This window comes from Bradyrhizobium sp. UFLA05-108 (genome assembly GCF_059803455.1).
In genome coordinates this window covers 1-57,671 of record NZ_JBANAZ010000020.1, presented here as the reverse complement: position 1 = coordinate 57,671, position 57,671 = coordinate 1, and the positions used below count along the sequence as shown (strand labels likewise).

The 57,671-nt window shown below is 63.5% G+C and carries 52 protein-coding genes and 1 pseudogene (1 of these 53 running past the window's edge); 11 read left to right on the top strand and 42 right to left on the bottom strand.

All coding sequences use genetic code 11. The features are described 5' to 3' along the window. Window positions 1–481, top strand: the final stretch of a protein-coding gene (gltA, locus tag SO140_RS16800) for a citrate synthase (RefSeq protein ID WP_449381628.1). Its footprint begins 821 nt before the window's first position; only the last 481 of its 1,302 coding nucleotides appear in the window; the start codon falls outside the window, past its left edge; the stop codon is at window positions 479–481. Between the two features lie 329 nt (window positions 482–810). Beyond that, entirely contained in the window at window positions 811–1,692 is an 882-nt protein-coding gene (locus SO140_RS16795; RefSeq protein ID WP_498542839.1) for a hypothetical protein, read from the top strand. A 92-nt stretch (window positions 1,693–1,784) separates the two neighbouring features. On the opposite strand, the gene lpxB is transcribed toward SO140_RS16795, so the two are convergent. From lpxB to SO140_RS16685, 22 genes are all read right to left on the bottom strand, one after another. Then, window positions 1,785–2,978, bottom strand: coding sequence for a lipid-A-disaccharide synthase (gene lpxB / locus SO140_RS16790; protein ID WP_498542838.1), 1,194 nt, complete (start codon window positions 2,976–2,978; stop codon window positions 1,785–1,787). After that, window positions 2,975–3,832, bottom strand: coding sequence for an LpxI family protein (locus tag SO140_RS16785; protein ID WP_498542837.1), 858 nt, complete (start codon window positions 3,830–3,832; stop codon window positions 2,975–2,977). Before SO140_RS16785 ends, lpxB begins: the two co-directional genes overlap by 4 nt. Window positions 3,833–3,852: 20 nt before the next feature. Continuing rightward, on the bottom strand, window positions 3,853–4,647 hold the full coding sequence (gene lpxA, locus SO140_RS16780; RefSeq protein ID WP_449381632.1) for an acyl-ACP--UDP-N-acetylglucosamine O-acyltransferase: 795 nt from the start codon (window positions 4,645–4,647) through the stop codon (window positions 3,853–3,855). A 252-nt stretch (window positions 4,648–4,899) separates the two neighbouring features. After that, a complete protein-coding gene (fabZ, locus tag SO140_RS16775) occupies window positions 4,900–5,358 on the bottom strand; it encodes a 3-hydroxyacyl-ACP dehydratase FabZ (protein WP_498542836.1) in 459 nt (152 codons plus the stop codon). Continuing rightward, window positions 5,358–6,425 (bottom strand): UDP-3-O-(3-hydroxymyristoyl)glucosamine N-acyltransferase, encoded by a 1,068-nt coding sequence (gene lpxD, locus SO140_RS16770; protein ID WP_498542835.1) that lies wholly within the window; start codon window positions 6,423–6,425, stop codon window positions 5,358–5,360. The genes fabZ and lpxD overlap by 1 nt, the downstream gene beginning before the upstream one ends. A gap of 32 nt (window positions 6,426–6,457) precedes the next feature. Beyond that, a complete protein-coding gene (gene bamA / locus SO140_RS16765) occupies window positions 6,458–8,992 on the bottom strand; it encodes an outer membrane protein assembly factor BamA (protein WP_498542834.1) in 2,535 nt (844 codons plus the stop codon). Between the two features lie 179 nt (window positions 8,993–9,171). Beyond that, complete coding sequence (locus tag SO140_RS16760; RefSeq protein ID WP_498541704.1) at window positions 9,172–10,323, bottom strand: M50 family metallopeptidase; 1,152 nt, start codon at window positions 10,321–10,323, stop codon at window positions 9,172–9,174. A 45-nt stretch (window positions 10,324–10,368) separates the two neighbouring features. Next, the gene (gene dxr / locus SO140_RS16755; protein ID WP_449381636.1) at window positions 10,369–11,592 is read right to left on the bottom strand and encodes a 1-deoxy-D-xylulose-5-phosphate reductoisomerase; all 1,224 of its coding nucleotides are present in this window, start codon (window positions 11,590–11,592) and stop codon (window positions 10,369–10,371) included. A 4-nt stretch (window positions 11,593–11,596) separates the two neighbouring features. Next, entirely contained in the window at window positions 11,597–12,439 is an 843-nt protein-coding gene (locus SO140_RS16750; RefSeq protein WP_498541703.1) for a phosphatidate cytidylyltransferase, read from the bottom strand. Next, a complete protein-coding gene (locus SO140_RS16745) occupies window positions 12,436–13,194 on the bottom strand; it encodes an isoprenyl transferase (protein ID WP_449381638.1) in 759 nt (252 codons plus the stop codon). The genes SO140_RS16750 and SO140_RS16745 overlap by 4 nt, the downstream gene beginning before the upstream one ends. A gap of 10 nt (window positions 13,195–13,204) precedes the next feature. Next, the gene (gene frr / locus SO140_RS16740; protein WP_254095528.1) at window positions 13,205–13,768 is read right to left on the bottom strand and encodes a ribosome recycling factor; all 564 of its coding nucleotides are present in this window, start codon (window positions 13,766–13,768) and stop codon (window positions 13,205–13,207) included. 54 nt (window positions 13,769–13,822) lie between these two features. Beyond that, window positions 13,823–14,539, bottom strand: coding sequence for a UMP kinase (gene pyrH / locus SO140_RS16735; RefSeq protein WP_498541702.1), 717 nt, complete (start codon window positions 14,537–14,539; stop codon window positions 13,823–13,825). A 61-nt stretch (window positions 14,540–14,600) separates the two neighbouring features. Then, the gene (gene tsf / locus SO140_RS16730; protein WP_498541701.1) at window positions 14,601–15,524 is read right to left on the bottom strand and encodes a translation elongation factor Ts; all 924 of its coding nucleotides are present in this window, start codon (window positions 15,522–15,524) and stop codon (window positions 14,601–14,603) included. Between the two features lie 126 nt (window positions 15,525–15,650). Continuing rightward, window positions 15,651–16,640 carry a 30S ribosomal protein S2 gene (locus SO140_RS16725; protein WP_027523852.1) on the bottom strand — a complete coding sequence of 330 codons (990 nt, stop codon included), beginning with the start codon at window positions 16,638–16,640 and terminating at the stop codon, window positions 15,651–15,653. 232 nt (window positions 16,641–16,872) lie between these two features. Then, window positions 16,873–19,239, bottom strand: a complete 2,367-nt coding sequence (locus SO140_RS16720) for a caspase family protein (protein ID WP_498541700.1) — start codon at window positions 19,237–19,239, stop codon at window positions 16,873–16,875. 185 nt (window positions 19,240–19,424) lie between these two features. Then, the gene (locus SO140_RS16715; RefSeq protein WP_449381642.1) at window positions 19,425–20,159 is read right to left on the bottom strand and encodes a carbonic anhydrase; all 735 of its coding nucleotides are present in this window, start codon (window positions 20,157–20,159) and stop codon (window positions 19,425–19,427) included. A 124-nt stretch (window positions 20,160–20,283) separates the two neighbouring features. Continuing rightward, complete coding sequence (gene dnaE / locus SO140_RS16710) at window positions 20,284–23,787, bottom strand: DNA polymerase III subunit alpha (RefSeq protein ID WP_498542833.1); 3,504 nt, start codon at window positions 23,785–23,787, stop codon at window positions 20,284–20,286. A 495-nt stretch (window positions 23,788–24,282) separates the two neighbouring features. Then, window positions 24,283–25,008 carry an outer membrane protein gene (locus SO140_RS16705; RefSeq protein ID WP_449381644.1) on the bottom strand — a complete coding sequence of 242 codons (726 nt, stop codon included), beginning with the start codon at window positions 25,006–25,008 and terminating at the stop codon, window positions 24,283–24,285. A 434-nt stretch (window positions 25,009–25,442) separates the two neighbouring features. After that, window positions 25,443–26,987, bottom strand: coding sequence for a copper-containing nitrite reductase (gene nirK / locus SO140_RS16700; protein WP_498542832.1), 1,545 nt, complete (start codon window positions 26,985–26,987; stop codon window positions 25,443–25,445). Window positions 26,988–27,001: 14 nt separating this feature from the next. After that, window positions 27,002–27,712, bottom strand: a complete 711-nt coding sequence (locus SO140_RS16695; protein WP_498542831.1) for a c-type cytochrome — start codon at window positions 27,710–27,712, stop codon at window positions 27,002–27,004. A gap of 242 nt (window positions 27,713–27,954) precedes the next feature. Continuing rightward, entirely contained in the window at window positions 27,955–30,417 is a 2,463-nt protein-coding gene (locus SO140_RS16690; protein WP_498542830.1) for an arylsulfatase, read from the bottom strand. A 339-nt stretch (window positions 30,418–30,756) separates the two neighbouring features. Beyond that, window positions 30,757–31,530 (bottom strand): helix-turn-helix transcriptional regulator, encoded by a 774-nt coding sequence (locus SO140_RS16685; protein WP_449381647.1) that lies wholly within the window; start codon window positions 31,528–31,530, stop codon window positions 30,757–30,759. 114 nt (window positions 31,531–31,644) lie between these two features. On the opposite strand from SO140_RS16685, the gene SO140_RS16680 reads away from it, so the two are divergent. After that, entirely contained in the window at window positions 31,645–32,724 is a 1,080-nt protein-coding gene (locus tag SO140_RS16680; protein WP_498541720.1) for a zinc-binding dehydrogenase, read from the top strand. 127 nt (window positions 32,725–32,851) lie between these two features. Here SO140_RS16680 and SO140_RS16675 read toward each other — a convergent pair whose 3' ends face one another. The 13 genes from SO140_RS16675 to SO140_RS16615 form a co-directional block, all read right to left on the bottom strand. Continuing rightward, complete coding sequence (locus SO140_RS16675; RefSeq protein ID WP_449381673.1) at window positions 32,852–33,553, bottom strand: ABC transporter ATP-binding protein; 702 nt, start codon at window positions 33,551–33,553, stop codon at window positions 32,852–32,854. Between the two features lie 4 nt (window positions 33,554–33,557). After that, window positions 33,558–34,838: a lipoprotein-releasing ABC transporter permease subunit gene (locus tag SO140_RS16670; protein ID WP_027523839.1), complete on the bottom strand. Its 1,281-nt coding sequence runs from the start codon at window positions 34,836–34,838 to the stop codon at window positions 33,558–33,560. Window positions 34,839–34,912: 74 nt separating this feature from the next. Beyond that, window positions 34,913–36,232, bottom strand: a complete 1,320-nt coding sequence (proS, locus tag SO140_RS16665; protein WP_449381649.1) for a proline--tRNA ligase — start codon at window positions 36,230–36,232, stop codon at window positions 34,913–34,915. Window positions 36,233–36,407: 175 nt separating this feature from the next. Next, window positions 36,408–37,970 (bottom strand): copper resistance CopC/CopD family protein, encoded by a 1,563-nt coding sequence (locus SO140_RS16660; protein WP_474802389.1) that lies wholly within the window; start codon window positions 37,968–37,970, stop codon window positions 36,408–36,410. Continuing rightward, window positions 37,970–38,497, bottom strand: coding sequence for a YcnI family copper-binding membrane protein (locus SO140_RS16655; protein ID WP_498542829.1), 528 nt, complete (start codon window positions 38,495–38,497; stop codon window positions 37,970–37,972). The genes SO140_RS16660 and SO140_RS16655 overlap by 1 nt, the downstream gene beginning before the upstream one ends. A gap of 15 nt (window positions 38,498–38,512) precedes the next feature. Beyond that, window positions 38,513–39,289 carry a DJ-1/PfpI family protein gene (locus SO140_RS16650; RefSeq protein WP_498542828.1) on the bottom strand — a complete coding sequence of 259 codons (777 nt, stop codon included), beginning with the start codon at window positions 39,287–39,289 and terminating at the stop codon, window positions 38,513–38,515. A 107-nt stretch (window positions 39,290–39,396) separates the two neighbouring features. Beyond that, the gene (locus tag SO140_RS16645; protein ID WP_449381653.1) at window positions 39,397–39,930 is read right to left on the bottom strand and encodes a copper chaperone PCu(A)C; all 534 of its coding nucleotides are present in this window, start codon (window positions 39,928–39,930) and stop codon (window positions 39,397–39,399) included. 42 nt (window positions 39,931–39,972) lie between these two features. Beyond that, a complete protein-coding gene (locus SO140_RS16640; protein ID WP_498542827.1) occupies window positions 39,973–42,438 on the bottom strand; it encodes a TonB-dependent receptor in 2,466 nt (821 codons plus the stop codon). A gap of 83 nt (window positions 42,439–42,521) precedes the next feature. Continuing rightward, complete coding sequence (locus tag SO140_RS16635; RefSeq protein WP_498542826.1) at window positions 42,522–42,896, bottom strand: DUF2946 family protein; 375 nt, start codon at window positions 42,894–42,896, stop codon at window positions 42,522–42,524. 89 nt (window positions 42,897–42,985) lie between these two features. Then, window positions 42,986–43,918 (bottom strand): copper homeostasis membrane protein CopD, encoded by a 933-nt coding sequence (gene copD / locus SO140_RS16630; protein ID WP_498542825.1) that lies wholly within the window; start codon window positions 43,916–43,918, stop codon window positions 42,986–42,988. Window positions 43,919–43,932: 14 nt separating this feature from the next. After that, window positions 43,933–44,265 carry a copper resistance CopC family protein gene (locus SO140_RS16625; protein ID WP_498541716.1) on the bottom strand — a complete coding sequence of 111 codons (333 nt, stop codon included), beginning with the start codon at window positions 44,263–44,265 and terminating at the stop codon, window positions 43,933–43,935. 39 nt (window positions 44,266–44,304) lie between these two features. Next, the gene (locus tag SO140_RS16620; RefSeq protein WP_498541715.1) at window positions 44,305–45,306 is read right to left on the bottom strand and encodes a hypothetical protein; all 1,002 of its coding nucleotides are present in this window, start codon (window positions 45,304–45,306) and stop codon (window positions 44,305–44,307) included. 54 nt (window positions 45,307–45,360) lie between these two features. Beyond that, window positions 45,361–45,678: a DUF2946 family protein gene (locus SO140_RS16615; RefSeq protein ID WP_449381674.1), complete on the bottom strand. Its 318-nt coding sequence runs from the start codon at window positions 45,676–45,678 to the stop codon at window positions 45,361–45,363. Between SO140_RS16615 and SO140_RS16610 the strand changes: the two genes are divergently transcribed. From SO140_RS16610 to SO140_RS16590, 5 genes are all read left to right on the top strand, one after another. Continuing rightward, entirely contained in the window at window positions 45,595–46,011 is a 417-nt protein-coding gene (locus SO140_RS16610; protein WP_498541722.1) for a hypothetical protein, read from the top strand. The two genes, SO140_RS16615 and SO140_RS16610, sit on opposite strands and share 84 nt — an antisense overlap. 315 nt (window positions 46,012–46,326) lie before the next feature. Beyond that, window positions 46,327–46,590 (top strand): hypothetical protein, encoded by a 264-nt coding sequence (locus SO140_RS16605; RefSeq protein ID WP_449381659.1) that lies wholly within the window; start codon window positions 46,327–46,329, stop codon window positions 46,588–46,590. An 84-nt stretch (window positions 46,591–46,674) separates the two neighbouring features. After that, the gene (locus tag SO140_RS16600) at window positions 46,675–47,697 is read left to right on the top strand and encodes a sugar ABC transporter substrate-binding protein (RefSeq protein WP_449381660.1); all 1,023 of its coding nucleotides are present in this window, start codon (window positions 46,675–46,677) and stop codon (window positions 47,695–47,697) included. 7 nt (window positions 47,698–47,704) lie between these two features. Then, entirely contained in the window at window positions 47,705–49,207 is a 1,503-nt protein-coding gene (locus SO140_RS16595; protein ID WP_498542824.1) for a sugar ABC transporter ATP-binding protein, read from the top strand. 12 nt (window positions 49,208–49,219) lie between these two features. Then, window positions 49,220–50,248, top strand: a complete 1,029-nt coding sequence (locus SO140_RS16590) for an ABC transporter permease (protein WP_498541713.1) — start codon at window positions 49,220–49,222, stop codon at window positions 50,246–50,248. Window positions 50,249–50,385: 137 nt separating this feature from the next. Here the strand turns inward: SO140_RS16590 and SO140_RS16585 are convergent, their stop codons facing one another. Then, the gene (locus SO140_RS16585; RefSeq protein WP_498542876.1) at window positions 50,386–50,649 is read right to left on the bottom strand and encodes a DUF1127 domain-containing protein; all 264 of its coding nucleotides are present in this window, start codon (window positions 50,647–50,649) and stop codon (window positions 50,386–50,388) included. A 47-nt stretch (window positions 50,650–50,696) separates the two neighbouring features. Next, window positions 50,697–52,112 (bottom strand): MFS transporter, encoded by a 1,416-nt coding sequence (locus SO140_RS16580; protein WP_498542823.1) that lies wholly within the window; start codon window positions 52,110–52,112, stop codon window positions 50,697–50,699. 248 nt (window positions 52,113–52,360) lie between these two features. On the opposite strand from SO140_RS16580, the gene SO140_RS16575 reads away from it, so the two are divergent. Then, window positions 52,361–53,179 carry an ArsR/SmtB family transcription factor gene (locus SO140_RS16575; protein ID WP_498542822.1) on the top strand — a complete coding sequence of 273 codons (819 nt, stop codon included), beginning with the start codon at window positions 52,361–52,363 and terminating at the stop codon, window positions 53,177–53,179. 108 nt (window positions 53,180–53,287) lie between these two features. Beyond that, window positions 53,288–53,595, top strand: a pseudogene (locus SO140_RS16570) (IS5 family transposase); the annotation flags it as partial. A 131-nt stretch (window positions 53,596–53,726) separates the two neighbouring features. On the opposite strand, the gene SO140_RS16565 reads toward SO140_RS16570, so the two are convergent. Beyond that, complete coding sequence (locus SO140_RS16565) at window positions 53,727–54,722, bottom strand: LysR family transcriptional regulator (protein ID WP_498542821.1); 996 nt, start codon at window positions 54,720–54,722, stop codon at window positions 53,727–53,729. Between the two features lie 121 nt (window positions 54,723–54,843). Between SO140_RS16565 and SO140_RS16560 the strand changes: the two genes are divergently transcribed. After that, window positions 54,844–55,248, top strand: coding sequence for a DUF1330 domain-containing protein (locus SO140_RS16560; RefSeq protein WP_449381667.1), 405 nt, complete (start codon window positions 54,844–54,846; stop codon window positions 55,246–55,248). A gap of 102 nt (window positions 55,249–55,350) precedes the next feature. On the opposite strand, the gene mtnK is transcribed toward SO140_RS16560, so the two are convergent. From mtnK to SO140_RS16540, 4 genes are all read right to left on the bottom strand, one after another. After that, on the bottom strand, window positions 55,351–56,643 hold the full coding sequence (gene mtnK / locus SO140_RS16555; protein WP_498542820.1) for an S-methyl-5-thioribose kinase: 1,293 nt from the start codon (window positions 56,641–56,643) through the stop codon (window positions 55,351–55,353). 32 nt (window positions 56,644–56,675) lie between these two features. Continuing rightward, window positions 56,676–56,870, bottom strand: a complete 195-nt coding sequence (locus SO140_RS16550) for a hypothetical protein (RefSeq protein WP_498542819.1) — start codon at window positions 56,868–56,870, stop codon at window positions 56,676–56,678. Between the two features lie 189 nt (window positions 56,871–57,059). Then, the gene (locus SO140_RS16545; RefSeq protein ID WP_449381670.1) at window positions 57,060–57,269 is read right to left on the bottom strand and encodes a hypothetical protein; all 210 of its coding nucleotides are present in this window, start codon (window positions 57,267–57,269) and stop codon (window positions 57,060–57,062) included. Beyond that, window positions 57,266–57,454 (bottom strand): hypothetical protein, encoded by a 189-nt coding sequence (locus tag SO140_RS16540; RefSeq protein WP_449381671.1) that lies wholly within the window; start codon window positions 57,452–57,454, stop codon window positions 57,266–57,268. Before SO140_RS16540 ends, SO140_RS16545 begins: the two co-directional genes overlap by 4 nt. Window positions 57,455–57,671 lie beyond the last annotated feature (217 nt).

The following is a 57,671-nucleotide window of genomic DNA, read 5'->3' as shown; positions in this document are numbered from 1 at the left end:
CGCGCTTGCCATGCTCGCCGAGATCGGCACGGTCGACAAGATTCCCGAGTTCATCGCCAAGGTGAAGGACAAGAACAGCGAAGTCCGCCTGATGGGCTTTGGCCACCGCGTCTACAAGAACTACGATCCGCGCGCCAAGATCATGCAGAAGATGTGTCACGCCGTGCTCAAGGAGACCGGCCATGGTGACGATCCGATGCTGAAGGTGGCGCTGGAGCTGGAGAAGATCGCGCTCAGCGATCAGTACTTCATCGATCGCAAGCTCTACCCGAACGTCGACTTCTATTCGGGCATCACACTGAAGGCGATGGGCTTCCCGGTCTCGATGTTCACCGTGCTGTTCGCGGTCGCCCGCACCGTCGGCTGGATCAGCCAGTGGAGCGAGATGATCGAGGACCCGCAGCAGAAAATCGGCCGCCCACGCCAGCTCTACACCGGCCTCACCCGCCGCGACTACGTGGCGATCGATCAGCGGAAGTAAGGTCACGTCCACAATTGCAGGACTGACAAATCCCGCCCGGCCATCATAGCCCGGCGGGATTTTTGTGGGCATTCCCTTAAACCAAGAACGGAAGAGGCCTGCGCCGAGCGCGCTGCTGTTCTCGTCTTAAATCCGGGCATCAGTCCGCAACGGGAAATCGCGGGTGCCGTCATCCCGCAATTGGTATATTCGACGATCGGCGATCGTAACCGACTCTTTCAACAGGCGCCTGACCGGGGTCCAGTGAAGCCGCAAATGCCAAATCGATTTTGCGGTTATAATAGAGCAGTCTGATTCGGCGGCTAATCGCGACTCGCGAGGATGTTGTCATGGCATTTTTTTTGCGTGAGCTCGGTCCGGTCGAGAGCTTCGAAAGTGCGTTGAAGCGGAAACGAGCGACGCGGCAGAAGTTGGCTGAGCGATTGAGCATCACTGAAAAGATGCTCGAGGAACAGCGTGCCGCAGCCCGGCGGTTGGCGGTCGCCGGCGCCACGAATGGCCAGCTCGATCGAGCAGATGCCAATATGCGCTCTGTCGAGGATCGGGCCAGTCGTCAGCGTGCCGAACTCACAGAACTCGACGAGCAAATCGTCTCGACCGAACGCGCATTGGCCGAAGCCCTATTGCAGCGCGACCGCAACAAAATGGCGGATCATATCCTGGCTCTGGCAGCGGCCATCGAACAGGCCGTGCCGCGATTTGACTCGAGCGCCATTGCCCTCGCGCAGGCTGCCACAAAAGGGGTGGCAATACCGCCCGAAGCGACAAGGTTTTCGACCAGCGTGGATGAGATGCGCCGCGAGCTTCTCTCCGCCACCGATCTCATTTGCTGGGAGCTTCGGTCGATAGCGGTACGCACGCGAGCCGGTAATGCAAACATTGCACTCGGCGCGCCGGGCGAACCGGATCATGGTCAGCCGGAGGTAGAGAGAAAAATGATCTACACGCTGACCCCGCTACTTTGGCGCGAGGGCGAGGAGGTGCGCAAGGTTTCGGCGTTCACGCTCGTGGGACTGCCAAAAGCGCTGTTGCCGGTCGCCTTGCGTCATCAGCTCGTGGATTATCTGAGCGCCCGGCGTGTGCAGACGCTCATCCAGGTTCATGGCAGCGGAGGCACGCAAGAGAATCCGCATCAGAACGATCCGGAAATCATCGATCTCGATAAGCTGGCCGCAGAGGAAACAGGCGGCGCCCCCGCAGATGTCGCCTGAGCTTTGCTGCCCTCGCCAATGATCCTCACGACGAAAGAGCGAGGGATGGGGCCCCTTTTACCCGCCCCGTGCGCGCGAAATCGCAATGTTGGCTACGTTTTGCTACCCCCTCGCTTGCCCCCGCGCATCGTCGTCAGCACAATGTCGGCCGCGAGTACGCTGGGTGACTTGTTGCCGGTCGACATGATCTGATCGAGCTGGGCGAAAGCCTCGACCTGCTGTTTCCGCAACGGAGAGTCCGTCAGCACCTCGGTCAGCGCCTTCGCGAGCTTTTCCGGCGTGCAGTCCTCCTGCAAGAATTCAGGGATCACCTCCCGGCCGATCACGAGATTGGCGAGGATCACCGAGGAGACGCGGATGGCGCGGCGCAGGATGAAGGCCTCGACCGCGCCGACGCGGTAGGCCGTCACCATGGGAATGCCCGATAGCGCAAGCTCGAGCGTCACCGTGCCGGATTTCGCCAGCGCTGCGCGCGCGATCCGGAACGCGGCGCGCCGCTCGGCTTCGCCGACCACGATCTGCGGCTTGACCGGCCAGCTCGCGATGCCCTCACGCACCGTTGCTTCGAGATGCGACATGGTCGGCAGCACCAATTCGAATTGCTGGCCGCCAGCCCGCAACCGGCCGAGCGCCGCGCCGAACACGTCGAGATGATGCCTGATCTCGCTGCGGCGGCTGCCGGGCAAGACCAGCAGGACCGGCGGCTCGCCGTCGCGGCGCTTCTGCTCCTCCGCGTTCGGCCGCAGCGACAACAATTGCTCGATCAGGGGATGGCCGACATAGCTGCACGGCGGGCCGCGCAGCTTACGGTATTCCTCGGGCTCGAACGGCAGCAGGCCGAGCACGTGATCGACATAGGACAGCATGGCCCGCGCCCTGCCCGGCCGCCAGGCCCAGACCGAGGGCGAGACGTAGTCGACGATCGGGATCGTCGGACCCCGCGCGCGGACGCGGCGGGCAACGCGATGGGTGAAGTCGGGACTGTCAATGATGACGAGCGCGTCGGGCGCGGCTTCGATCACCGCATCCGCGGTCGCGCGGATCAGCCGCAGGATTTTGGGCAGTTGTTGCACGACGGCGGCAAAGCCGACGATCGACAGCTCCTCGATCGGAAAGAGCGAGACCAGCCCCTCGCGTGCCATGGTGCGGCCGCCGACGCCTACGAACTGCACGCCATCGCCGAGCCGCTGGCGCAGCACCTTCATCAGCGCAGACCCAAGCCGGTCGCCGGATTCCTCCGTGGCGATCAGAAAGATCTTCCGCTTTGGATCGCGCCCCGGCATCACGCGTGCAGGCCGATGACGAAGAGATAGTTGGCGTCGGCGCGCTCGATCATCGCCTGCGGCTCGGCAGCGATGGTGTTGCTCGCGATCACGGCGATGCCGGAAAGGCCAGCGCTGGCGGCACCTTCAACGGTTCGCGGGCCGATCGTCGGCAGATCGAAGCGCAAATCCTGCCCGCTCTTCGGTGCCTTGACCAGCACGCCGCGGCCGCGCGCCGCGCGGATGCGGCCCTCGCTGCGCAGCCGCGCCACGCGCTGGAGCAACCCGTCGGTGCCCTCGATATCCTCGACAGCGACCACATGGCCGTCGATCACGACGACGGCCTGTCCGATGTCGAACGGGCTCAGCGCAGCCAGCACCGCGCGGCCGCGCTCGATGTCGCTCCTGGCGTTGTCGGCCGGCCAGGCGCGGGTAATGCAGCCCTCGGGCATCAACAGATCGGGCGCGACGTCCTTGATCCCGACCATGCGAAAGCCGTCCTGCTCGAGCATGCGGCCAACGCCGGAGAGCAGATGGTCGTCACCGCCGCGAAACGCGCGGACGACGTGCCCGAGAAGCCGGAGCGTTTTGAGATCGAAGCGCACTTCCGACAGGGACGGCCGCATCAAGGTGCCGATGAAGATCAGGTCGCGGCAGCCCTCCTCTCGAAACAGTCGCATGGCGCGGCCGAGCTGGCCGACCGAGATCCAGCGATGTCGGAACTTTTCCACCTGAACCGGATCGCAGGCGCCGCGCAGCGGAAACAGCACCGGCGCGATGCCACGTGCGGCGAGCGACTCCGCGACCGCAAACGGCATGGCGCCGCCGCCGGCGATGACGCCGACCGGTGACGAAATCTCTGGCGCCGCCGATGTCATGCTCGCGGCCATCCCCGTGACTACTGCCCGATCGCGGGAAGGCAGAGCGGGCGATGCTTGCCCTTGCCGATGAAGTCGAGGATTTCGGCGATCGCGGGATCCTCAGCCGCAAGCGGTTGCACCGCAGCGAGCCGCTCGGCGAAAATCCCGGGGCCGTGGAACAGCTTTTGATAGAACGCGCGCACGCTCGCGAGCCGCTGCTTGGTGAACTTGCGCCGCTTCATGCCGATGATGTTGAGACCTTCGAGCACCGCATACTGGCCGTTGACGAGCCCGAACGGGATGATGTCGTCACGCACGCCACAAACGCCGCCGACCATCACCTGCGGACCGATGCGGGTGAACTGGTGCACCGCGGACAAGCCACCGATGAAGACGAAGTCGCCGATCTCACAGTGCCCCCCGAGCGTCGCCGAGGTCGCGAAGATCACGTCGTTGCCGACATGGCAGTCGTGCCCGACGTGGCTGCAATTCATGAAATAGCCGCGTTCGCCGACCTCCGTGATGCCGCCGCCCGCGACGGTGCCGGCATTCATGGTCACGGATTCGCGGATGGTGCAGCCTGAACCGATCCGTAGCTTCGTCAGCTCGCCGCGATAGCTGAGCGACTGCGGCGGCGTGCCGAGCGAGGCGAACGGGTAGATGGTGCAATCGTCGCCGATCGTCGTCTGCGCCGTGATGTGCACATGCCCGATCAACTTGCAATTTTTGCCGATCACGACGTTCGGGCCGATGATGCAGAAGGGCCCGATCTCGGTGCCCTCGCCGATCACGGCGCCGTCTTCCACGCGCGCGGTGGGATCAATCTTGCTCATTAAGAAGGTCTGGCTATCCGTTGAAGTCGCTCGGTTTTCCGGTGGTTAGCGCGACTTTGCGCGATCTGTCCAGTGACGTATCATCTCGGCTTGTTTCACGCTGGAAGCCATCGTCCATGGTCCGTCATTCCGGGGCGCGACGAAGTCGCGAGCTATAATCCATAACGGCGGTCGGCGTTATGGATTCCGGGCCTGCGCACTTCTCACACATCCCGGAACGACGACGTAGATTGAAGCGACGAGAAACTCGCCTCAGTCCGTCAGCATCGCGCCGACGTCGGCTTCGGCGACGACCTGGCCGTTGACCTTGGCATCGCCGTGAAACCACCACATCGCCTTGCGGCGACCGATCGAGCGCATGTGGTACTCGATGGTGTCACCAGGCAGCACGGGCTTGCGAAATTTGCACTTGTCGATGGTGAGGAAATACACCGCCCGCGGCTTCTCCGTGCCATCGACCGATGTGATGCCGATCACCCCCGCGGTCTGCGCCATCGCCTCGATCATCATCACACCGGGATAGACCGGCCGTTCGGGGAAATGCCCCTGGAAGGCCGGCTCGTTGAAGGTGACGTTCTTGATGCCGATGCCGCTATAGTCGCTGCGGATGTTGATCACCCGGTCGATCAACAGCATCGGGAAGCGGTGCGGCAGCGTGCGCAGAATCGCGTTGATGTCCACGAGCTCGAACCTGACCGGTGCTTCCTCCATTACTCCTGTCCCTCGTCCTTCCCATCGGCCTTGCTGTCGCGCACCAGACGCTCCACTGCGATGATCTCCTTGAACCACTGCTTGGTCGGCTTGGCAAAAAAGCCGCCCCAACGTCCGCCTGCCGGGATGTCGTCCTTGACGCCGCTCATCGCGGTGACCTGAGCCCCATCGCCGATCTTGAGGTGATTGTTGATGCCAACCTTCGCTCCCAGCGCCACGTTGTCGCCGATCGTCAGGCTGCCGGCGAGGCCGATCTGAGCCGCCAGCAGGCAGTTCCGGCCGATGGTCACATTGTGGCCGATCTGGACCTGGTTGTCGATTTTGGTGCCCTCCCCGATCACGGTGTCACGCAAGGACCCCCGATCGATGGTGGTGCCAGCCCCGACCTCAACGTCGTTCTGGATCAGCACCCGTCCCGTCTGCGGCACCTTGAGGTGGCCCTCGGGACCGAAAAAGACGAACCCGTAGCCGTCCTGGCCGATCGAGCAGCCAGGGTGAATCAGCACGTTGTTGCCGATCAGGGCGCACTGGATGGCCGTACGGGCGCCGACGTCGCAGTCCCGGCCGATCTTGACGCCAGGGCCGATCACCGCGCCGACGCCGATCACGGTGCCGCTGCCGATTTCGACCTCAGGGCCGATGACGGCCAGTGGATCGACCACGACGCCGTCCTCCAGACGCGCCGTTGGATCGATGATCGCCGACGGCGCGATGCCGTCATTGCCGACCGAGGATTGCGGCCTCAGCGCGTCACCGTGCCATTCCCGGGCGATCCTGACGAAGGCACGGAACGGCTGCGCCACGCGCAGCGCGGCGACGTGCGCCGGTACCTGCGCCTCGAAGCGCGGGCTGACGAGGCACGCGCCGGCCTTGGTCGCCTTGAGCTGGTCGACATATTTGAGGTTGTCGAAGAACGTCAGGTGCATCGGGCCGGCTTCGTCGAGCGAAGCCAGGCCCGTGATCATGTGGCCGGCCCGGGCCGGGTCGACCAGCTGCGCCTTCGTCAGCGTGGCGATATCGGCCAGCGCCGACGCAGGCGGCTTCTTGAAGAAGGACGGCTGCGCCATTCCACCCCGTCGAGGTCCGGCCGGAGATCAGCTTAGAACGACGTACCGCCGCCGAACCGGAACTGCTGCACGCGGTCATACGCGCCCTTGGTGAGCGGCACTGCGTAGTCGAAGCGCAGCGGTCCAAACGGAGACTGCCAGATCAGACCGATACCCACCGACGAGCGGATGACCTTGCTGTCGTCATACACCAATCCGGTACAAGTTCCAGGCGTGGCCGGGTTGACGGTCGACGGCGTACAGGTCGAGTTCTTCGTCGTCGTCGTTTCGCCGGTGAGCGCCCAGGTCGTCGGTCCCTGGTAGTCGTAGAGACCGCCGGCGTCGGCATAGACCGCGCCCTTCAGACCCACTTCCTTGGGCAGGAACCAGAACGGCATCTGCAATTCGAGCGAAGCGCCCCAGTACTTCGTGCCCCCAAGCGCGTCCTGCGTGCCATAGGGATTGAGGTCGCGTGGACCGATGCCGTTCGGCGCAAAGCCGCGGACGAGATTCGGACCCATCTGGAAGTGATCGAGCATGCGCAGTTCGGTGCTGCCCCACTTGTTGAGGATACCGCCCTGCAGATGGACGAGGCCGACGAGATCGGACACCAGCGACTGGTAGTACTTCGCATCAACCGCGGACTTCAGGTAGGAGACGTCGCCGCCGACGCCGGCGAAGTCCTGCTTGAAGTCGACCAGAAGGCCGTCGGTCGGGTTCTTGTTGTTGTCGAGCGTGTTGTAGGTCAACGAATAGCCCAGCGCCGAGGTCAGCGTCGCGCCGTTCGCCAACTCCTTGCGCACCGGTAGCGAGGCTTCGCCGTTCTGGTAGCACCCGAGGCCGTTGGTGGAGCTGAGATCAGGGACACCACCGTTTGCGGCGGAGAAGGCCGGGCTTGTATTGGCCGCGGTGCCCAGCGTGTTGTTACAGTCCTGCAGATAGGACGGCAGCGTGATCTCCTGACGGTAGATCGAATAGCGCAGCTGCAAGGCCAGATCTTCGCGCAGGCTGAAGCCGAGGCGCGGGCTGAAGCCCAACGTCTTGGTGCCGTAGGAGATGAAGCTGTTGGACAGCTGCGTGCGCTGGTAGAGGTCGAGGCCGAGCGCGACGCGGTAGTCGAGCAGGTACGGTTCGACGAACGACAGCGAATAGCCGCGCGCATACTGGCCGTAGGTGACGGATGCCTTGGCGAACAGTCCTCGGCCGAGCAGGTTGCGCTCGGAGATCGAGACTTCGGCCAGCGCGCCGTCGGTCGTGGAATAACCGCCCGACACCGAGAAGTCACCGGTGGACTTCTCCTCGAGATCGACGATCAGCACCACACGGTCGCTGGAGGACCCCGGCTCCGTGGTGATCTTGACGGTCTTGAAGAAGTCGAGGTTCTTCAGGCGCCGCTCGGCGCGATCGACCAGCGCACGGTTGTAGGCGTCGCCCTCGGAGAGGTCGAATTCGCGGCGGATCACGTAGTCGCGCGTGCGGATGTTGCCGCGAATGTTGATGCGCTCGATATAGGTGCGCGGACCTTCGTCGATGTTGAACACGACCGACACGGTGTGCGCATCGAAATTGCGGTCGCCACCCGGCCGAACCACGGCGAAGGCATAGCCGCGGCGCGAGGCCTCGATCTGCATCTCCTCGACCGACTTCTCGACCGATTCGACGTTGTAGAGCGAGCCGACGTTGACGCGCGAATAGCTGCGCAGCACGGTGGGATCGAAGTTCGGGATGCTCGTGCGGAAGTCGACTGAGCCGACGCGATACTGTTGGCCTTCCTCAATCTTGAAGGTGACGAGGAAGCCCTTCCTCTCCGGATCGTATTCGGTGATCGCGGCGACCACCTGGACGTCGGCGAAGCCGTGCTTGAGGTAGAAACGGCGAATCAGGTCGCGGTCGGCCTCGACCCGGTCCGGATCGTAGACGTCGGCACTGCCGAGGAAGCTCAGGAGATTCGTCTCGCGGGTCTTGATGACGTCCCTCAGGCGATAGCTCGAATAGGCAACGTTGCCGACGAACTCGATCGACTTGACGCCGGTCTTGGCGCCCTCCTCGATCGTGAAGACCAGGTCGACGCGGTTGTTCGGCTGCTCGATGATCTCGGGCGTGACGTGCACGTCGTAGCGGCCGGAGCGGCGATAGATTTCGGCGATGCGCAGCGTGTCCGACTGCACCACGGCGCGAGAGAACGTGCCGCGCGGCTTGGACTGGACTTCGGCGGTGAGCTGCTCGTCCTTGATCTTCTTGTTGCCCTCGAAGGCGACGCGACCGATGACGGCGTTTTCGACCACCGAAACCACGATCCGGCCGCCGACGCGATTGATCTTCACGTCCTGGAACAGTCCGGTCTCGATCAGCGCCTTGAGGCCGTCGTCGATGGCTGCCTGGTCAAGGCGCCCGCCGGGGCCTGCCTTGAAATAGGAACGGATGGTCTCGACCTCGACACGGCGGTTCCCCTCCACCGAGATCGAATCCACCGTCTGGGCGGCCGCGGGCGTAGACACAAGCGCTGCCCCAACCGGGGCAAGCACCGGCACGCCGAACATGATCAGGGTGGCGAGCAGGCCCCCCCGGACCTTCATACCAAACATCATGCGCGACGACGCCCTTATCATTCCAGTGCCAGACCCAACCCCAACGCCGGTCTGGGAGATTCCCCAAGTTTCATGCCGCTTGTAGCTAATTTCACCGACGCCGCAAACGGCCGAGCGCGCCGTAGTTTGAATTTCAGTCCAGGACGTTGCCTAAGAGCAACGTCACAAAAAAGCCCGTTTCACGATGCCGCCAGATGGAGGATGTCGTTATAGGTCGCAAACACCATCAACATCAGTACCAAGCCGAGCCCGATTCGAAACCCCATCTCCTGCGCGCGTTCCGACAAAGGCCGGCCGCGGACTGCTTCCACCGCATAGAACAAAAGGTGCCCGCCATCGAGCAGCGGAACCGGGAACAGGTTCAACAGCCCGATCGAGATCGACAGCACTGCGGCCAGATGCACCAGCGCAGCCATGCCGATGGTCGCGACCTGCCCGGAGATCTGGGCGATTCGTAACGGACCGCCGACCTGATCGGCCGCCTCGCGACCGGCAAAGACACCGCCGATATAGGCCAGCGTCCGGTCGATCACGAACCAGGTTTCCTTCACGCCCAGCCACAGCGCGGTGGCCGGATCGACCCGCTCGGTGACGGTGTCACCGGCCGCCGTCTGCCGGGTGATTCCGAGCACGCCGAGCCGATGCACGTTGCCGAAGGGATCCTTCACCTCGCGCAGCTCCGGGGTCCCGGACAGATCGACCTGGGAATCGCCCCGCTTCACGGTGAAGATCAGCTTGTCGCCGGCATGCGTGCCGACGATCCGCTGCATGTCGGAGAAGCTTCCGATCTTGGTTCCGTCGATGGCGGTCACGACGTCGCCGACCTGGAAGCCGGCCGCTGCCGCAGCACTGCCCGCCTCGATCTTGTCGACTCGCGCCGTGGTCGATGGCTTGCCGAAAAAGGTGAAAAGACAGGTGAAGATCGCGATCGCGAGCAGGAAATTCGCGATCGGTCCGGCCGCGACGATCGCAGCCCTCGGGCCGACCTTCTTGTGATGGAAGCTGCCGGCGCGTTCTTCCGCCGACATTGCGGCCAGCGTCACGGCCGATGGCGTCGAGGCCTCGGTGTCGTCGCCGAAGAATTTGACATAGCCGCCGAGCGGGATCGCCGAGATCTTCCAGCGCGTGCCGTGGCGGTCGTTGAAGCCGGCGAGCTCGGGGCCGAACCCGAGCGAAAAGGTCAACACCTTCACGCCAGCCCAGCGCGCGACCAGAAAATGGCCGAGCTCATGGAAGAAAACGACGATGGTCAGGACGAATAAAAAGGGGATCACATAGCCGATCAGCCCATGGCTCAAGGTGTTGAAGCTATGGAGGAAAAACTCAGTCATCGATTCCTCTTAACCCGGGGCCTCGCGACCCCGGTTCCGAACCTACTAGGATGCGTTTAAGGCGATTTGAGGCAATAGGGTGGCCGCTCTGTTTCGCGCAACATGGTCAACGGTGATCGCATCATCCGCCGAGGACAAGGGCGCCAGATTGCCACCCTTGATCCAGTCTTCGAGCGTTGCTTCGACCAGCCGCGCGATGGCGCCGAATCTGATCTTGCCGGCGATGAAGGCCGCCACCGCGACCTCGTTCGCAGCATTATATACCGTAGTCGCGCCGCGTCCGGTCCTTAACGAATCGTAAGCAAGCCGCAGTCCGGGGAAACGTTCGAAATCCGGCGCCTCGAAGGTCAATTGCCCGATCTTGGCGAGGTCGAGCTTGGCGGCGGGTCCCTTGATGCGGTCGGGCCAGCCGAGGCAGTGTGCGATCGGCGTGCGCATGTCGGGCGCGCCGAGCTGGGCAACGACCGAGCAGTCGGAGAATTCGACCATGCCGTGGATGATCGACTGCGGATGGACCAGCACGTCGATCTCGTCCGGCTTCAAGGCGAACAGATAGGACGCCTCGATCACCTCGAGGCCCTTGTTCATCATCGAGGCGGAATCGATCGTGATCTTCTGGCCCATGCTCCAGTTCGGATGCTTGAGCGCCTGAGCCAGCGTCGCCTGCTCGATGTCAGTGCTCTTCCAGGTGCGGAACGGGCCGCCCGAGGCGGTGATGATGACGCGCACGAGCTCATCGCGATTGCCCGAGCTCAAAGCCTGGAACAGTGCGTTGTGCTCGGAATCGGCGGGCAGAATGCAGGCACCCGCCTTGGCGGCGCGCTGCATGAAGAAATCGCCGGCGCAGACGAGGCATTCCTTGTTGGCGAGCGCGACATGGGCGCCGCGATCGACCGCGGCGAGCGCGGGCTTCAGTCCAGCCGCGCCGCTCACCGCCGCCATCACCCAGTCGGCCGGCCGCGCACCAGCCTCGATCACAGCGCTTTCGCCCGCGCCGCATTCAGTCTTGGTGCCGGCGAGCGCATTCTTGAGCTCGGCAAGCTTGGAGGTGTCCGCGATCGCGACGAAGCGCGCGGAAAACTCCTTTGCGAGCTTTGCCAGCGCTTCGACATTGCCGTTCGCCGTCAATGCCTCGACGCGATAGCGCTCGGGCGAAGCGCGCAACAGATCCATCGTGCTGTCGCCGATCGAGCCGGTGGCACCGAGAACGGTGACGCTGCGCACCGCGGACGCCGCGGGCTTGTTGTTACGCAAAGGGACTGGGCTCATTGTTTCACCAAACCATAAGACCGCTTCCAGCGCTATGCACACCATGGCGCAGGTAGCCGAAAATCCAGGCCACCAGAATGGCGGCGATGAAGCCGTCCAGGCGGTCCATCAGGCCCCCATGGCCCGGGATTAAGTGACTGGAATCCTTGACGCCGAACCGGCGCTTGACCGCGGATTCGAAGAGGTCGCCGGCTTGCGAGACCATCGACAAAATGGCGCTGAGGGCTAGCAACGGAACCGCCTTGCCGAAGCCGGAGGCGGCAAATCCGCCTGCGACCGCCAGGCTCGCGACGAAGCCGCCGAGCGCCCCGGCCCAGGTCTTTTTGGGGCTCACGCGCGGCCACAATTTGGGACCGCCGATGCCCCGGCCGGCAAAATAGCCACCGATGTCGGTCGCCCACACCACAAGCAGCACGAACATGAGTGCGACGAATCCGTTCACCGGATCCTGCCGCACCAGGATCGAGGCGAGCAGCGCAGCCACCGCATAGGCGAATCCAGCCCCCGCCCAGACAAACTTGTCTTTCGCCAGCAGCATGATCGCGACGCCGCCGACGCAGCCGATCACGACCGCAGCCTTGAGCGCCCCGAAGGCGACACAGAATCCCATGATGGCGAGAACGATCGTCCCGCACGCTGTCAGGACAACCCGCCCTGCCCCGACCACAGTCAGCCACTCCACGAACAACCCGATCGAGGCAAGCGTAACCAGGAACGCCCAGAGCCAGCCGCCGGCATAGGCGAGCGCGATCGCCAGCGGCGCCAGCACGAGGGCCGCGAGGACACGCATCATCAGGTTGCTTGAAGCCGGCGTTGAGCCCGCCGGCGCGGCGTCGTTTTCGGTCACGAGGCGGTTTTCGCGACCAGGCCGCCGAAACGGCGCTCGCGTCTGGCAAATTCGGCGATCGCGCCTTCGAGCGCGGCCTTGTCGAAATCAGGCCAATGGATCGGCACGAACACCAGCTCGCTATAGGCGGCCTGCCACATCAGGAAATTGGACAGACGCTGCTCGCCGGAGGTGCGGATGATGAGATCGGGATCGGGAATCTCGGGTGCGTCGAGATAGTGCCCGAGCGCTTCGGCATCGATCGAGGCCGGATCGCGCTTGCCCTCTGCGACTTCGCGCGCGAGCTTTTGCGCGGCTTTCGCGATCTCCTGCCGTGAGCCGTAGTTGAAGGCGACGACGAGGGTAAGACGCGTGTTGTTGCGCGTCAGCTCCTCGGCCTCGTTCAACAGGGCGCAGATGTCACCTTCGAGTCCCTCGCGCTCGCCGATGATGCGCACCTTGACGCCATCACGGTGCAGGCTCGCGAGGTCGTTGCGGATGAAACGGCGCAACAGGCCGAAGAGATCGCCAATCTCGCTCGCCGGACGCGACCAGTTCTCTGAGCTGAAGGAGAAGATGGTGAGATAGCGGATGCCGAGCTCATGCGAGGCACGGACGACGCGGCGCAACGCTTCCACGCCGCGGCGGTGGCCCTCGGCGCGCGGCAGGCCACGTGCCGCCGCCCAGCGCCCGTTGCCATCCATGATGATGGCGACATGCGCGGGCGCCTCGGACCTTTCCGGTCCTTCCGTGACGGGCGCGGCGGCGTTCGACATGAAGGCTTCTCTAGACCGTCAGAATCTCTTTTTCCTTGGCCGCCAGCAGCTGATCGATCTCGGTGATCGTGCCGTCGGTCGCCTTCTGCACCTCGTCGGCATGACGCTTCTGGTCGTCCTCCGACATCTCGTGATTCTTCTCGAGCTTCTTGAGGACGTCGAGACCGTCGCGGCGGACGTGACGCGCGGCGACCTTGGCAGCTTCCGCGTATTTGTGCGCGACCTTCACCAGCTCCTTGCGCCGCTCTTCGTTCAGCTCGGGGATGCGCAGGCGCAGCACCTGGCCCTCGGTGGCCGGTGACAGGCCGAGGTTGGAATCGACGATCGCCTTCTCCACCGGCTTGACCATCGACTTGTCCCAGACCTGCACCGAGATCAGCCGCGGCTCCGGTACGCTGACGGTGGCGAGCTGATTCAGCGGCATGTGGCTGCCGTAGGCTTCGACCTGGACCGGATCGAGCATCGAGGCGGAGGCGCGCCCGGTGCGCAGGCCCCCGAGCTCGTGCTTGAGGGACTGGACGGCGCCCTGCATGCGGCGCTTCAATTCGTTGAGGTCGAAATTACCCGTGGCCATCACGCTCTCCCTTCAGATACCTGGCTGGGCGCACAAGCTGCGCCCGGCGCGCCGTCAGCCGGCGACGATCGTCCCGTGGCCGACGCCGCGCAGAATCGCGCCGATCGAGCCCGGTTCGGCGATCGAGAATACGATGATAGGCAGCGACGTCTCGCGGGCAAGCGCGAAGGCAGTCGCGTCCATCACCTTATAGTCGCCCTCGATCGCCTGCTTGTGCGTCAGCCGGTCGAAGCGCTTGGCGGCCGGATCCTTCTTGGGATCGGCCGAGTAGACGCCGTCGACATTGGTCGCCTTGAGGACGGCCTCGGCACCGATCTCGGCGGCGCGCAGCACCGCCGTTGTGTCGGTCGTGAAGAACGGATTGCCGGTTCCGCCGCCGAGCAGCACGATTCGGCCCTCGGCGAGGTATTTGTGCGCTGCGGCGCGGGTGAATAGCTCGGAAATCTCGGGCATGACGAAAGCCGAGAGGGTGCGCGCCGGCGCGCCCTTGCGTTCGATCGCCGCTTCCACCGCGAGGCAGTTCATCACGGTGGCGAGCATGCCCATCGTGTCGCCCGTCGGGCGCGACACGCCGCGGGAGGACACCTCGACGCCGCGAACGATATTGCCGCCGCCGATCACCACCGCGACCTCGGCACCGAGACGGCGCGCGGCGATCAGATCGTCGGCAACCCGGTCAACCGTCTGCTGGTCGATCCCAAAACCCTGCGGTCCCGCGAGATATTCGCCGGACAGCTTGATCACCACGCGACGATAGACCGGATCAGTCATGAGCACTTTCCTTCTCCGGGCGCCGCTTCCGGCGGCACGCCGGAAGGAAACGTCCCGGCGCTTACTTCTTGCCGCTGGCGGCCGCGACTTCCGCCGCGAAGTCGCTTTCCTGCTTCTCGATTCCCTCACCGAGAGCATACCGCACAAAGCCGGCGATCTTCACGGGGCCCCCAACCTTGCCCTCAGCTTCCTTCACCGCCTGCGCCACCGACTTGCCGGTGTCGTGGATGAAGGCCTGCTCGAGCAGGCAGACTTCCTTGTAGTAGGTCTTCAGGCCGGACTCGACGATCTTCTCGATCACGTTCTCCGGCTTGCCCTGCTGGCGGTACTTGTCGGCGAGCACGTCCTTCTCGCGCTTCACGACCGCCGGATCGAGACCGGACGGTTCGAGCGCGAGCGGATTGGCGGCCGCGACATGCATGGCGAGCTGGCGGCCGAGCGCTGCGAGCTCATCGGCCTTGCCGGGCGATTCGAGCGCGACGAGGACACCCATCTTGCCGGCGCCATCGATGACGGCGCCATGGACGTAGCTCGACACCACGCCCTGCTTCACGTCGAGCGAAGCGGCGCGGCGCAGCGTCATGTTCTCGCCGATGGTCGCGATCGCGTCATTGATCGCAGCTTCGACCGTGACGTCGCCGACCTTGGTGGCCTTGATCTTCTCGACATCGGCGCCGGCATCGAACGCGACCTGGGCGATCATCTTGACGAGGCCCTGGAACTGGCCGTTGCGCGCGACGAAATCGGTCTCGGAGTTGACCTCGACCACGACGCCCTTGGTGCCCTTGGTGAGTACGCCGATCAGGCCCTCGGCCGCGACGCGGCCGGACTTCTTGGCAGCCTTCGACAGGCCCTTCTTGCGGAGCCAATCCTGCGCCGCTTCCATGTTGCCGTCGTTTTCGGTGAGCGCGGCCTTGCAGTCCATCATGCCTGCGCCGGTCGACTCGCGCAGATCCTTGACCATCGCAGCTGTGATCGTTGCCATCGTTAAAAATCCTTCTTGCCTGCCGGTTAACCCGCGGCGCGGCGCTGTCTCGCCCCACCGCGGTCCATCACAGGACGTCGCGTCAACTGAAATGGCGGCCGGAACGATCCGGCCGCCCCTCGACTGTTATTCCGCTTCCGCGGTGAGCGCCTTGGCCTTGGCCACCCAGGCATCCGCACGGCTGGGCAGACCGACCTCTTCGCCGATCTTGTGCGCGGTGGCGTGATCGAGCTCGGCGAGCTGCCAGTAGTGGAAGATGCCGAGGTCGTTGAACTTCTTCTCGATCGCACCCGACACGCCCGGGAGCTTCTTGAGGTCGTCGGCGGTGCCGCGCGGACCTGCAAGGCCCTGGAAACCGCTGGTGGACGGAAGCTCTTCAGCGGCCGGCTTGACCGAAGCGCCGATATCGATGCCCGCATCGCCCTGGGCGCGCGAGATGCCGTCGATCGCCGCGCGCGCAATCAGGTCGCAATAGAGCGAGATCGCACGGCCCGCGTCGTCATTGCCCGGCACCACATAGGTGATGCCCTTGGGGTCCGAATTGGTGTCGACGATCGCCGCGACCGGGATGTTGAGCCGCTGGGCTTCCTGGATCGCGATGTCTTCCTTGTTGGTGTCGATCACGAAGATCATGTCGGGCAGGCCGCCCATGTCCTTGATGCCACCGAGCGAGCGGTCGAGCTTGTCGCGCTCGCGCTGGAGCGTCAGGCGCTCCTTCTTGGTGTAGGAGTTGGCTTCACCGCCGGACAGCACCTCGTCGAGATGACGCAGGCGCTTGATCGAGGCCGAGATCGTCTTCCAGTTGGTCAGCGTGCCGCCGAGCCAGCGCGAATTGACGAAGTACTGCGCGCAGCGCTTGGCCGCGTCGGCAACGCCGTCCTGCGCCTGGCGCTTGGTGCCGACGAACAGGATGCGGCCGCCCTTCGCGACGGTGTCGCTGACGGCCTGGAGGGCCTGGTGCAGCATCGGCACGGTCTGCGCGAGGTCGACGATGTGGATGTTGTTGCGGGTCCCGAAAATGAACGGCGCCATTTTCGGATTCCAGCGGTGGGATTGGTGACCAAAGTGCACGCCAGCTTCGAGCAGCTGACGCATGGTGAAGTCGGGTAGCGCCATAGTGATAATTCTCCGGTTGGTTCCTCCGGAAACGTGTGAGCAAGACGGAGCGTTCTCGCCCCGGCTGCCACCGGACGGCCTTTTGAGCCATGTTTCCGTGTGAGATGGCGCGCTATATAGCGCGATTTCGGCCAGAAGCAAGGAAATAAGGGCCTTTGGAGGGCGTTTTGGCGCCCTGCCCCAAGTCCTTTTTCAGGCCCTTTTCAAGTCCTTTTCCGTAGTTCCAGGCCCCCTAGCACTTTGGCTGGTGGGGGGCGCATTTCTTCGCTGCAGCCGGTGCCGGGCGCGGTGGGGCGGCCGGACGGGGCGGCGGAGCCGCGGCCACCCGCGGCGGGGGTGGCGGCGCCGGGCGAGCCGCTGGCGGCGGAGCCGGCCGGGCGGCGGCGACGGGCGGAGGCGCGGCTCGCGGGGGTGGCGCCGAGGCTGCCCGCGGCGTCGCCGCCGAGGGCACGGGTTTCGCGACGGCTTGAGGATGTGGCGGCGCGGCTGGCTTGGCGGCCTGCGGCGGCGGGGTGATCACACGCTGATTCTGCGGTGTCAGCGGCTCGCGACCCGTGGGATGCACCGCTGTGACGGCAGGCTTGGCGCCTGTCCCCGCCGCGGATGGAGCCGTGGTGCCCTGCTGAGGGATGGCCGACTTTGCACGGCTATCCGCAGGCGTGGTCGCCGGCGTTCCAGCGACCGGCGGCTTTTGCGACTGGCCCGGCGCGACGGCCGCATTTCCGGCAGGCGTCGTGGTGGGCGGCGCCGTTGCGGTCGCCGCATTGGGATGGCCTGCTTGCGAGCCGTTCGCCGGCGCCGTCGCGGTCGGCGCGAGCCTGCCACTCGGCGTCTGGGCAGCCGAGGGCGCCGGCGGCGCCCCATGGGTGCCGGGGACCGGAAGCGTATTGGCCTCAGGCAACCTGCTCGGCGGCGCGGCTACGGCCGGCGCGACATTGGTCCGCGTCGCAGCCGGTGTTCCCGGTCGCGCGGTGGGCGTGATCGTCGCGCTCTGCGGCATCGGCAGCTTGCCCTGCTGGATCAAGGCGGCGCGCTGCGCAACGGCCTGCGGCACCGCCGGGCCTGCGGGTGATGCGCGGCCGGAGACCGCCGGAGCCAAGCTGCCGGGCGCGAGTCCCGCAGCCGCGGCTGCCGGAGGCCGGTTGATGACGGTGTTGATCACCGTGGTGTTGTGGATGTTCTGGTAGATGATGTTGTTCGGCGGCGGTGCGACATAAATTGGCGGCCTCACGAACACCGGGATCGGCACGAACATCGGCTGTGGTAGCACAAACAGTCCGACCACCGGCAGCGGCGGCGGCAGCACGACGAAATCCGGTGGCGGCGGCGGGCAGAAATAGACCGGGGGCGGCGGCGGCGGCACGAAGCCGAACACGGGATCGCTGAACAGCAGCACGGGGCGATCGACATAGACCACCTCCTCCGGCGGCGGCGGCGGCAGGCCGTAATCCATCATGGCAAAGCTCGGCGGCGGCTCGAGCGGCGCGGTCAGGATCGCCAGCCTGCGCCGTGCGTCGCCAGCATGCGGCCCGCGCGGATAGCGGCGCAGATAGGACCAGTAAGCGTCCGGCGTGTCGGCGCGATAGGTCCGCCGCCAGGTGATCGCCTCGCGGCGCGCTGCAACAATCGCGATCACCCGCTTGGCCATGGGATCACCGGGATAGGCGGAGAGGAATTCCTCATAGGCCGGCAGCGTGTCGCGCTCGAGCGCCGCCGCGTAGGCGTCCTGCACGCCGAGATCGCGGATCGGCTTGTTGCGGATCGCAGCGACCTGATCGGGCGTGGCCTGCGGCGGTGGTGCGTCAGGTCCGCGCTCGAAGAACGAGAATTGCGCGCTGATCTTCTGATCGTCCCAGGGCACCTGAGCGCCCTTGCTGGCGTCGTTGACGCGCAGGCGCACGCGGTCGAAGACCTCAGGCAGCGACAGGCCCCCGGTGCGGATCATCTCGGCGAGCGACTGGGCGTAGACGCCGTAGGGCCCCGGCTCTTCCGGCGCCACGGTGCCGGGCGCGGCGTTGTAGGCGATCAGCATGTTCGCGTCGGGCTCGACCAGCGCGAGCCCGCTTGCGATCGGTTGCCCGCCCTCGATGAAGGGCTGCGCCCGGGCCGCATCGAGCACGACGATGTTCGCCTTCAGCGGCAGCGCGGCGAGTTGGCGGACGTAGTCGCTGATGCGGAGCGCCTCGGTCGGAACGTCGGTATCGCGCGCGATGTTGGAATCGACCGGGATGAAGTAGTTCTCGCCGGCGAGCTGCACGCCATAGCCGGCGAGATAGATCATCGCGACGGTGCCGGGTCCCGATGTCTGGGCCTTCTGAAGAAAATCGCGAAAGCTCTTGCGCAGCGTGTCGCCGTCGAGGTCGCGGGCGCCGACCACGTCGAAGCCGGCGGCCTGAAGCGTCTGTGCGATCAGGCCGGCATCATTGGCGGTCGTTGCCAGCGGCGACTTCGCATAGGCGCCGTTGCCGACCACCAGCGCGATACGCTTCTCCTGCTGCTGGGCGTAGGCAGGATCGAACAGTCCGCCTGCCGCGAACAGCAGGCTCGGAAGAAGCAAACCGAGGAAAGATCCAAGGAAAGATTGTCGTGTCCCACGCATGGCTTTCGCGCCCGCTATTGTTGTTGAGCTTGCCACCGCACATGAGACGCGCGGCTGGCTGAATGGCGTTTGAACGAAAAACGCTTGGATTGAGGCGACGGAATGGCCGCTGGCCGTCGCCCGTCAGCTCCATGTCAGGTTCGCGATCGCAAAAATTCCGGCCGCACGATCCTGATCTTGACCCCCTACCCCTGGGAGATCAGGTCGACGGTGCCCGTGGCCAGCCGATAGATGCCGCCGACGACCTTGAGCTTGCCCTGCTCGGCCGCCGCATTGAGGATCGGCGCCGCTGACTTCAGCTTGGCCACGTTGTCGATCACGTTTTGCCGGATCGCCGCGTCGAGCGCATCTGCGCCCTGCTGCATGGCCGCCTTGGCAGCCGGCGCGATCGCCTCGACGAGCGACGGAATGTGTCCCGGCGGCGACTTGTTGTCCTTGAGCGCTTTCAGCGTCGCATCGACGGCGCCGCAACTGTCGTGGCCGAGAACCAGGATCAGCGGCGTACTCAACACGGCCACGGCATATTCAAGGCTCGCGATCGTCTCGTTGCCGGCAAAATTGCCGGCCACACGACAGACGAAGAGATCGCCGCGACCGGTGTCGAAAGCGTATTCCGGCGCAATGCGCGAGTCCGCGCAGCTCAGGATCGCCGCATATGGATTCTGCCCCGCGGCGAGAGCTCCTCGCTCATGCTTGAAGTCATGGCGCCGCGCCACACCGTCGACATAGCGCGCATTACCCTCCATCAACCGCTTCAGCGCAGCATCGGGTGTCACTACGTTCTGCGGCTTGGGCGGCGTTTTCGTTTCTTTGGCGAAGGCCGTCGAACCGAACATCAATGCCGAAGCGGCGAACAGCATCATCGAGCGTCGCGAGGGCACGAGCAGATGATGCAATTTGTCAGAGCATTTGTCGCACATGTCTTTCCCCCTACCATCTCAGTCCAGACCTGCATGAACAGTACAGGACACGAGTGACAGCGACGCTTCGCCGCCGACAAAATCATGGACCGGCGCCGCCGGGCTCGATCGGCGGCGACGGATGCTACAATTGCTGCACGTCGACGACACCCGCGACCGCCTTGATCGCGCCTGCGATTTGCGGCGAGACCTTGAAGCGGCCGGGCAGCTTCATCTCCACCTCGGTCTCGAGGTCGAGCATCATCACCAGCGAGACCTCGCCGTCGCCGTTGGAGCGCTGCGCGATGCCGGGGCTGCCGACCTTCGGCGCGCCGCCGTTCGATGGCGCGGCGTCCGGACCTGCAAGCCGACGCGCGATCGATTCCAGCGGCTTGGTGTCGCGCAGGAAGATGCGCAGCCCCTTCTGCGTCTTGGCGGCGGCGTCATCGAGCGGCTCGGCGTGCAGCACACGCGCGCGCACGTCCTCGCCCTGCAATTCCGCACCTAGCTGCAGCAGCACCGCGGCGCCCGGCTCAAGCACGTCGCGATATTGCGCGAGCCCTTCGGAGAACAGCACCGCCTCAAAGTGGCCCGTGGGATCAGAAAGTCCCATGATGCCCATCTTGTTGCCGGTCTTGGTGCGCCGCTCCATGCGCGACACCACGGTGGCGGCGACCTTGCCGGCGGTTGCGCCGGTTTTGACGGCGCGCGAAAACTCCGCCCAGCTCTGCACGCGCAGGCGTTTGAGCACCGTCGCGTAATCGTCGAGCGGATGCCCCGACAGGAAGAAACCGATCGCATCATATTCGCGCCGCAGCCGCTCGGCCGGCAACCAGGCCTCGATCTGCGGCAGCATGATGGTAGGCGCATCCGACGCACCTCCGAACATGTCGTTCTGCCCGATGGTCGCGGCCTCATGCGCACGCTGGCAGGCGGCGAGGATCGCATCCGCACCGGCAAAGACGCGGGCGCGGTTCGGCTCCAGCGTGTCGAAGGCGCCGGCGGCGGCGAGACTTTCGATAATGCGCTTGTTGATCGCGCGCGGCGACACGCGCGCGGCGAAATCGGCGAGTGACGTGAACGGGCCGTTCTTGGTGCGCTCCTCGATGATCTGCTCGACGGCCTGAAGGCCGACGCCCTTGAGCGCTGCGAGCGCGTAGTAGATGGTCTTCTCGCCGACCTCGAAGGTCGCCCCTGAGCGGTTGACGTTCGGCGGCTCGACCTTGATGCCGAGGCGCTGCGCCTCGGAGCGAAATTCGGACAGCTTGTCGGTGTTGTTGAGGTCGAGCGTCATCGACGCCGCGATGAACTCCACCGGATAATGCGCCTTCATGTAGGCGGTGTGGTAGGACACCAGCGCATAGGCTGCCGCGTGGCTCTTGTTGAAGCCGTAGTCGGCGAATTTGGCGAGCAGCTCGAAGATCGTCTCGGCCTGCGCTTTCGGCACGCCGTTCTTCACCGCGCCGGCGACGAAGATATCGCGCTGCTTGTCCATCTCGGCGCGGATCTTCTTGCCCATCGCGCGGCGCAGGAGGTCGGCGTCGCCGAGCGAATAGCCCGACATCACCTGCGCGATCTGCATCACCTGTTCCTGGTAGATGATGACGCCGAACGTCTCTTTGAGGATCGGCTCGAGGACGGGGTGGAGATATTCCGGCTCCTCGTCGCCGTGCTTGCGCGAGCAATAGGTCGGGATGTTCGCCATCGGGCCCGGACGATAGAGCGCGACCAGCGCGATGATGTCCTCGAAGCGGTCGGGGCGCATGTCGACCAGCGCGCGCCGCATGCCCTGGCTTTCAACCTGGAACACGCCGACCACCTCGCCGCGGGCCAGCATCTGGTAGCTCTCGGCATCGTCGATCGGCAGCGTCGCGAGATCGACATGGATGTCGCGCGGCTTGAGCAGTTTGCACGCGACGTCGAGGACCGTCAGCGTCTTCAGGCCGAGGAAGTCGAACTTCACGAGGCCCGCGGGCTCGACCCATTTCATGTTGAACTGGGTCACCGGCATGTCGGACTTGGGATCGCGATACATCGGCACGAGCTCGCTCAGGGGGCGATCGCCGATCACGATGCCGGCCGCGTGCGTCGAGGCGTGGCGCGTCAGGCCCTCGAGGCGCTGGGCAATGTCGAAGGCGCGCGCCACCACCGGGTCTTCATCGCGAAACGCCTGGAGCTTTGGCTCGCTCTCGATCGCGGCGGCCAGCGTCACCGGTGCGGCCGGATTCTGCGGAACCAGCTTGGTCAGCTTGTCGACCTGCCCATAGGGCATTTGCAGTACGCGCCCGACGTCGCGCAGCACGCCGCGCGCTTGCAGGGTGCCGAAGGTGATGATTTGGGCGACCTGATCGCGGCCGTAGCGTTCCTGGACGTACTTGATTACCTCGCCGCGGCGGTCCTGGCAGAAGTCGATGTCGAAGTCCGGCATCGAGACGCGCTCGGGATTGAGGAAGCGCTCGAACAGCAGCCCGAACTTGATCGGATCGAGATCAGTGATGGTCAAGGCCCAGGCGACCAGCGAGCCTGCGCCGGAGCCGCGGCCCGGCCCGACCGGAATGCCCTGCGACTTCGCCCATTTGATGAAGTCGGAGACGATCAGGAAGTAGCCCGCATATTTCATGCGGGTGATGACGTCGACCTCGAAGGCGAGCCGCTTGTTGTAGTCCTCCTCGGTCGTGCCCTGCGACAGGCCGTGCACGCGCAGGCGGTTGGCAAGCCCCTCCTCCGCCTGCCGCTTCAATTCGCCCGCCTCGACCGCGGCCGCATCGGAGCTGCCTGCGGCGCCGACGGTGAAGAACGGCAGGATCGGCTTGCGCGTCATCGGTCGGAACGAGCAGCGTTCGGCGATCTCGATCGTCCAGGCCAGCGCTTCCGGAATGTCGGCGAACAGCACCGCCATCTCGGCGCGCGTCTTGAAGCGGTGATCGGGCGTGAGTTGCTCGCGCTCGGTCTCGGCGATCAGCCGCCCGCCGGCGATGCAGAGCAGCGCATCGTGAGCCTCGTAATCGTCGGTCGAAGCGAAGTACGGCTCGTTGGTCGCAACCAGCGGCAGGCCTTTCGTATAGGCAATGTCGATCAGCCCGCTCTCGATGCGGCGTTCCTTGTCGATGCCATGACGCTGCAATTCGATGTAGAGGCGGTCGCCGAACAGACCGGCGAGTCGCTCACAGCGCGTGGCCGCGAGCTCCGCGTGGCCGGCCGCGAGCGCAAGCGAGATCGGCCCGTCTGGACCGCCCGTGAGCGCGATCAAGCCGTCGGTCTCGCCGTCAAGCCAATCGAACTTGATGAACGGCGCGTGGCTGTCGGGAGTCTCGAGGAACGCGCGCGAGTTCAGCCGCATCAGGCTGCGATAGCCGCGCTCCTGCGCGGCCAGCAGCACGACCCGCGAGGGCAGAATCGCATTGCGCGCATTCGGATCCTGGTCGCCGAAATCGATCGCGAGCTCGCAGCCGACGATCGGCTGGACGCCCGAGCCCGCCATCTTGTCGGAGAACTCCAGCGCACCGAACATGTTGTCGGTGTCGGTCAGCGCCAGCGCCGGCTGATGGTCCTTTTTCGCAAGCTCCGCGAGCTTGGCGATCTTGATCGAACCCTTGAGCAGCGAATAGGCCGAGTGAACGTGAAGATGGACAAATCCGGCGCTCGGCATGGTCGCTTACGGCCTTTCAACATCGTGGGGACACCAGCCGGACCTGGGCGCAGGATGCGCGCTCCGTTGGCCCGACTCGCCCGACAATGGTGGTGCCTCGGCCGCCAAGAGTCTACGGAGAGTCCATGGCGCGGGCGCACATTCCTAGCGCCGTCCCGCTTTTCAACAAGCGGCCGCCGGTCCCCGCTCAGAGCTGGGGAATCAGAGCTGAGGGATGACTTGCGCCCAGATCGCGATCATCCCGACGAACAGCGTGATCGATGCCAGCGCAGCGGCTTCTTCCACGAAGATCTTCAACATGGCCTTGCTCCCTCGCTAGAACATAGAGAGAACATTGTTCTATTTTTGTTCTAAGAGTCAAGCTGCGCGACGGGGCTCGCGACCCGGCTTTGCACTCAATGGTTAACTCGATGAATTCTCGAAACAAAAAAGCCCCGGCGCAAGGCCGGGGCTTTCGCGACCGCTCCAATGGAGCGATCCTGTCGGTACCTAATATCAGTACTTCGCGATGATCGGGCCGCCGAACTTGTAGTTCAGGCGGACGAGACCCATGTCGACGTCCTGACGGATGCGGTCGGTACCCACGAGACCCGTGAAGGTGACGTCCTTGTCCTGCAGGAAGATGTGGTTGTACTCGACGCCAACCGACCAGTTCGGAGCGAAGCCGACTTCGAGGCCGGCACCGACCGTGCCACCCCAACGGGTCTGGCTGGTCGAGGCAAGCAGCGCGCCGGTGGCAGTGCTGTAGACGTCGAACTTGTCGCCGACCACGGCCGCGCCGCCCTTCACGTAAACGAGCACGTTGTTCCAGGCGTAGCCGACCTGACCGGTGATCAGACCGAACGAATCGATACGGCTGCGGTTGCGATCCGCGAACAGCAGGCTGACGTTGTCGCCGGAGAAGTCGGCCCAGTTGCCCTGGCCTTCGACGCCGAACACCCACTGCCCGGTCTGCCAGCGATAGCCGATCTGACCACCGACGGTACCGCCGGTCGCGTTGTGCGAACCTTCAGTGCCCGTGCCGACGAAATCCCAGGTCGTGTGAGCCGAACCACCGCCGCCGTTGATACCGATGTAGAAGCCGCTCCAGTCGTAGACCGCGGCGATCGCCGCAGGCGGCGCCTTCGTATAAGGCCGTGCTGCGAGGTCAGCAGCCACCGCCGGCGCAGCCGCGCTGAGCGCAACGAGGCTAGCAGTGACAAGCAACAAACTCTTCTTCATTTGATTCCCGTTCCAGTTTCTTCAGTAGGCCCCCGGGCCATGGGCACCTCTTACCAGCCATCGACGGAATTGCTGTAACCGCGACGCCACAGTCCTATCGAAAGGCCCCGCGAGGTAAATGAATGTTTCTCGCACGCGCCTGGAACTCATTTGGGTTCTATTTTTGCAGTGGTTCCAGCGTCAATCTGCTGAGTCTCCGCTCGCGGAGGAGTGTTCACATCTTGGTGTGAACACGAGTATGACAATCGATATTTTTGTCTCCGTATTGTCGCCACAATTTCGCGAGCGCTGTTCCACAATGCGGCTCGCTCACACCGGCGTGTAGATCACAAGCTGCTAAGCGGGATGATCCTTGGCCTGAAAAAAATCCCGTGCTCGAGAGCGGGGTGACGTCGTATAGATCCCATCGTTCGATTTCTGCACCGGAGGCGTGGTCAGTGCCCCATGCCTGGCATCACCTTGCCGTTGAAGATTTCGGGGTTCGGGGGACCCTCCACGCTCAGGATGCCCGACAGCCCACGCTCCAATCGTGAAAGCGCATGATCGACCAGCGTGTAATTGCCCGGCACTTCCAGCTTGAAGTCAACGACAACCGCGCCGCCCGGCGCCACGGTGACGGTCTGAATTCCCTCATGCGGCGGGCTTTGAAGTCCGCCAAACGTATAGACCTTGTCGAGTATCTCCCCGATGACATGGAATGAGGATGTGTAGTTCGGTCCGCCGACGCCGAAGAAAATGCGCACGGTTTCGCCGACCTTGGCGTGCAGTGGGTGGAGCTTGGACAGCGCTCCGACTGAGCCGTTGAAGACGAAGTATTCGGGACGTTCGTTCAGAAGCTTCTCCACGCTGAACTCTGCGCTTCCACGCTGGCCGAAGGGCATGTCGGAATAGATTTCGCCCTGCATGACATAGAACTCGTGATCCACCGGCGGCAGGCCGCCTTCAGGCTCCACGAGAATCATGCCGTACATGCCGTTTGCAATATGCTCGGCGACCATTGGGGTGGCGCAGTGATAGACGTAGAGGCCCGGCACCAGCGCCTTCCATGTCATTGATTTCTCCTGGCCGGGATCGACCTGGAGAGCGGCCGCACCGCCGCCCGGGCCCGTCGCGGCGTGGAAATCGACCGAATGGATCATCGAGCTGTCGCTGGAATTCTTCAGATGAATGTCGATGGTGTCGCCGACGCGCACCCGGATCATCGGGCCCGGCACCTTGCCGTTGAAGGTCCAGTAGCCGAACGTCGTTCCTTCCGCGAGCCGGCCTTCGAGCTCGACGCTCAAGAGGTCGACACGCACGGTTTGCGGATCGCGTTTGCCGATCGGCGGCGGCACGTCGGCGGGCTCGCGTGAAATATCGGCTTCCACCACCGCCTGAGGCGGCGGGCGCGGGGTAACCAGGAATTGACCTTCCATTCCGGCTTGCCGATGGCCGGGCACGCTGCAGAAATAAACGAAGTCCCCGGACTTATCGGCGCGGAATGCGATCGTCGTGCTTGCACCCTTTCCGGTGACGCGTGGCGAGGTGGTGTTCTGGTCGGGAAAGGCGATATCGTGCTGCGCCCCTTCGCCATTGATCAGAGTGAGTTGAACCACCTGTCCCTCGACGGCAGTCAAGACCGGATTGACCTTGCCGTCGATCTCGCCGCCCTCACCGATATAGACCATTCGCCCTTCCGCGATCCCCGAACGCAAGGTGTATCGCGCGTCGGGAATGTAGGTGACGGAGGGACCTGGCGCGGCTTGCGCCGCCTGTGTCTGGGCCGGCTGTGGCGTGGGCGGCGGCGTAGCCTGCGAAGGCTGCTGAGCGGCGGTGGCCGCGGGCTGCGTGCCGCCCGCGAGATATGCGATGACGTCGGCCCGGTCATGATCGGTCTTGAGGCCGGGGAACGGCATCTTGTTGCCCGGCACGACCTTCGCCGGATCGGCCAGATATTGGTCGAGCGTCTGCACACTCCACACGATGTCAGCCGATTTCATCGCGGGCGAATAATTTAACCAGCCTCCGTACCGGCCTTGCGGCCGATGACGCCGGCCAGCGACGGGCCGAGCATGTTTTTGCCGGGCTCGGTGGAATGACAAGCCTGGCACTTCCTGAAGACCAGACGACCTGCCGTAGCATCGCCGATGCCCGGCGCGGCATTCGAGGCAGCCGTTGCGGCATTGGACGCGGGCGGCGGAGCGTTGGAGGCTGGTGCCGCAGGTGATTGTCCGGTCGTTGCGCTCGCCTGCGGCGTGTTGCCCTGTGCCATATGGTCATGAGCGGATGGTGACGGGGCGGCGGGCAGCGACGGCGTTGCGCTTGGAGGCTGGATGTTCGCCGCCCTGTGGTCATCAGCGGACGGCGAGGCAGCAGCGGCCGGAGATGCCGCGGCTGCGTTCGCCGACGGCTTTGGTGTCGGTGCGGGATTGTTCTGATCGACCGGCGGCTGAGCAGGCGCCTTGCCTGATTGAGCGAGCTGCTGCGCAGGTTGCTTCGCGCTGCCGCCTTGTGGCGACGGCGTCTCGGTCGAGGCGACGGCCGGCTGGCCCCGATTGCGACCTTGGTCCGACGAGGCGGCTTGATCAGAGGTGGGGGCTGCGGCAGATGGCGGATTCGTCGATGAAGACAGGTGTCCGACCAGATAGATCCCGCCGAAAATCACGGCCAGCCCGACAATGAAAACGGACGATGCCCGCCAGACGGCGCGAATTTGTTCCCACATCCTGAAAACCCGCTGCTTTGTCCGGCGCTCGTCGCAAGTATCGCTGCAACGCATCGGTCCCGTTTGATCTAAATCAACGGCGTAGACCGGCGCGCAGATGACGAGCTTCAACGCCGAATCGTCATTGCCACAATCGCGTCCCGCGATTGCTTCAAGTCAGCCCCGGTGAGCTGACACCTTTAGTAACCGCCGCAGAGTCTCAGATCGGGCCATGAACGGACCTCGCTACAAGGTGAGACCGCTCATTGGCGCGCGAGGTACATCCTCATCTTCGCAGCCATGTCCTCGACGGGTTCACCGGTTACATCCACGAGAGCTTTCTTCACCGTCCCGGTGAACGGGAATGGCGCCTTGTAGTCCGTATCCATCACCGGCGAACCGGCATCGGCGCCGACACAAACGCCAGCCGCCAAGCCCAACGACAACGGTATGGTGACGGGCAAATCGCCGTTGCCGATGGGATTGCCGTCGACAAACGGCTTGATGCTTGCCGGTACGCCCCTGCCCTCAGGGATGTCCGCCTTGCCTGTCGGTGTGAACTCAAAGCTGAAGATGTGATCGCCTTCGGGGATAGCTGTGTCCGACTGCACCTTGAAACGCTGATCGGCGACGTAGTTGTAGCCGTAGGTCAGCTTGCCATTCTGGACGTAGAAGACGAAGCCGCCATCGCAGCCGCCCATCGAGAGCAGCACACCTTCCGCTCCGCCCCTCGGCACGTTGGCGTGCACCGAGATCGAATGTGCAACATTGATCAGGTAAGGCGCTGCGTTGCTGGGCACCATTTGGGTGCCCGGATAATACAAATAACGTTTGCGATTGGCCGCGATCTGCGGCCGTGGATCGCCGAGCCGCGACGTACCGCGACTGTCGACCGGCAGGACGTCGTATTTGCCGGCCTCGACGTACCACATGCCGATCATCGCGATCAGTCTGTCGCGCTCCTTGTCAGCGAGATTGTTGGTTTCCGCAAAATCCTCCTTGAGATTGTAAAGCTCCCAACCCTTGGCATCGAGTTCGATCAGCTTGGCGTAGTCGATGGCGGCGCCAAACGTCCGGCCGGACTCGGTGAACGACGTACCCGGCCATGGACAGACTGCGCGCCAGCCGTCGTGGTAGAGTGAGCGATGGCCGAACATCTCGAAGTACTGCGTGAAGTGCAGCGGCGCCGCGTTTGCATCGTCAAACGACGACGTGAGGCTGAAGCCCTGCAGGGGTGACTGCGTAACGCCGCGAATTTGGACCGGCGGCTCGATGCCGAGCGCGTCCAGCACCGTCGGCACCATATCAATGGCATGACAATACTGCGTGCGTATCTCACTCTTGGACTTGATGCCTTTCGGCCAGATGATCATGAACGGGTCGGAGACGCCGCCGCGGTAGGTTTCCCGCTTCCAGCGCCGGAACGGCGTGTTGCCGGCATGTGTCCAGCCCCAGGCGTAATGATTGAAGTATTTCGGGCCGCCCAGGTCGTCGATCGCCGCGAGATTCTGCTGCAGGTCGTCCGGCACGTTGTTGAAGAACTTGCCTTCGTTCACCGAGCCGTGCGGGCCGCCCTCGGCGCTTGCGCCGTTGTCTGAAACCACCATGATGAGCGTGTTGTCGTATTCGCCCATGTCCTTGAGGAAGGTGATCAGCTCGCCGATGTAGTGGTCGGTGTGCTCCAGATATCCTGCGAACACTTCCATCATTCGGGCGTAGAGGCGGCGCTCATCGGACGGCAGTTTGTCCCAGTCCTGCACGTCTGGATCGTGTCGCGACAGAGCCGTGTTCGACGGTATGATCCCAAGCGCCTTCTGTTTCTCGAAAACCTGCTTGCGATAGGCATCCCAACCTGCGTCAAACTTGCCCTTGTACTTGTCGGCCCACTCCTTCGGAACATGATGCGGCGCGTGCATGGCTCCCGTGGCGAAGTACATGAAGAACGGCTTGTTGGGCGCCACCTGTTTGGAGTCCGCAATCATGCCCTTCGCCTTGCTGACGAGGTCGGGCGTGAGGTGGTACCCCTCCTCCGGCGTCTTCTCTGGCTCCGTCTGGCTGTTATCCCGCACTAGCTCCGGGTAGTACTGATGTGTATCCCCGCCGAGGAATCCATAGTAGCGCTCGAATCCACGGCCGAGAGGCCAGCGGTCGTAAGGGCCGGCCGCTGAAGTCTGTTCGGCCGGCGTCAGATGCCATTTGCCGAGGCAATAGGTATTGTAGCCGTTCTGCTGAAGGATTTCCGACAGAAAGCCGTTCTCGAACGGGATCTGTCCATTGGCTCCCGGAAAGCCCTCCGAGCCTTCAGTGATGCATGCCATCCCATTCGAATGGTGATTGCGCCCCGTCAGGAAGCAGGAACGCGATGGCGAACACAGTGCGGTGGTATGCATATTGTTGTAGCGCAGCCCATCAGCGCCGAGTGCATCCAGATTGGGTGTGTTGATCGGGCTCCCGAAACAACCGATGTGCCCGAAGCCGGTGTCATCGAGAACGATGAACAGCACGTTCGGCGCGCCCTCCCGCGCCCGGACGGGCGCTGGCCATGCCGGTTTGGATACGTCAAAGGTTCGGCCGATCACACCGGAAAACGCCTGCCCGGGTTTGTACTCCTTCAGCGGGCCCTGCGCTTGCGAAGGCTCAGGTCGCGTGGCGACTGCAGATGTGGTGACGAGTGCTGTGCTTCCAAGCAGGAACTTCCGACGATTGATTGCGACGTTCGTCTTCATGCTGTCCTCCCGGTGCTCAAGTTTTCCTGAGGAGCCGACACAAGTCGAAACGAGAGACACGCCGCGCTCCAAGCAAGGCTTGGATGCAGGCGTAGCAATGCGCAGCTTGAATCGGACGGCGCGACGGCGGTTGATCTAGATCAACCTCGTCACTGGCGCCCGACTGTCTCACTCACCTGCACGATATCGTCGAGTTGCCACGACTTGTCGAAATAGGCTTCCTTCGGCCCACAGAACCGGGAACAAGCCCTTGCCGGAGCTTGTCTTCATCGCTCCGGCTGATCGCAACATTTCCGTTCGGCTCTCGAAATCTGACGCTTGGCCCTTGCGCTTACGCGCTCACACCGGCGTGTAGATGACGAGCTTCAACGCCGGATCGTCATTGGCCTGAAAACTCGTGTGCTCGAAATGAAGCACGCCCAGGGTGGGATGAGACATGGTCTTGAGGCCCGAGGCGGTGCTGCGGATCTCGTGCGCTTCCCACCATTTGACGAATTCCGGACTGCCCTGCCGCAGCCGCGTCAGCAACGCCACAAACGCGGGATCGCCCGCCCATACGTCATGTGTTGCGCGAAACATCGCCACCATGCGTTTTGCCACTTCCGCCCAGCTCGCACCGTAAGCCTTTCGCGTCTGCTTGTTGGTCATCATGAGAAGCATCGTGTTGCGATCTTCCTCCGCTAGCTTCCCGAACGCAAAGACCTCCTCGGCGGCATCGTTCCACGCCAGCACGTCCCAGCGCCGTCCAACAATGTAGGCCGGCTGGTTCAGGCTCTCGATCAGCCGCAGGATCGGCGGCGGCACGACCTCGCGCGTGAACGCACCCCTCGCGCCGTCGCGCGCCAGCGCCTTCAGATGCGCATGCTCGGTCCTGGAAAGGCGCAGCGCGCGGGCCAGCGCATCGATGGTGGTGACCGACGGGCTTACTGTGCGCCCCTGCTCGAGGCGGATGTACCAGTCGACGCCGATCCCTGCGAGCTGCGCCACCTCCTCGCGCCGCAGCCCCGCCGTGCGCCGACGGCGGCCGATCGGGAGGCCAACGGATTTCGGCGTCAGCTTCTCGCGGCGTGAGCGCAGGAAGTCACCGAATTCGACACGTCGGGGATCGGCCATGATCTTGCTTCCGGCTCAGGGAGGGCCCTTTGGATACTAGGATAATACCAGGCCTTCATGCGCTTTCAAGGCGGACGCATATTCCTGCTTCAGCTCGAATAAGAGGTGAACGTCATGAAGGCCGCCGTCCTCAAATCCCTGGGAACACCGCTCGCGATCGAAGATGTCCCCGTTCCCGTGCTCGGCACGGGCGAGGTCATCGTCGACGTCGTCGCCACCCGCGTGCTGCCCTATCTGAACGAGGTCTTCAGCGGCGCGCGCAACTACGCCCTGGATCTTCCCGTGATCCCCGGCCCCGGCGGCATCGGCCGGGTCCGCGCCATCGGACCGGATGCAACGAAACTCGCCGTGGGCGACTGGGTATTCTGCGATCCGACCGTGCGTTCACGCGACGACGCACTGTCGCCCGACATCACATTGCAGGCGCTGAGCGCCCGCGACGAAGGCGGCATGAAGCTGCAGAAGTACTTCCGTCACGGCTCGTTCGCCGAGCAGATGCGAGTGCCGACGGAAAACGTGAAGCGGCTCGGCGCGATCACCTCCGTCGAAGCCGCGCAATGGTGCGCGCTCGGCACCATGCTCGTGCCCTACGGCGGTTTCCTCGCCGCCAAGCTCCAGCCTGGCGAGACCGTACTGGTCAGCGGCGCCACCGGCAATTTCGGCAGCGCCGCCGTGGCGGTGGCGCTTGCGATGGGCGCGGCCAGCGTCGTGGCGCCGGGGCGCAACGAGACGATCCTCGCCGATCTCGTTCGGCGCTTCGGCCCGCGCGTCAGGCCCTTTAAACTCTCGGGCAACGAGAGCGACGACCGCGAGCAGATGAAGCGCGCCGCCGCCGGGCCGATCGATTGCGTGTTCGACATCATGCCGCCCTCGGTCAGCCCCACGGTGGTGCGCGCTGCGATCATGGCGGTGCGCGCCTACGGCCGCGTCGTGCTGATGGGGGGCATCGGCATGGCCGGTGGACCTGGGCTCGAACTGCCCTACCCCTGGATCATGCGCAATTGCATCACCATCCATGGCGTCTGGATGTATCCGCCGGATGCGGCGGTCCGCCTGATCGCGCTCGTGCGCGCCGGGCTGCTGCGCCTCGATCAGTATGAGACGACGGCGTTCGATCTCGATCACGCCAACGAGGCCGTCAAGCACGCTGCAGCCCATGCCGGTCCGTTCAAGATGACGGTGATCCAGCCGTAGGCCGTCCCACATGCTGCGAGGATGGCATCATGCCCGGTGATTTGCCCGACGCGCCAACAGATTTCGTAAAATACGAAGATCTCGCCAGCGGTCGCCGGCTACTTTGCATGGGGTTGTTTTCGAGATTTTAGTCGAGCTCGACCACCTGGCCGTTGGAAAGCGACACCCGGCGGTCCATGCGGCCGGCGAGCTCCATGTTGTGGGTCGCGATCAGCATCGAGACCTGCGTCGCCTTGACCAGCTGCATCAAGGCCTGGAACACATGCTCGGCAGTGCCGGGATCGAGGTTGCCGGTCGGCTCGTCCGCAAACAGCACCCGCGGCGCGTTGGCGACGGCACGAGCAATCGCGACGCGCTGCTGCTCGCCGCCCGACAGCTCGGCGGGGCGATGGGTGATACGGTCGCCGAGCCCGAGATAGGACAGGATATCCTTGGCGCGCTTGACGCTCTCGGATCGCTTCAGGCCGCGGATCATCTGCGGCAGCATGACGTTCTCCAGTGCCGAGAACTCCGGCAGCAGCCGGTGCGACTGGTAGACGAAACCGATCTCGGTTCGGCGAAGCTGCGTGCGCTCGATGTCGGGCAGTTGCGAGGTCGGGGTGCCCCCGACATAGACCTCGCCGGAATCGGGAGCCTCCAGCAGCCCTGCGATGTGCAGCAGCGTCGACTTGCCAGAACCTGACGGCGCCACCAGCGCCACCGACTGTCCAGCCCACAGCGCGAGCTTGGCGCCGTCCAGGATGGTCAGCACGTTCTCGCCCTGCACGTACTGCCGCTTTATCTCGTGGAGATAAATGACCGGTACATCTTCCGCCCCCTGCTCCATCAGCCCCTCACTCGTACCGGAGCGCTTCGACGGGATCGAGACGCGCGGCGCGCCAGGACGGGTAGAGCGTCGCAAGGAACGACAGCGTCAGCGCCATGATGACCACCGCCGTGGTCTCGCCGACGTCGATCTCGGCAGGCAGTCGGGACAGGAAATAGAGCTCCGGCGAGAACAGTTCCGTGCTGGTGAGCCAGGACAGGAACTGCCGGATCGATTCGATATTGAGGCAGATGACGAGGCCGACGAAGAAGCCGACGAGTGTGCCGACCACGCCGATCGAGGCTCCCGTGATCAGGAAGATGCGCATGATCGACCCTTGCGAGGCGCCCATCGTGCGCAGGATCGCGATGTCGCTGCCCTTGTCCTTCACCAGCATGATCAGGCCGGACACGATGTTGAGCGCGGCCACCAGCACGATCATGGTGAGGATCAGGAACATCACGTTGCGCTCGACCTGGAGCGCGTTGAAGAACGTCGAGTTGCGCTGACGCCAGTCGACCAGGAACACCGGCCGGCCGGCAGCCTCCGTCACCGACTTGCGAAACGCGTCAATGCGATCGGGATTGGTAGTGAACACCTCGATCGCGGTGACGTCGTTGTTGCGGTTGAAATAGGCCTGCGCCTCGGGGAGCGGCATGAAGACGAAGCCCGCGTCATATTCGGACATGCCGATCTCGAACACCGCGACGATCTTGTACGGCTTGATCCGCGGCGTCGTGCCCATCGGCGTGACCGCGCCCTTCGGCGCGACCAAGGTGACGCTGTCGCCGGCATGCAGCGACAACTGGTCGGCGAGCCTCCGGCCGATCGCCACGCCCTGCCCTTCGTCAAAGTTCTCGATCGAGCCCTGCTTGATGTTCTTGGCGATCGAGGTGAGGTTGTTCAGGTCGTCGGCGCGGATGCCGCGCACCAGCACGCCCGAGGCATTGAACGGCGAAGAGGCCAACGCCTGGCCGTCGACCACGGGCGCGGCGAGCCGCACACCGTCGACCTGGCTGATGCGCTCGGCGACGTCCTTCCAGTCGGTCAGCGGCGATTCCAGCGGCTGCACCAGAATGTGCCCGTTGAGGCCGAGGATCTTGTCGAGCAGTTCCTTGCGGAAGCCGTTCATGACGGCCATGACGATGATCAGCGTGGCGACGCCAAGCATGATGCCGAGGAAGGAGAATCCGGCGATGACCGAGATGAATCCTTCCTTGCGGCGCGCCCGCAGGTAGCGCGCCGACAACATCCATTCGAACGGCGCGAAGGGCGCGGTTTGCACAGGCTCGGTCATGGTCTCATCCATCGCTCGATAATCCCATGATTCGGGGTCAATTGTGGCCGGATTGCCTGCCCCGCAAATGGCGCGGTGGATAATATTCAACCGGTCAGGCGCGCGACCGCGTCGGCCGGCGACATGGTCTCGCGCGAGCCGTCGGCGCGCCGCTTGATCTCGACCTTGCCGTCGGCGAGCCCCTTCGGCCCGATCATGATCTGCCAGGGGATGCCAATCAGGTCGGCGGCGGCGAACTTGGCGCCGGCGCGCTGGTCGGTGTCGTCGTAGAGCACGTCGACCCCCTTGGCCTGAAGCTCGATATAGAGCTTCTCGCAGGCCGCATCGACGGCCGCATCGCCCTGCTTGAGATTGAGCACGACGGCGCGGAACGGCGCCACCGCTTCCGGCCATTTGATGCCGGCATCGTCATGGCAGGCCTCGATGATGGCCCCGACCAGGCGCGAGACGCCGACGCCGTAAGAGCCGCCGTGGATCGGCACGTCGACGCCGTCGGGCCCCGCCACCGTCGCCTTCATCGGCTCGGAATATTTGGTGCCGAAATAGAAGATCTGGCCGACCTCGATGCCGCGGGTATTGACCCGCTTGTCTTCGGGCACCTCCTGCTCGAAGCGCGCGGCATCGTGCACGTCTTCGGTGGCGGCATAGACCGAAGTCCACTGCTTGATGATCGGCGTGAGATCACTCTCGTAGTCGACGTCCTCGCCCGGCACCGGCAGATCGAGCACGTCGCTATTGATGAAGACGCCGGACTCGCCGGTCTCGGCGAGCACGATGAACTCGTGACTGAGATCGCCGCCGATCGGGCCGGTCTCGGCACGCATCGGGATCGCCTTCAGCCCCATCCGCGCGAAGGTGCGCAAATAGGCGACGAACATCTTGTTGTAGGCGACGCGCGCGGCCGCCTCGTTGAGATCGAAGGAATAGGCATCCTTCATCAGGAATTCGCGGCCCCGCATCACGCCGAAACGCGGACGCTGCTCGTCGCGGAATTTCCATTGAATATGATAGAGATTGAGCGGCAGGTTCTTGTAGGACTTCACATAGGCGCGGAAGATCTCGGTGATCATTTCCTCGTTGGTCGGCCCGTACAGCAGCTCGCGCTTGTTGCGGTCGGCGATGCGCAGCATCTCTGGCCCATAGGCATCGTAGCGGCCACTCTCGCGCCAGAGATCGGCAAGCTGCAAGGTCGGCATCAGCACCTCGATCGCGCCGGAGCGATCCTGCTCCTCGCGCACGATCTGCTCGATCTTCTTCAGCACGCGGAAGCCGAGCGGCAGCCAGGCATAGATGCCGGCGGCCTCCTGCCGGATCATGCCTGCGCGCAGCATCAGGCGATGCGAGACGATCTCCGCCTCTTTCGGATTTTCTTTCAGGATGGGCAGAAAGAACCGGGACAACCGCATAGATACACTCGAAGAATCAGTGAGGGGTTGCAGTGAAACCGGATTGGGAGCGAAAACACAAGGCCGGGAATGAAGAAAACGCGCTAACGCGACGAAATTCCTGTCATTTTTCTGTTTCCTTGAAGTCCCGTTTGAAGACGCAGGCGGCCGTTTCGGAACCCCGAGGCAATGCCTTTCAGTGCGGCGCGACCTCGAGGTCATCCTCGAGCGTGATCTTCTCGAAATCGGTCACCAGCGCGTCGATGCGCACATGCCAGCGGCCGGCGAACGGCAGCTCGACCTTTCGCACGTGCCAGTAGCCGTCAGCGCCGAGCGCGGCGTCATATTCGATAGGCTCGATGCCGCGCTCCGGCAGGCTCAACGTCAGGGTCGCTTCCTTGGCGGAAAGGGGCGTCGCCTCCTCCGTCATGAGCTGGAGCACGAAGTCGTCAGTGCCCGCCTTGCCCGGCAACACCAGAACCTGGAACATCGCCTTCTCACCGTGGATATGGATCGCCAGCGGCGTCTCCGGGACGATCGTGCGCGACGGCGGCGTAAAGCGCCAGCCGGCGACGACAGCGAAGACGGCAAGCGCCAGGACGCATTCGGCCAGGATCGAGCGCTTGAGCGTGCGCGCTCCCTTGATGTTCTTGGCCAGCGCTGGTGTCAGGCGAAAGCGGTTGAGCGCGGCAAGCGCCAGTAGGGCGGCAACGAGCACGAGCTTGATCGAGAGGATGATGCCGTATTTGGTCTCGACCAGGGCGGCAAAGCTCGAGAGCTGAATGACGGCCAGCATCAGGCCCGTCAGCGTCAGGATGACGACGACCGGAAGGGCAGCGCGCGAGAACCGGTTCAGGATCGGCAGTGTGGCGGTGGTCGGTCTCGACATCAGAACGGCCAGCGGTGCCAGCGCGCCGGTCCAGAACGCGATACCGAGGCCGTGGATGAAGATCGCCGGCTTGGTCAACGCCTCCGGCGGTGCCGTCGCGGCGTGGCCGGTGCTGGCGAGCGACAGGCCGACGCCGGCAAGCGCGACAACCGAGAGGACACGCGCGCCCTGCCCTCCAGGCAGCGCGGTGCAGGCGATCAGGATCGTGGCGATCGCGATCAGAAGCGCGGGGCCGGCACTCGTCGTGAATGCAACCGTCCAGGGCGCTGACGTCAGAAGCGCGGTAGGCGGCAGACCGAGGAGATCGAGCCCCAACAGGGGAATCGAGGCGAGCGCACTCAGCACACCCACGACAAGCGCGCTACGGGGCAAAACCATTCCAATCGTCGATCGCGCGATCCAGATCGCAAAGAACACGCCGCCGACACCCGCGAAAAGCCCGAGATAGAGCCCTATCCGCGTGAGCCAGATCAGCGCGTTCACGCCGCTATCGGCAGCCACGGGAACTTGCGTCACGGACGGCAAGCCGATCGAGAAGATGACCGATCCCGCGACGGGATGGCCGTCCTGCGAGATCACGCGATAACTGACGACCGCAGTGCCCTGCGGCAGATCCTGCGGCAGCGCGATCGAGATGGTCTCGCCGAATGCGGTGACGAGAGCCTCCTTGCGCTCCTTTCCGGTCCCGTCGATCAGCCGGATCGCGCCCGGTGTCACCGCCTCGTTGTAGCGCAGCTCGACGCTCTTTGGCGTGCTCGCGACGATGCTTCCATTCGCCGGCTCGACCGAGACCAACGCGGCGTGCGCCCAAGCACCGGTCGCAAATCCGATGCCGAGCAGCAGCGTCGCAGGCGCGGCAAGGATGCGCATCAGGGCTTTGGCAGCAGCTTCACGCCCGGCGCGGGCGATTTGCCCTCATGCGAAGGGGCAGCGCCCTCCGCGGGAATCTCGATCCAGCGGCTGACGCCCTTCTCACATTCCTGCACGACCGGAAAATACAGTGTCGTGTTCGGCTTCAGGCTGTCGGTGAGAAACGTGCTCATCACGAACTCATCATAGTTGTGATCCGGCAACTTGCCGCCCGACCACATCACCTCCTTAGGCCCGGAGGAGACCTTGTTGCCGTGATAGTCGTATTCGCCGCCGTACTTGCCCTCGACGACGTCGACGCTCCAGCCGGCCTTTGGCATCGGCTTAACGGCGATGACGCCTTCGGGGATCTGCACGCGGATCTTCACCGTCGGCGAGCCGGCGCAGCCATGCGGCACGGTAAACACGGCCTTGTAGGACCCGCCGACCGTGGCCTGCTTGGTCTCCAGCGAGACGTGCGCCCCTGCGGACGAGCCTGCCAGCACGCATGCCGCCGTCGTGGTGACGTAGATCAAACCTTTTCGCATTGGAGCCTCACACGTTCATAAATTCATTGCCGCCCCGGCAGCCTTTGCCGCGGCTTCCGCTTCACGAATGAGGTCCTGCCGCCGCTTCAAGACGTCGCCGGCCAGCGCAGGACCGGCACGCTCAGGCGATCCGGAATCGAAGGGCGGCTTAGGATCGTACTCGATCACGAGCTGAATGCGACGCGCAGCTTCCTCGCCCGCAAGCCGCGCTGCGATCGCGAGCGCAAAGTCGATGCCGGCCGTTACGCCGCCGCCCGTCACGCGGTTGCGATCCTCGACCACACGGTCCCTGCGCACGACCGCGCCCATATGCGCGAGCAGACCGCGAACGTACCAGTGCGAAGTGGCCTGATAACCCCTGAGCAGACCCGCGGCGCCAAGCAAGAGCGAGCCGGTACAAACGCTTGTGACGAGGCTCGCGGATTCACCCTGCTGCCGGACGAATTCGACCGTCTCACGGTCCTGCATCGCAGCGACCGTTCCCTTCAGGCCTCCGGGCACGAACACCACGTCGAACAGCTTCGGCGCGTTCTGGAATGTCACCGTCGGCGCAACGGGCAAGCGGACGTCGGTCATGACCGGCTGCTCGGTTTTGCCAATCAGGTGGACCTCCGCCTGCATGATGCTAAACACGGTGAGCGGGCCGGCCAGATCAAGCAGGATCATGTCGGAATGGATCAACAGGCCCACGCGCGGGCGAGCAGGCGACGCCGGCTGCGCAAGCGCGGCCGGCGCGACGAGGTTGAGCAAGGATGCGGCCGCCAGCGTCGCGTTGAACTCTCTTCGATCCATGCTCTTGCTCCACAAAATGTCAGCGAACGAGGACGGTCGAGGCGAGATCGAATGGATCCGCCTCCAGCAGAAACGAAAGGCTCAGTGGTTTGATAAACACCATACCCTCACATCTTCATCCCGGAGTGATCCGGCGATTTCTTCATATCCATGTGTCCGCCATGCTCGCCGCCACCCGGTGCCTGCGCGCCGACGGCCTGGACGTCGAGGGTGACGGCCACCTTGCCGGCCTTCTCGAACTGAAGCGTGACCGGGACCTTGTCGCCCTGCTTGAGCGGTCCCTTCAGCTCCTGCATCATCAGATGATAGCCGCCCGGTGCGAGCTTCACGGTCTTTCCCGGCTCGATCGCGAGACCCTTATCGATCGGGCGCATCTTCATCACGCCGTTGTCCATCGCCATCTCGTGGACCTCGATCTTGCCGGCGATCTCAGCCGAGACGCTGATCAGCCTATCCGGCGCACTGCCTTTGTTCTCGATCGTCAGATAGCCGCCGGCGACCTTTGCTCCGCCAGGCGTGGCCCTGCTCCAGGCCTGCGTGATGACGATATCGCCGGCCTTGACGTCGTCGGCGCGCCCGGGTGCGGCGAACGCCAGCGCTGCAAGCGCTGCGAGCACGAGGATGCGTGAGAGCTTGTTCATGTGGCTAGCCTTTCTCTTGGGTCGTTGCGCCCATCCCACCCGTCAGAACGTGTACTTGCCGGCAACGACGAAGGTTCGTCCCGGGAACGGATGGAACAGGAAGTACTGGTAGTTGAAGACATTATCGATGCCGAAATCGAACGAGAAATTCTTCGTCGCATTGTAGTGGATTTTCATGTCGACGACGAAAAACGGATCGAACGCCTGGTACACGTGGGGAACGACGTCGGTATTGTCGAGGGTCGCATACTGCTTGCCAGTGTAGCGCGCGGCAACGGTATAGACCCAGCTCTCGTTTAGACGGTAGCTGACGCCAACCTTCGCGCGCCAGTCCGGAACATACGGCACGCGTTTGCCGACGACGGTGGTCGCGCCCGACCAGTTCGGATCCGAGATGATCCTGGAATCGACATACGTTACGCTGCCAAAGAGCTGCAGCCCGCGGATCAGGATATTGTCCTTGTCGGCCGACAATTCGACGCCTTGCATGCGGATGGCGGCGACGTTGCTGACCGCCGTCTGGAACGACTGGTTTCCGGACACGTCAGTCACGGTTGTCGTCTGCGAGATCAGCGCGTTGTTCGTGCGTTCGCCGAAGACCGTGAACCTGATCCGGCCGTCCTGCCAACGTCGTTCGAGATTGAGCTCGCCGGTGAAATCCTGCTCGGGCGCGAGCCGAGGATTGGCAAGGTAAGTGATGTTGCTGACGGAAATGTTCTGATAAAGCTCCGTCACCGTCGGGTAGCGATACGCCTCGCCGAAATTCGCAGTGATGTTCCACTCCTTGTTGGGATCATATGAGAGCGAAACCTTCGGCGAGAAATTGGTCGACGATAGCGAGGGCTGTTGCGTCGTCGTCACTGACGTGATGGCGCCGGCGCCCGTCGCCGTCGTGTTGACGTTGAGACCATCAAGCGCCTGCCAGCTCTCCAATCGTCCACCAAGCGTCAGCTTGACGTTCGGCGTGATCTTCCAGGCGTCCTGAACCCAAAACGCCTCGGTCCGTGTCTCGCCGACGCCCGTTGAGTAGAGCTGCCCGTTGCCCGCCGAGGGAGCCGTATACCAAACCGTGGAGGCGTAGACGGGATTCTCGAGCCTGTAGCGGTCGCCGTGAACGCCGAAGCTGATCTCGTGCGGACCGTCGATCCCGTCGGGACGCCAGATGCCCTTGGCATCGGCATTCTGCCAATTGGTGCCGTCCATCCGCGTCACCTTGCCGTTCAGCGAGTAGCCGAGCCCGGGCGACGCTACGACGGTATACGGGTTGAGAAGAATATCCTGAAGGTAATTGTAGCTCGATGCCGAAAGATCAAAATCAAAGACGCCCTTGGTGTCGCTCCGGAGCGAGACGGCGTTGCTCACGTGGAGTTCGTCCCAGGTGTATTTGTTGGGAGCAAACCCCGAAAGGCCTGCAAATGTCGGCTGGCCCGTCACTGTCGATCGCAGATAGGTCTGCGGCTCCGAGGTCTGGTGATTGTTCCAGACCGCGAACGAATAGGTCGCCTGGACCAGCGGGGTCAGGTCGTAGGCAAGCCTGATATTTCCCGACGTCTGCTGCGAGTGCGCCACCGCGCCGGCGCCGACGACATCCGCCACCCCGCCGGTCCGGCTCGGTGCGATGAAGGTGCCCGTCGTCTTGGCCGGGACCGAGCCATTCGTCACATAGCTCAGCGGCTGCTGATAGCTGTCACGATAGTTGGCGCTGATGAGCCACGATAGCGCACCGTCGCGGTTGCCTGCGGCAGCACTGGTCTGGCTGGTGACATAGGTGCTCTTGGTGCCGTACTGACTCCAAGGCATCACCGAGATCGTCTCCTTGGCCGTTGCAAACGGCTTGTCCGGCATCTTCGAGGTGATCAGCAGCACGCCGCCGATCGAGTTGCCGGGATAGGCCGCGGCAAACGGACCGTTGAGATAGTCGACCCGGCCGATCGCCTCCGGCACGATCAGATTCCACTTCGGCGAGGCGCCCGAGTTGTTGTTGCCGATCAGCGCCGAAATCAGGAGATCGTCATAGTAGACCAGCGTACGCGCGCTGGAATTCAGGCCCCAGCTTCGCGTCGCAAGCACCGCCTGGTTGTCGCCGTCGTGCCGTTTCCGCACGAACAGGCTCGGCATGTATTTGACGGCATCCTCGGGGTCTTTGAGGTTGATTGTCTCGTCGATCTCCCTTGCCGTGATGCTGAACGATGTTTGCGGAAGCTGATAGCGCGCTACCGCCGGCGGGGTCTCCAGCGAGGCCCGAGCGGTGCCAGCGCCCTGCCCGCCGGTGGCGACGGCCGCAGCAGCACCTTCGGCAGAGTTTGAGGGTTTCGCACTCCGATTCCGAGCTGCCGTGGATTGGACGGCCGGCTTGCGAGGCTTATGTGATGCCGCAATCGGCGCATCGACCGTCACCGGCGGCAATGCGCTTTCGCCGCTCTGGGCGGCGGCTCCCCCCATCGACGCGAGCAGCGCGGCCTGGACGGCAACGACACTCACGCCGCAACGGGCATGGCGAGGCAACATGGGAATGTCCTGACGCCGGCTTTCTCTCCGGCCATTCGACAGCATCAACCGCCGGCGGACGCGCCGTGGCGGTCACGAGGTCGTCAGGAAAATTGAGGTGGCGCGCGCGCCTGCGCGTTGGACGCGCCGTGGGGCACTGCGACACGATCTGCCGCGTCGTGCCACGCAACGCATTCGGCGGGTCGCACAGGTGTTGCGAAGACGGCCTGTGGCGCGTCGAGAGACGCGCTCGCCTGTGCCAGGCAGCAGAGCGAGCAAGCGCCAGGATGCGAGCCGGGCAGACTGGTCCGGTCGTCAATGCCTGCGCCTGAACCGCCATTCGCGTGGCAAATGACGCCGTTCTGAAGCGGATCGGCGACCGCAACGCCGGCCGCCCAACAGGCGGCGATCGGCGCCAGCACCTGCATCGCCAGGGCGATCAGGACCAGGGGTAAGTATTTTTGCAGCCGCGCCCGCATCCGCCGAACCATTCGTACGCTTACTAACTAGACATGATCCGCAATGGAGTCGAGATCGCTTTTTCACCAGATTGACGCAGCACAACCATTCAGTTCACCAAGTGTATCGCAGGATGCATCGTACCAAGCATCCCGACAACGGCGAGGATGGCAAGGCCGAGAGCAAGCTCGATGGTGCTATTGCGCTTGAGCCAGCGCAACGCACCACGCCCGGCCGGGACAAGCCGCGGTGTCAGCACCAGCCGGTTGACCAGGGCGAGCACCAACATGAGCGTGAACAGGACAAGCTTGAGCAGCAACAGCCGTCCATACTCGGTGACGACCAGCGCGTGAAGCGAGCCCACCAGGATGGCGGCATTGATGAATCCTGTAAGCAGCAGGGTTGCCACGCTGACCATGCCCATGATCGAAAATCGGCCCACGGCGTCACAGGCGAGCGGAAGCTCCTTCCTTCGGCAGGCCGCAGCGAGGAACAGGACTAATGACGCCAAGCCACCGATCCAGGCCGCGCTTGCCACCAAATGCAGCGCATCCGCGGCAAGATGCAGGTAACCCGCCTCGCCGGTGGTCGAGCCGGCATGGCCGCTCCAGGCGAGGCTTGCGGCAAATGCGATCGCAACCGCAAATCCGCCCCATCGTGCGATCGCCATACGATCGTAGGTCAGGCAAGCCACCAGGCAGATCACAAGGCCTGCTCGAAGCATCGTCACCTGTCCAAACTGCGTTTCGTTGATCACCGTCGATAAGACATTCGCGGACAATGCCTCATCGAGCGGCATCCCGCTCATCGAGGCGGCCTGAAGCATCAGCCAGATCGCACCGGAGATCACCGCGAAGGCAAGACCGAGCCACGAGACCCACAAGGTGGGAGCCTCGAACGACCCAGGCGCAGCCCCCTCCGAGCGCGCGGCCGGCGCAGCGATGGCGGTCCGAAACATGACGTCTCCAACCGTGATCGCGGTTGCCGCAAAGTGCACGGCGCGCGTCGCAACCAACGGCGCGTCCACTGCTGACCAGTCCATCGATGATCAGGCCTTCATGGACCGACCTGGAAGGTGAAGCTGCCGTCCGTCGTGTGGGTGTCCACAGACAGCACGCGCCAGTTCACGTGATACGTGCCCGCCCCTCCCGACTTCAGCGGGATCGACATCTGGTTGCCGCTGACGCGCGCCTTGCCTGCGTCGACGCGCTGCCCGGAGGGACCCGTGACACTGATCGAGCTGAATGCCGCCTCCAGTTTCTGGCTGAACCAGAGCGTCACCTCGCGCGGGGGGCTTGCCACCTTATTGCCGACGCGCGGCTCGGCGTGGTCGAGCTCGGCGTGGGCGCTTGCTTCGCCAGGCGGCATCGAAGTCAGCAAGAGGACCATGAACAGTATCATTGAACTGAGGGATAAGGATCGCATCGGTCAATTCCTTGCGAAAGGGTTGGCAGATTGGACCGGGCCACCGAAAAGCGGCTTGCCGATGCCGCGAGGATCAATGTCGTCGAGATAGAAGTGCAACTGTCCGATCACGCCGACATGCGTCCCGCTTTGCCGATTGATGGGAATCAGCGCCTCAACACCAACCTGATACTTGCTACCGACCCAGATCACGCCAGGATTGATGGTACCTGTCGTTCTCGTGCCCGAGGTAAGCGTGTTCGCAATCGGGGTTTGCAGATTGGCTTCGACGAGCGGGATCAGGTGATTGACGAACTCCGGCAGACCGAGATCCACGACAGCCGACTTCAAGTAAGGCATGCTGTACTGGATCGTTCCGCCCCAGTTCAGCACCCGCGGATGAAATTCGGTATCGGCAGCAAAGTCGCCGGTATCGGGATCGATCCCGAACGTGGTCGTGAAATTCCTGGCAGGAATCGCGTAGCCGACCTGGCCTGTGATGGCGACAGGACGAAGCCAGGAAAACGCGTCCGGCAGGTCGCCGAAGCCTTTGCCGAACCAGAGCATCGGTGTGTAGGTATTGAAGGGATCGGCGCCGACATTTTGCGCGCCGGTGCCACCCCATTCGACGCTAAGGCCGACCGACATCACGAATTCATGCGCGGGATCCTTGAAAACCCGGTACTTGAACGTGGTCTCCAGGTTTTGAAATCCGTTGGCGCCGGGGATGGTCGGGTCCATCGGATTGAGAAAGGTGTAGGTCGAGCCAAAGGAGATGGCAAAGTCCTCGGTGATACGTTTGGAGAACTCGCCGGAGATGTCACGCTGCCGAACCGGCGGGACGTCGCCAGTCTTGAAACTGTCGACTGTTGGAATGGACAGTTCATCGTTGACGCCGGGATCATCGATGCCCAGCGTTGCCGGGAAGAAGCGGTTACCAACGATCTCGTGAGCAACGCTTCCCGAGTGAGGGACGAGCGCGAGGGCGAGCCCCAGAAGGCCCGCATGCTTATGACAGATGGACATTTGAGGATCTCCGCGATGCTGACATGCGAATTCAGCGGCGGTTAGCCGCCGGGCTCACGTCAACAGTGGAGGCGCTCGTGCTCGGGCGTTGGATCCGCCGTCCGATGTGACTGCGGGTGCAGCCTGCTCATGCCACGGCACAGGTTCAGCGAGCCGGAACGGATTCGCGAACGTGGCCTGCCGCGAATCAAGCGACGCATTGGACTGCGCCAAGCAGCAGATCGAACAGCTTCCTGCGTGTGCAGCCGGCACGCCGGTTTGTGCGCCTGCATCCGATGCATCTGTGCTGTGACAGATCACCGCATTCTGAAGCGGATCGGCGACCGCAAGACCCGCGGCCCAGCAGGCGGCAACCGGCGCCAGCACCTGCATCGCGAGGGCGAGCAGGACCAGGGGCAGGTAGTTTCGCAGCCGCTCGCGCATTCGCCGAACCATTCGTTCGGCGAGCAACTAAACACCGGGCCGAGCCCGAGTCGAGGTCACTTCGCCGGTCTGCTTGCGCGATCACAAATTTCTCGAAAACTGTGTTCGGCGCGCCCCGCCGAAGGTGACGATCCGGCATTTGAGGCAGATGCAGGGCAGCCTCCTATCCACAGATTTCTTATATTTGTCATATACTTAGAAGGGAAAAAGCCCGATCATTTCGCCAACTGCTCGAATTTTGAACAATCGTTGCCGAAAATGATGACAAGTGAGAAAAGTTGATCTAGCATCTCTTTGCTCAGGCTGGCCGCGAGGTCGAAGTCTGGTGGTCCAAGTCTCGGGAGGAGCCCCTGGCGCGCAAAACGCAGCGTCGCCCCGTTCAATCAAGATCAAATCTCAGATATCGGGGATAATAGGGTCGACACAATTTTTGAGCGGGGCTAGGGCCCCGCTCTCTTTTTTTGTGCCGGCCTCCAACGCGGATGAACGCTTCAGCCGATCCGATCGAGAAGCTTCGAGCCTGCAGCGATCCGCTGCGACGATCTGACACCGCTCCTCTCTCAGCAGCTGTTTGCCGAGCATTTCGAAATGAGGGCGATGCTGGGAAAAGACGGCGGCGAGCTGGTCTGGGGGTGGAGGCTCGCGATCGAGGCGATCTTCGATTTCGCCGGCGAGCGCCGTGGACATTTCCGCATGATCCAGTTCGAATTATCCTCGCATGACGCCCACGGTACGCCGCAAGAGTTGTTCATCGAGTTCTTTCGCGTGATCCGTGATGTGCTGCGTGCGCTGCTCGCCGGCCTTGCTTTCTTTGCGTTGCACCAACGCGCAGCGTCACGGTGGCGATTGCAGAACGGGTAGCGTGAACTCGTCGATTGTGAGACACTGCCCGCCTTGGTAGCGCAAACAATGACGCTGCCAACGATAAGATCATGGGAGCGAGCGATGTCCGAGACGAAAGATTTCTCGACAACCAGGCGCGATCTTCTTCAGGCGGCAACGACCGCCGGCGCCGCGGCGGCCATCCTCGGCGGCATGGGGATCAACCCTGCACTTGCAGCCGAGATGGGACGTTCGGAGAAGCCGTTGAAGGCGGCATTCTCCAATGCCGGCCTGCAGGCCACCTGGTGTGCGCAGGGCAAGCAGGCGGCGGAATTCTGGGGCAAGCTGTTCAACGTCGATGTGACCTGGTTCGATGGCCAGCTCGACGCGGTGAAGCAGCGCGCAGCCATCGACAACATGGCCTCGCAGAAGTGGGACTTCGTCGCAATCCAGGCCTTCGGCATCGGCACCCTTACCCAGCCCGTGCAGAAGATGATCGACGGCGGCACGCCCGTCATCGACATGGACACGCTGATTGCACCACTCGATCAGATCAACGTGCATTCCTTCCTCGCCCCTGACAACGAGTTCATGGGCGCGTCCGTGACGCAGGCGCTGTGCAACGCCATGGGTGGCAAGGGCAAGATCATCATGACGCAAGGAGCCCTCGGCCACACTGGCGCGCAAGGCCGTGCGAAGGGTTTCAACTCGGTCGTCAAGCAATTCCCCAACATCGAGGTGCTCGACACCCAGCCGGCCGATTGGGACGTCTCCAAGACCGCGCGCCTGTGGGAGACCTATCTGACGAAATACCCGCAGATCGATGCGGCCTTCTTCCACAATGACGACATGGCGCTCGCAGCCGCCAACATCATGAAGGCGCATAACCGTACCAACATCCTGATCGGTGGCGTCGACGCCATGCCGCCCGCGATCCAGGCGGTAAGCGAGGGCCGGATGTACGCGACCGTCCGTAATCCCTCCTGCCGTATCCATGGCGGCGCCATCATCGCGGGCGTCGCCGCTGTCGTCGGCGGGGAGAAGAGCGGTCAGGGCATTCCGAAAAGCGTGGTGACGGACGGTCCGGTCGTGACCAAGGCGAATGCCGCCGGCATGCAGTGGATGGAGGATCACTTCCTGATCTGATTCCTCCATGCCTGAAGGCCGTTCGCCGATCCTGGAACTACAGGGCATCACGAAGAGCTTTGGCGGCGTCGAAGCACTTCGTGGTGTGGACTTTGCGCTATACGCCGGCGAGATCCATGGTCTCGTCGGCGAGAACGGCGCCGGAAAAAGCACGCTGATGAAGATCATCGCCGGCGTGCACCCGGAATTCTCCGGCCGCTTCCTGGTCGACGGCAAGGAGACCCGCTTCCGCTCGGCTCGCGACGCACATGCGGCCGGCATCGCCATGGTGCATCAGGAGCTCAGCGTCGCGCCCGACCTGACGGTCGCCGAGAACGTCTTTCTCGGCAACCAGCCGACCAACCAGCTGGGGCTCGTGCAATGGCGGCGCATGGCGCGCGAGGCCGGCGAGCAGCTCGCCCGTTTCGGCATCGACGTCGATCCGATGACGCGGCTCGGCGACCTTCCGATCGGCCTCCAGCAGCTCATCGAGATCGCCCGCGTGCTGTTCTCCGGGGCGCGCATCGTCATCCTGGACGAACCGACCTCCGCCCTCTCCCCGCCCGAGGTCGAGCGCCTGTTCACGACGCTGCGCCGTCTGCGCGACGAGGGCACTGGCATCGTTTTCATCTCGCATTTCATCGAGGACATCTTGCGCGTCTCCGATACGGTGACCGTGTTCCGCAACGGACGGAAGGTCGCCGAGTCCGCGGCTAGCGCGACCACCAAGGGCGCCCTGATCGAAGCGATGATCGGCCGCGGCGGCGAGGCGCTCGAGCACAGCTACACCGACGACCTCATGTTGCCGGCTGCCAACGGAGGCTCGGTCGTCCTGAAGGTCGACCAGCTCTCGCTCGCGCGCAGCCTCCAGGACGTCTCGTTCGAGGCGCGTTCCGGCGAGGTGCTGGGCATCTACGGCTTCATGGGCTGCGGACAGCAGGAGCTGTCGCGCATCCTGTTCGGCAAGCTCAAACCCGACGGCGGCGCGCTGATTATCGACGGTGCGCGAAAATCCTTTGCCTCGACTGCGGCCGCGCGGCGTGCGGGCGTGGCGCTTGTCCCAGAGAGCCGGCGCGCCATGCTGTTCCACCAGGAGCCGGTGTACAAGAACATCTCGATCAGCATTCTGGATCGCATTTCGGCCATGCTGCTCAAACCGGCGCAGGAGCGCGACATCGCCAAGCGCCAGGTCGAGCAGTTGCAGATCCGGCCGCCTGTGGTCGGCCTCGACCTCGGCATGCTCTCGGGCGGCAACCAGCAGAAGGTGGCGTTGGCCAAATGGCTGACCTATCCGCCGCGACTTCTGGTGCTCTGCGAGCCGACTCGCGGCATGGATGTCGGCGCCAAGAACGACGTCATCAACATCGTGCGCGACCTTCGCGCCAGGGGCCTAGCCATCATCGTGCTGTCGACGGAGCCGGAGACGGTGCTGTCGCTGGCCGACCGCATTCTCGTGCTCAAGCGCGGGGCGGTGGTGCGCGAATTCAAGAACGAGCCGGTCAGCAAAGACCGCCTTTTGGAGGCGGCGTGACGGAGAAGCACAATGGCGAGCAGTGAAGCAGTTTCCGGAGCGGCCCGCCGGCCTCGCAGCATTGGCTCCTTCCTGCGCTCGCAGATGCGCAACATCGCGCCTTTCCTGACGCTGATCTTCCTCAGCCTGTTCTTCGCCTTCGCAAGCCCCTCCTTCGCCACGTTGGACAATCTCGGCAACATCCTCACCCAGGTCTCCGTGACCGGCGTGATCGCCGTCGGCCTCACCTTCGTGATCCTCTGCGCCGAGATCGACCTCTCGATCGCCAGCATCGCCAACGTCACGGGCATTGCGGTCGCCTATTTCACGATCCAGGAATCCTACGTCAACATCGCCAACGTCCCCCTCCCCGGCGCCGCCGCAATCCTGCTCTCGCTGCTGCTCTGTGCGGCTCTCGGGTTCGTCAACGCGCTGGGGCTGACCGTGATCGGCATCCCCTCCTTCATCATGACACTCGCGATGATGCAGATCGCGGCAGGCATCTCCGCGCTGCTGGTGCGCGGCCAGATCGCCTACAAGGTGCCCGACCTCATCGCAACGCTCGGCTCCGGCTCGATCGGCGGCATTCCCTGGATCGTCATCGTTGCCGCAGTGATGCTGCTCGCCGGACACCTCGTGCTCACCTACACGCGCTTCGGGCGCTACGTCTACATGGTTGGCGGAAACCGCGAGGCAGCCGAATATTCCGGCCTCAACGTCAAGCTGATCCTCGGCGTGGTGATGGTCATTTCGGCGGTCTGCGCCGGCATCGGCGGCATGCTCGGCGTCGCCCATTTCGGCAGCGCGCAGCAGAACGAGTTCGACACCTACCTGCTCGACTCCATCGCCGCCGTCGTGGTCGGCGGCACCAGCCTGTTCGGCGGTCGCGGCGGCATCGGCAACACCATCGTCGGCCTGTTCGTGCTGGGCGTGCTCAACAATGGCCTCGACCACGTCAACATCGACAGCTTCCTGAAAATCCTGATCCGCGGCCTGATCCTGCTGGCGGCGCTGATCATCAACGTCTATGCGCAGCGACTACGGGAGAAGGCGGCGGAGTAGCGCGATAGCCCACTATAAAAGCTCGAAAACAACCCCATGCAAAGTAGCCGAGGACGGCTGGAACACATTTCGAGTTTTACGAAATAGCTTGACACGTCGGGCAAATCACCGGCACAGTGCCATGCTGACGCCAATGATTACGTTTCCCGGGAAGCTATAGTTGGACAAAGGTCCGCCTTCTTTGGCCGGCCTCGTCGCGCAAGAGGCATTCCTACTCGAGTGCTATTCAAGCCCGCCAGAAGGTTTTTTATTTCCAGAGCGATGTCGGTCCAGGACAGCCCGACATCATGCAAGTCGCGGTCAGTCCATTGCTGCAATTCGCGGCGCTGCCGAACCCGGTTGCGCCAAGTTTGCAGTGTGACAAGCGCGCGCTTTGCCGCGTACGAAACGACCGACGTCATGGTCTTCGGCGTCCGGGCACCACCCGAGATCGGCCTGACCCTACCCTTCATCGTCCCTCCTTTGCTCGGCCAAACCAGATCGCGACTGCACCTGTGAGCAACGCGGCGGCCGATATCGCCAGCGAGGCATGCGCGCCCGCAATGAACGCGTTGTTCCCTCCGACCAGCGAACCGAACAGGGCAACACCAAGCACGCTGCCGGTCTGCCGCGTCGCGTTCAGCACGCCGGCGGCGATGCCGGATCGCGACTTCTCGACACTGCCGAGCAATGTCGAGGTCAAAGGCGGCACGAGCAGGCCGAGCCCGCCGCCGAGGACCATGAGCTGAGCGCCGATCGCCCCGTAGCTTGTGCCGAAGGCCATGGGGAGCAGCGCAACGCAGCCTGCGGCGGTGATCATACAAGCCAGCGCAATGGTTTGCGGCGCGCCGAGGCGCTCGCTGACCGACGCGGCGACGAGGTTGGCGGGCAGCACCATGCCCATCATTGGTACGAAGGCCAGGCCTGTTGCGAACGGCGACCAGCCGTTGACTTTCTGGAAGTAGAGACTGAGCACGAAGATCAGACCGTAGAAGGCGATGTTGAAGAGGAGCCCGACCAGCGCGGTCAGCGCGAACATGGGATGGCGGAACAGCGCCAGCGGCAGCATCGGCTGCTGCGCATATGCCTCGCGCCATACGAACAGAAGTCCGACCAACGCCGCGGCCGCGAAGGCCGCAATCACCAGCGGATGGCTCCAGCCGAGCGCGCCGCCTTCGATCAAGGCACCGGCCAGCGTGGCGAGGGTTGTAATCGCCGCGATCTGTCCCGGCAGGTCGATCCCGCGCTGCGCGAGCCGCGGCGTCTCCTCGGCGTAACGCCAAGTGAGCCAGAGGCCGGCGACGCCGATCGGCAGGTTGACGAGAAAAATCGCGCGCCAGCCGACCAGCGCGATCAGCGCGCCGCCGACGAACGGACCGGCCGTCAGCGCGACGCTCGCACCTGCGGCCCAGAATCCGACCGCGCGGCCGCGCGCCTTCGGATCGATATACGCGTGGTTGAGGAGCGCCAGGGAGTTCGGCACCAGGATAGCCGCCGCGAGACCCTGTACGGATCGCGCGGCGATCAGGAATATCGCCGACGGCGCCAGGGCGCAGGCGAGCGAAGCCAAGGTGAAGAGCGCAAAGCCCGCGATGAAAATCAGTTTGGCGCCGAGGCGATCGCCGAGCGCACCGGCGGTCAGAATGAAGGCGGCGAATGCGATGGTATAGGCGGTCACCACCCATTGCAGCTCGGAGACGCTACCGCCGAGCGAGGTGCTGATGCTGCTTAGCGCAGTATTGACGATGGTAATATCGAGCTGCACCACACCAAGGCCGAGGCTCGTGGCAGCAAGCGCCAGCGCCGTCGCGAGAGGCGAACGGGATGAGGTGTTGGCGGAGCGGGCCAGTTCCGGCTGCGTTGTGTTGAGCGAAGTTGTTTGCATGATCACACTCAGTTGTCTGTGAGAATTTGACCGCTCAGATCAGCCCGCTTTGCGGTGGTCATTCGATACCAACCGAATATTCGGAGCCGCGGGATGATCTTTCGCCTCATCGCGGCACTTCCTTCACCGGGCCTATTGGCGTCCAGGCAACCTATGTCTCGTGATCGAACCAGTCTCGCGGAAACACTACGGTCTTGACCGAAGTATTCGTGCTTGGCACTGCGTCCTTATCGGCGTACGAGAAGGGCATGGACACGGGACCCAAAATCGCCCAAGTCGCAGCACTCATCGGCGACCCGGCGCGCGCCAACATGCTGAGCGCGCTGATGGATGGCCGAACGTTGACCGCCTCGGAGCTCGCCTATGTGTCTGGCGTGGCGCCGCAGACAGCGAGTGGCCATCTTGCGAAACTCAGCGACGCGGGATTGCTCGCGCTCGCAAAGCGGGGCCGACGACGATATTTCCGCCTGGCCTCTCCGCACGTCGCGCGCGTGCTGGAAGGTCTCATGGTCGTGGCGCAGGACGGCCCCGCCCGGCAGTGCAATCTCTGGCGCGGTGGAGAAACGCTCCGGCACGCGCGCACGTGCTATGACCACATGGCCGGCCGCATCGCCGTCGCAATCGCCGACCGGCTGGTCCAACAGTCGTTTATTCTGCTCGACGAGGATGGCGGGCAACTCACCGATGCCGGCTGGTCATTCTTCAATGAGTTGGGCGTCGATCTTCGCCTCGCCTCCAAGCGCCGGGTGTTCTGTCGCCCCTGTCTCGACTGGAGCGAGCGCCGGCCGCATCTGGCCGGGGCGGTCGGCGCCGCCATTCTTGATCACGCTCTCGAGCACGATTGGGTCGAGCACGTCAGGGATAGCCGAGCGCTCGTCGTAACCCCAGTTGGCGTAAGAGAACTCGCCAGAACGTTCGGCATCGAGGGCGCCCCCCCCGATGGACGGTCACGATGGGCGTGTTGGATCACTCTCCGGAAGCCGGGTATCAGCTATAGCGGTCGACTCAGCGTCCGGACGGAGGTAGTAGCGCGATTGGCCACTTTCGGCTGTGGGGACCGGAGCTGAGCCCGAAGTGTTGCGATTGGCCAGACCCCTGTGATTCAAACTCCCAAACTGGGGGCTCGAATCATACGCTACGAACTCGCTGATCATGAATGGGGTGCCATCAAGCCCATGCTGCCGAATAAGCCTCGTGGCGTTCCTCGGGTAAACGACCGACGTGTGCTCAACGGCATCTTCTGGTCTTGCGATCCGGGGCACCTTGGCGCGATTTGCCGGATCATTTTGGCCCGTACACGACCTGCTACAACCGTTTCGTCCGCTGGCGACGGGCTGGTGTCTGGGGCCGCATCATCGACGCACTTGCCGTAGCCCACGATGCCGCTGTCCAGATGATCGACACCTCCATTGTCCGCGTGCATCAGCATGGAGCCTGCATCACACGAAACAAGTGCCAATCGATGGGGAGGTCGCGCGGCGGAACGGCTGGGCCATGACCGGACCGCCGCAGCCCGGCTTCGGAGTGACGACGAGACATCCGATGGGTAAGGCCGTGACAGTCGCCCCCAAGGCGCGATGAGATTGGGATGAATCGTCATCACGCTTTGTATCGTCAGAGCAGATTTTTCGCTTTCCGTGTGGCGCCCTTCGCGCGGCCCCGATGGCTTCCTTTCGTGCTCGCTGAAGCTGCCTCCGTCGGCCTCGTGATCGGAAATGTCTTGCGCATATGCGCGGCAAGCATCGCGCAATAGTCCGTAGCGAAACGAGGCAACGGACGCCGTTTATCCCAAGAGATGGTCAGGGGCTCTTGCAATACCCGGCGCCCGTGCGTGAGGCCGACAATCCTCAATTCGTAACGCCGGCACTGAAGCTGGGACGGCACGATGGCTATGCCATGCCCCGCTTCTGCGAGTGCCAACAAAGTGTGCGGGTTTCTGCTCTCGAAGACGATCTTGGGTTTCAGTCCCGCCATTCGGCTCGCCGCATCGAAAGCACGGCGAAATCCGAACCCGCTGTCCATCAGCAGAAGTGGAAACCCGGCAAGATCGGCGACCTCGATGGTAGGACGAGGGCCAAGTGGTACCGATGGATGACAGGCGGCTAGCAACTGCACCGATCCAAGGGGAAGGCTTTCGAAGTGCTGTTCATTTAGTCTGACGGCGTGCAACAGATTTTGGCCGAGATGGACCTCGCCGCGCTCGAGCATCGCCAATATTTCGCTACCCGTCCCCTCCCTGATCTTGATCTCAACCCTGGGATATCGTTCCGCGTACAGATGCAGAAATTGCGACAGCACACTCTCGATGTGTTGCGGCGATCCGGCAACCTTCAGGACTCCCGTGTCTCCATGACGAAGTAGCTGAGCCTGCTCTTTCAACGAACTGGCGCTGTTGAGCAGCAGCCGGCAGCCTGGGATCAACTGCTCGCCTTCACCGGTCAACAATAGTCGGCGCCCGACCCGATCGAATAGCCGCAAGCCCAGCTCCTGCTCGAGACCGATGATCTGCCTGGACAAGGCCGGCTGGGCGATCCGCAACCGCAGTGCAGCCCTTGAAACGGTGCCGAGCTCCGCCACAGTCAGGAATGTGAGGGCCTGTCGAAGGTTCATGCCCGCTTATACCATCAGAGCATAGGATCTGAGAGGATATATGTATTGGACGCATTTCGAACTTCTATGGAGAGTCCCATCTGCTGCTCGCGATAGTGGCGAGGCAAGAGAGGAGGCCCGTATGAATTCCGGATGCAGGATCGGTCTCGTCATGTTGACTTGTACCGTTTTAGGCGCGTTTGGGAGCGAAGCGCTTCATAGTGAGGCCGCGCCACCCGCCTATCTGATCGGCCAAATCGACGTCACCGACCCCGATGGTTATGCCAAGGAATATCTCCCGAAAGCGCGGGAGATCATAAAGGCACATGGCGGGAAGCTGGTTGCGGCGGCAGGCGCGGCGGCAACTGGTTCACAGGTCGTAGCCGTTGATGGAAATCCACCCAGGCGCGTGGTCATCTACGTGTATCCGAGCATGGAGGCGCTTCGCGCGTGGCGAAACGATCCTGCCTATGTGCAAGTTCGAGCCGTTGGCGAGAAATACGCCACGTATCACACATTTGCGGTCGAGGGCTCTGTCGCCAATTAGAGCATGATGAGTTTTAGTTGAATCGGTGCGAGTCGAGGGCGACGTTCACCTCTCCTGTGGGGTGGGACCAGCTGGAACGGCCGCGCGCTCACGTTGTCCTCTCTAGCCGGTCGGAAACTCCGGCTGCCAGTCGCGCAGTTTTCGTGCGGCGCCGGTGACGTCTGCGATGGTCGGAAATGACCCTGTCTCCACCATCATCACGCGCGCCAGCCGCACGCTTCGTGCTTCGCTGATCGCCCTCTTGCGCGGGTCATCGATCAGCTCGAAATCGATGTTGTGGGCGAGACCGAAGATGCGGCGGATGGTCTTTGCGGCGGCAAAGCCGACCGTGTCGGCGAATAGCCGCGCCACGTAGGCCTGCCGCTCGGCCTCCAGTCGCGCGGCGCCCTGCTCGCCCATAAACAACGAGGCCGGATAGGCGTCGCCGAGGGCATTGGCCCGCCAGAGATCGAGGAATTTTCGCGCGAACTCGCTCCAGACTTTCTCGACGGTTTCGAGCACCCAGCCTTCGAACGCGCGGCGTTCGCCGGGCGCGCCTTCGTGACCGGCCGACGCGAAGTAGGCCATGAGCAGATTGGCGAGGACGGCCCCGACGTCGAATCCCATCGGACCGTAGAACGCAAACTCGGGATCGATCACGCGCGTCTCGCCCGAGGTGACCATGATCGAACCGGTGTGGAGGTCGCCATGAATGAGCGCCTCCGGGCTCGCCATGAACTTGAGCTTCAGCCGGGAGATCGCGACGTGCAGTTCCATGTCCTCGCGCAGGTCGGCGGCCAGGGCGTCGAGGTAAGGCGAAGTCCAGCGGTTCTGCTCGGCGATCCGATAGGGATCGGTGAAGATCAGATCCTCGGTGATCTTGCACAGCGCGTGGTTGCCGGCGAAGCCCTCGATGCCCTCCTTCTTCTCTGCGGCGGTGAGCGCGAGATCGGACGTGAAGAACAGCGTTCGCGCCATGAAGGTGGTGATGTCGTCGACGAAGCGCGGATATTGCGTGCCGGCGATCAGCCCTTTGCGCATGATGATGTGGGGCTCGAGCAGCTCCATCACCGTGAGCGCAAGCGCCTCGTTGTGATACAGCACCGACGGCACGAGGCCAGGCGCGAGTTGCGCCTGTCGCGTCAATGCCAGATATTCGTAATGCGCGCGGGATAGCGGCAGGGGCCAGCTTTCCCCGACCAGGCGGACGTAGGGCAGCGCCTGCTTGACGGCAACGCCGCCTCGGGCTCCCTTCACGATGAAGACGAGGTTGAGGTTGCCGTCGCCGACTTCCGTGATCGACCAGTCGCCCGGCGCGCCGCCCAGCACCGACACCAGCTTCGGACGGCCCGCGAGATAGTCTCGCAGATCCGCCTCATGCAAAATCCGATAGTTCTCCGCCTGCCCCTGCGTCATGACGATTCCTGCCCATGGTTTTGGCCGGATCGTCAGTCGCGCTCCAGGAAGCGCGAACCGATGTCGGCCTTTCTCTTGATCGGATCGTAATCGCAATAGACGCTGTCCGCCACCAGCGTGTAGCTCGCGATGACCGTATATTTGTCGAGCTTGACCGAATGCAGCCCAGCGATCGCGGTGCTTTTGCCGCCGTTACACTTGAACGGTGGCGAGCTCTGTGTGAGCAAATCTATTCCGCTTCATCGCGCTGAGCGGACCTCGATGAGGCGCGCGGCCAATTCGTTGATGGACCACTTCCGGACTCATGCTCCGCGAAGAAGAACCTACTCGATGGCAGGCCATTGAACGGTCCCAGTCAGTAACCGCAGCGGTCGTGGTTAAGCGGATCAAAGCGTCTGGGGAGGCCGCTTTCTACCCTAAGCTCCTCTGCGATCCTGGCTACCAATCACGCAGCGCCATGCCGCCAGGCGCTCGGCCGGATGCTGGTTCATCCACTCGGCGAGCTGCGGCGCGCCCATCAGGCAGGACTGTATCGAGACGTCGGCGAAGTCCGAGGTGGTGACGATCTGCTCGTGGCAATTTGTCGGAGAAGAGAGACTGCAGAGCACGGCGATGACCTTGATCACGAAAGCCCCCCGTCGCTGCGATGGACTTTGGGGCCGCTGACCGTGTGACCAATTGATGCCTTGTCATGCTGCTCCCTGAACGGGTCAGCCGTCGGGAAGATGCTGTCATATATCGCGCGGGCTTCCCGAATTAAGCGGGCTCGCTCGCGCTCAGACTTTGAGACAAATCGAATAATCTCGCCCATATTGAACGCTCCTACTACTATCAAGAGGGACCATTCCCTTTGTGGCGAAGAATAGCTGCGGCCTTGCTATTCACTCTGTGATACGTCTCACCATGCGCAGCGTGCTTTGAATGACTTCGGGGGAGCAAACTTCGATTTACTAGCACTACTTTGGCAGAATCGGTCTGCGCCAGTGTTTTTCAAGGAGTCGTTTTCGGCAGTGTGGACACCGTTGAGA

Bases quoted from the DNA above. Each gene is read 5' to 3' on its own strand.
- SO140_RS16725 (WP_027523852.1), bottom strand. From the start codon at position 16,640: ATGGCGCTACCCGACTTCACCATGCGTCAGCTGCTCGAAGCTGGCGTG.
- fabZ (WP_498542836.1), bottom strand. From the start codon at position 5,358: ATGGAGGAAGCACCGGTCAGGTTCGAGCTCGTGGACATCAACGCGATT.
- SO140_RS16625 (WP_498541716.1), bottom strand. From the start codon at position 44,265: ATGGTCCTCTTGCTGACTTCGATGCCGCCTGGCGAAGCAAGCGCCCAC.
- SO140_RS16670 (WP_027523839.1), bottom strand. From the start codon at position 34,838: ATGGATGAGACCATGACCGAGCCTGTGCAAACCGCGCCCTTCGCGCCG.
- SO140_RS16635 (WP_498542826.1), bottom strand. From the start codon at position 42,896: ATGCGGGCGCGGCTGCAAAAATACTTACCCCTGGTCCTGATCGCCCTG.
- SO140_RS16785 (WP_498542837.1), bottom strand. From the start codon at position 3,832: ATGACATCGGCGGCGCCAGAGATTTCGTCACCGGTCGGCGTCATCGCC.
- SO140_RS16540 (WP_449381671.1), bottom strand. From the start codon at position 57,454: ATGGGCGAGATTATTCGATTTGTCTCAAAGTCTGAGCGCGAGCGAGCC.
- SO140_RS16590 (WP_498541713.1), top strand. From the start codon at position 49,220: ATGGCGAGCAGTGAAGCAGTTTCCGGAGCGGCCCGCCGGCCTCGCAGC.
- lpxA (WP_449381632.1), bottom strand. From the start codon at position 4,647: ATGAGCAAGATTGATCCCACCGCGCGCGTGGAAGACGGCGCCGTGATC.
- frr (WP_254095528.1), bottom strand. From the start codon at position 13,768: ATGGCCACGGGTAATTTCGACCTCAACGAATTGAAGCGCCGCATGCAG.
- SO140_RS16585 (WP_498542876.1), bottom strand. From the start codon at position 50,649: ATGACGTCGGTCGTTTCGTACGCGGCAAAGCGCGCGCTTGTCACACTG.
- nirK (WP_498542832.1), bottom strand. From the start codon at position 26,987: ATGAAATCGGCTGACATCGTGTGGAGTGTGCAGACGCTCGACCAATAT.
- SO140_RS16760 (WP_498541704.1), bottom strand. From the start codon at position 10,323: ATGACTGAGTTTTTCCTCCATAGCTTCAACACCTTGAGCCATGGGCTG.
- SO140_RS16595 (WP_498542824.1), top strand. From the start codon at position 47,705: ATGCCTGAAGGCCGTTCGCCGATCCTGGAACTACAGGGCATCACGAAG.
- dxr (WP_449381636.1), bottom strand. From the start codon at position 11,592: ATGAGCCCAGTCCCTTTGCGTAACAACAAGCCCGCGGCGTCCGCGGTG.
- tsf (WP_498541701.1), bottom strand. From the start codon at position 15,524: ATGGCAACGATCACAGCTGCGATGGTCAAGGATCTGCGCGAGTCGACC.
- SO140_RS16690 (WP_498542830.1), bottom strand. From the start codon at position 30,417: ATGAAGACGAACGTCGCAATCAATCGTCGGAAGTTCCTGCTTGGAAGC.
- SO140_RS16580 (WP_498542823.1), bottom strand. From the start codon at position 52,112: ATGCAAACAACTTCGCTCAACACAACGCAGCCGGAACTGGCCCGCTCC.
- SO140_RS16615 (WP_449381674.1), bottom strand. From the start codon at position 45,678: ATGCAGGTGCTGGCGCCGGTTGCCGCCTGCTGGGCCGCGGGTCTTGCG.
- proS (WP_449381649.1), bottom strand. From the start codon at position 36,232: ATGCGGTTGTCCCGGTTCTTTCTGCCCATCCTGAAAGAAAATCCGAAA.
- SO140_RS16720 (WP_498541700.1), bottom strand. From the start codon at position 19,239: ATGCGTGGGACACGACAATCTTTCCTTGGATCTTTCCTCGGTTTGCTT.
- SO140_RS16640 (WP_498542827.1), bottom strand. From the start codon at position 42,438: ATGTTGCCTCGCCATGCCCGTTGCGGCGTGAGTGTCGTTGCCGTCCAG.
- bamA (WP_498542834.1), bottom strand. From the start codon at position 8,992: ATGATGTTTGGTATGAAGGTCCGGGGGGGCCTGCTCGCCACCCTGATC.
- SO140_RS16795 (WP_498542839.1), top strand. From the start codon at position 811: ATGGCATTTTTTTTGCGTGAGCTCGGTCCGGTCGAGAGCTTCGAAAGT.
- SO140_RS16620 (WP_498541715.1), bottom strand. From the start codon at position 45,306: ATGTCCATCTGTCATAAGCATGCGGGCCTTCTGGGGCTCGCCCTCGCG.
- SO140_RS16695 (WP_498542831.1), bottom strand. From the start codon at position 27,712: ATGTGGGAACAAATTCGCGCCGTCTGGCGGGCATCGTCCGTTTTCATT.
- pyrH (WP_498541702.1), bottom strand. From the start codon at position 14,539: ATGACTGATCCGGTCTATCGTCGCGTGGTGATCAAGCTGTCCGGCGAA.
- SO140_RS16600 (WP_449381660.1), top strand. From the start codon at position 46,675: ATGTCCGAGACGAAAGATTTCTCGACAACCAGGCGCGATCTTCTTCAG.
- SO140_RS16705 (WP_449381644.1), bottom strand. From the start codon at position 25,008: ATGAAGAAGAGTTTGTTGCTTGTCACTGCTAGCCTCGTTGCGCTCAGC.
- SO140_RS16655 (WP_498542829.1), bottom strand. From the start codon at position 38,497: ATGCGAAAAGGTTTGATCTACGTCACCACGACGGCGGCATGCGTGCTG.
- SO140_RS16645 (WP_449381653.1), bottom strand. From the start codon at position 39,930: ATGAACAAGCTCTCACGCATCCTCGTGCTCGCAGCGCTTGCAGCGCTG.
- SO140_RS16715 (WP_449381642.1), bottom strand. From the start codon at position 20,159: ATGTGCGACAAATGCTCTGACAAATTGCATCATCTGCTCGTGCCCTCG.
- mtnK (WP_498542820.1), bottom strand. From the start codon at position 56,643: ATGACGCAGGGGCAGGCGGAGAACTATCGGATTTTGCATGAGGCGGAT.
- lpxD (WP_498542835.1), bottom strand. From the start codon at position 6,425: ATGGCGCAGCCGTCCTTCTTCAAGAAGCCGCCTGCGTCGGCGCTGGCC.
- SO140_RS16575 (WP_498542822.1), top strand. From the start codon at position 52,361: ATGGACACGGGACCCAAAATCGCCCAAGTCGCAGCACTCATCGGCGAC.
- SO140_RS16685 (WP_449381647.1), bottom strand. From the start codon at position 31,530: ATGGCCGATCCCCGACGTGTCGAATTCGGTGACTTCCTGCGCTCACGC.
- SO140_RS16745 (WP_449381638.1), bottom strand. From the start codon at position 13,194: ATGTCGAACGCCGCCGCGCCCGTCACGGAAGGACCGGAAAGGTCCGAG.
- SO140_RS16560 (WP_449381667.1), top strand. From the start codon at position 54,844: ATGAATTCCGGATGCAGGATCGGTCTCGTCATGTTGACTTGTACCGTT.
- copD (WP_498542825.1), bottom strand. From the start codon at position 43,918: ATGGACTGGTCAGCAGTGGACGCGCCGTTGGTTGCGACGCGCGCCGTG.
- SO140_RS16605 (WP_449381659.1), top strand. From the start codon at position 46,327: ATGCTGGGAAAAGACGGCGGCGAGCTGGTCTGGGGGTGGAGGCTCGCG.
- SO140_RS16680 (WP_498541720.1), top strand. From the start codon at position 31,645: ATGAAGGCCGCCGTCCTCAAATCCCTGGGAACACCGCTCGCGATCGAA.
- SO140_RS16650 (WP_498542828.1), bottom strand. From the start codon at position 39,289: ATGGATCGAAGAGAGTTCAACGCGACGCTGGCGGCCGCATCCTTGCTC.
- SO140_RS16565 (WP_498542821.1), bottom strand. From the start codon at position 54,722: ATGAACCTTCGACAGGCCCTCACATTCCTGACTGTGGCGGAGCTCGGC.
- SO140_RS16660 (WP_474802389.1), bottom strand. From the start codon at position 37,970: ATGCGCATCCTTGCCGCGCCTGCGACGCTGCTGCTCGGCATCGGATTT.
- dnaE (WP_498542833.1), bottom strand. From the start codon at position 23,787: ATGCCGAGCGCCGGATTTGTCCATCTTCACGTTCACTCGGCCTATTCG.